This is a genomic window from Brevundimonas sp. FG8, from assembly GCF_057808845.1.
The window spans coordinates 1-55089 of sequence record NZ_JBMDIU010000008.1 but is presented as its reverse complement, the minus strand read 5'-3'; the positions used below and the strand labels follow the sequence as shown (position 1 = coordinate 55089).

Annotated in this window: 55 protein-coding genes and 1 tRNA gene (1 of these 56 only partly in view); 25 read left to right on the top strand and 31 right to left on the bottom strand. The window is 67.3% G+C overall.

Going from position 1 to position 55089, the window contains the following annotated elements:
* Window positions 1-925, bottom strand: the 5' portion of a protein-coding gene (locus ACODRV_RS13350) for a spinster family MFS transporter (protein WP_488908641.1). Its footprint begins 593 nt before the window's first position; the window shows 925 of its 1518 coding nt (coding positions 1-925); the start codon lies at window positions 923-925; its stop codon lies off the left edge, out of view.
* Between the two features lie 128 nt (window positions 926-1053).
* Window positions 1054-3252: a TonB-dependent receptor gene (locus ACODRV_RS13345; RefSeq protein ID WP_488908640.1), complete on the bottom strand. Its 2199-nt coding sequence runs from the start codon at window positions 3250-3252 to the stop codon at window positions 1054-1056.
* 178 nt (window positions 3253-3430) lie between these two features.
* Between ACODRV_RS13345 and ACODRV_RS13340 the strand changes: the two genes are divergently transcribed.
* Window positions 3431-4159, top strand: coding sequence for a TetR/AcrR family transcriptional regulator (locus tag ACODRV_RS13340; protein ID WP_488908639.1), 729 nt, complete (start codon window positions 3431-3433; stop codon window positions 4157-4159).
* A 3-nt stretch (window positions 4160-4162) separates the two neighbouring features.
* Window positions 4163-4942 carry a LytTR family DNA-binding domain-containing protein gene (locus ACODRV_RS13335; RefSeq protein ID WP_488908638.1) on the top strand — a complete coding sequence of 260 codons (780 nt, stop codon included), beginning with the start codon at window positions 4163-4165 and terminating at the stop codon, window positions 4940-4942.
* A 34-nt stretch (window positions 4943-4976) separates the two neighbouring features.
* Here the strand turns inward: ACODRV_RS13335 and ACODRV_RS13330 are convergent, their stop codons facing one another.
* From ACODRV_RS13330 to ACODRV_RS13310, 5 genes are all read right to left on the bottom strand, one after another.
* Window positions 4977-6443: a carotenoid oxygenase family protein gene (locus ACODRV_RS13330; RefSeq protein ID WP_488908637.1), complete on the bottom strand. Its 1467-nt coding sequence runs from the start codon at window positions 6441-6443 to the stop codon at window positions 4977-4979.
* A gap of 55 nt (window positions 6444-6498) precedes the next feature.
* On the bottom strand, window positions 6499-6921 hold the full coding sequence (locus ACODRV_RS13325; protein ID WP_141625572.1) for a DUF2141 domain-containing protein: 423 nt from the start codon (window positions 6919-6921) through the stop codon (window positions 6499-6501).
* A gap of 156 nt (window positions 6922-7077) precedes the next feature.
* Entirely contained in the window at window positions 7078-7503 is a 426-nt protein-coding gene (locus ACODRV_RS13320; RefSeq protein WP_488908636.1) for a hypothetical protein, read from the bottom strand.
* Window positions 7504-7576: 73 nt separating this feature from the next.
* On the bottom strand, window positions 7577-8131 hold the full coding sequence (locus ACODRV_RS13315) for an ActR/PrrA/RegA family redox response regulator transcription factor (protein WP_141625570.1): 555 nt from the start codon (window positions 8129-8131) through the stop codon (window positions 7577-7579).
* A 79-nt stretch (window positions 8132-8210) separates the two neighbouring features.
* Complete coding sequence (locus ACODRV_RS13310) at window positions 8211-9692, bottom strand: ActS/PrrB/RegB family redox-sensitive histidine kinase (RefSeq protein ID WP_141625569.1); 1482 nt, start codon at window positions 9690-9692, stop codon at window positions 8211-8213.
* Between the two features lie 53 nt (window positions 9693-9745).
* Here ACODRV_RS13310 and ACODRV_RS13305 point away from each other — a divergent pair, with 53 nt between their 5' ends.
* From ACODRV_RS13305 to ACODRV_RS13295, 3 genes are all read left to right on the top strand, one after another.
* Window positions 9746-10363: an SCO family protein gene (locus ACODRV_RS13305; RefSeq protein ID WP_141625568.1), complete on the top strand. Its 618-nt coding sequence runs from the start codon at window positions 9746-9748 to the stop codon at window positions 10361-10363.
* Between the two features lie 243 nt (window positions 10364-10606).
* Window positions 10607-11887, top strand: coding sequence for a polyhydroxyalkanoate depolymerase (locus ACODRV_RS13300; protein ID WP_488908635.1), 1281 nt, complete (start codon window positions 10607-10609; stop codon window positions 11885-11887).
* Window positions 11853-12569: a M48 family metallopeptidase gene (locus tag ACODRV_RS13295; protein WP_488908634.1), complete on the top strand. Its 717-nt coding sequence runs from the start codon at window positions 11853-11855 to the stop codon at window positions 12567-12569. The genes ACODRV_RS13300 and ACODRV_RS13295 overlap by 35 nt, the downstream gene beginning before the upstream one ends.
* Here ACODRV_RS13295 and ACODRV_RS13290 read toward each other — a convergent pair.
* Entirely contained in the window at window positions 12566-14677 is a 2112-nt protein-coding gene (locus tag ACODRV_RS13290; RefSeq protein WP_488908633.1) for a transglycosylase domain-containing protein, read from the bottom strand. The genes ACODRV_RS13295 and ACODRV_RS13290 overlap by 4 nt on opposite strands.
* A 121-nt stretch (window positions 14678-14798) precedes the next feature.
* Window positions 14799-15740, bottom strand: a complete 942-nt coding sequence (locus ACODRV_RS13285; protein WP_488908632.1) for an alpha/beta fold hydrolase — start codon at window positions 15738-15740, stop codon at window positions 14799-14801.
* 115 nt (window positions 15741-15855) lie between these two features.
* Here ACODRV_RS13285 and ACODRV_RS13280 point away from each other — a divergent pair, with 115 nt between their 5' ends.
* Window positions 15856-16974, top strand: a complete 1119-nt coding sequence (locus ACODRV_RS13280; RefSeq protein ID WP_488908631.1) for a Rieske 2Fe-2S domain-containing protein — start codon at window positions 15856-15858, stop codon at window positions 16972-16974.
* Window positions 16975-17139: 165 nt separating this feature from the next.
* Here the strand turns inward: ACODRV_RS13280 and ACODRV_RS13275 are convergent, their stop codons facing one another.
* The gene (locus ACODRV_RS13275; RefSeq protein ID WP_141625563.1) at window positions 17140-17805 is read right to left on the bottom strand and encodes a TetR/AcrR family transcriptional regulator; all 666 of its coding nucleotides are present in this window, start codon (window positions 17803-17805) and stop codon (window positions 17140-17142) included.
* A 192-nt stretch (window positions 17806-17997) separates the two neighbouring features.
* A complete protein-coding gene (locus ACODRV_RS13270) occupies window positions 17998-19857 on the bottom strand; it encodes a cation:proton antiporter domain-containing protein (RefSeq protein WP_488908630.1) in 1860 nt (619 codons plus the stop codon).
* Window positions 19858-20012: 155 nt separating this feature from the next.
* On the opposite strand from ACODRV_RS13270, the gene ACODRV_RS13265 reads away from it, so the two are divergent.
* On the top strand, window positions 20013-22148 hold the full coding sequence (locus ACODRV_RS13265; protein ID WP_488908629.1) for a M13 family metallopeptidase: 2136 nt from the start codon (window positions 20013-20015) through the stop codon (window positions 22146-22148).
* Between the two features lie 419 nt (window positions 22149-22567).
* On the opposite strand, the gene hisS is transcribed toward ACODRV_RS13265, so the two are convergent.
* The 5 genes from hisS to ACODRV_RS13240 all read right to left on the bottom strand — a co-directional run bounded on the left by hisS (window position 22568) and on the right by ACODRV_RS13240 (window position 27309).
* The gene (gene hisS / locus ACODRV_RS13260) at window positions 22568-24046 is read right to left on the bottom strand and encodes a histidine--tRNA ligase (protein ID WP_141625560.1); all 1479 of its coding nucleotides are present in this window, start codon (window positions 24044-24046) and stop codon (window positions 22568-22570) included.
* Window positions 24047-24084: 38 nt separating this feature from the next.
* Window positions 24085-25332: a DUF418 domain-containing protein gene (locus ACODRV_RS13255; protein WP_488908628.1), complete on the bottom strand. Its 1248-nt coding sequence runs from the start codon at window positions 25330-25332 to the stop codon at window positions 24085-24087.
* Between the two features lie 74 nt (window positions 25333-25406).
* A complete protein-coding gene (locus tag ACODRV_RS13250) occupies window positions 25407-25988 on the bottom strand; it encodes a phthalate transporter (RefSeq protein WP_488908627.1) in 582 nt (193 codons plus the stop codon).
* Window positions 25985-26863, bottom strand: a complete 879-nt coding sequence (locus ACODRV_RS13245; protein ID WP_141625557.1) for a 3-hydroxybutyryl-CoA dehydrogenase — start codon at window positions 26861-26863, stop codon at window positions 25985-25987. The genes ACODRV_RS13250 and ACODRV_RS13245 overlap by 4 nt, the downstream gene beginning before the upstream one ends.
* Before the next feature lie 128 nt (window positions 26864-26991).
* Window positions 26992-27309, bottom strand: coding sequence for a YggT family protein (locus tag ACODRV_RS13240; RefSeq protein ID WP_141625556.1), 318 nt, complete (start codon window positions 27307-27309; stop codon window positions 26992-26994).
* 171 nt (window positions 27310-27480) lie between these two features.
* On the opposite strand from ACODRV_RS13240, the gene ACODRV_RS13235 reads away from it, so the two are divergent.
* Window positions 27481-27556: transfer RNA gene (locus ACODRV_RS13235), tRNA-Ala, on the top strand.
* Window positions 27557-27608: 52 nt separating this feature from the next.
* Window positions 27609-28547, top strand: a complete 939-nt coding sequence (gene trhO, locus ACODRV_RS13230; protein ID WP_488908626.1) for an oxygen-dependent tRNA uridine(34) hydroxylase TrhO — start codon at window positions 27609-27611, stop codon at window positions 28545-28547.
* A gap of 9 nt (window positions 28548-28556) precedes the next feature.
* On the opposite strand, the gene ACODRV_RS13225 is transcribed toward trhO, so the two are convergent.
* From ACODRV_RS13225 to chvI, 5 genes are all read right to left on the bottom strand, one after another.
* A complete protein-coding gene (locus tag ACODRV_RS13225; protein ID WP_141625549.1) occupies window positions 28557-28835 on the bottom strand; it encodes an HPr family phosphocarrier protein in 279 nt (92 codons plus the stop codon).
* Window positions 28832-29236, bottom strand: a complete 405-nt coding sequence (locus ACODRV_RS13220; RefSeq protein ID WP_141625548.1) for a PTS sugar transporter subunit IIA — start codon at window positions 29234-29236, stop codon at window positions 28832-28834. The genes ACODRV_RS13225 and ACODRV_RS13220 overlap by 4 nt, the downstream gene beginning before the upstream one ends.
* Before the next feature lie 89 nt (window positions 29237-29325).
* Window positions 29326-29751: an HPr kinase/phosphorylase gene (locus ACODRV_RS13215; protein WP_488908625.1), complete on the bottom strand. Its 426-nt coding sequence runs from the start codon at window positions 29749-29751 to the stop codon at window positions 29326-29328.
* Window positions 29748-31385, bottom strand: coding sequence for a two-component sensor histidine kinase ChvG (gene chvG, locus ACODRV_RS13210; RefSeq protein WP_488908624.1), 1638 nt, complete (start codon window positions 31383-31385; stop codon window positions 29748-29750). Before chvG ends, ACODRV_RS13215 begins: the two co-directional genes overlap by 4 nt.
* On the bottom strand, window positions 31354-32058 hold the full coding sequence (gene chvI / locus ACODRV_RS13205; RefSeq protein WP_141625545.1) for a two-component response regulator ChvI: 705 nt from the start codon (window positions 32056-32058) through the stop codon (window positions 31354-31356). The genes chvG and chvI overlap by 32 nt, the downstream gene beginning before the upstream one ends.
* Window positions 32059-32234: 176 nt before the next feature.
* Here chvI and ACODRV_RS13200 point away from each other — a divergent pair, with 176 nt between their 5' ends.
* Complete coding sequence (locus ACODRV_RS13200) at window positions 32235-33950, top strand: hypothetical protein (protein ID WP_488908623.1); 1716 nt, start codon at window positions 32235-32237, stop codon at window positions 33948-33950.
* A 24-nt stretch (window positions 33951-33974) separates the two neighbouring features.
* On the opposite strand, the gene ACODRV_RS13195 is transcribed toward ACODRV_RS13200, so the two are convergent.
* Window positions 33975-34301 carry a TFIIB-type zinc ribbon-containing protein gene (locus ACODRV_RS13195; RefSeq protein WP_141625543.1) on the bottom strand — a complete coding sequence of 109 codons (327 nt, stop codon included), beginning with the start codon at window positions 34299-34301 and terminating at the stop codon, window positions 33975-33977.
* A 115-nt stretch (window positions 34302-34416) separates the two neighbouring features.
* Between ACODRV_RS13195 and ACODRV_RS13190 the strand changes: the two genes are divergently transcribed.
* The gene (locus ACODRV_RS13190; protein ID WP_141625542.1) at window positions 34417-34887 is read left to right on the top strand and encodes a PaaI family thioesterase; all 471 of its coding nucleotides are present in this window, start codon (window positions 34417-34419) and stop codon (window positions 34885-34887) included.
* Here the strand turns inward: ACODRV_RS13190 and ACODRV_RS13185 are convergent.
* From ACODRV_RS13185 to ACODRV_RS13175, 3 genes are read right to left on the bottom strand one after another with little or no spacing between them, the layout of a single operon-like run.
* Window positions 34884-35540: a glutathione S-transferase family protein gene (locus ACODRV_RS13185; RefSeq protein ID WP_488908622.1), complete on the bottom strand. Its 657-nt coding sequence runs from the start codon at window positions 35538-35540 to the stop codon at window positions 34884-34886. The two genes, ACODRV_RS13190 and ACODRV_RS13185, sit on opposite strands and share 4 nt — an antisense overlap.
* Window positions 35540-36034: an SRPBCC domain-containing protein gene (locus ACODRV_RS13180; protein WP_488908621.1), complete on the bottom strand. Its 495-nt coding sequence runs from the start codon at window positions 36032-36034 to the stop codon at window positions 35540-35542. The genes ACODRV_RS13185 and ACODRV_RS13180 overlap by 1 nt, the downstream gene beginning before the upstream one ends.
* Complete coding sequence (locus ACODRV_RS13175) at window positions 36034-36375, bottom strand: ArsR/SmtB family transcription factor (protein WP_488908620.1); 342 nt, start codon at window positions 36373-36375, stop codon at window positions 36034-36036. Before ACODRV_RS13175 ends, ACODRV_RS13180 begins: the two co-directional genes overlap by 1 nt.
* Window positions 36376-36488: 113 nt before the next feature.
* Between ACODRV_RS13175 and ACODRV_RS13170 the strand changes: the two genes are divergently transcribed.
* Window positions 36489-36866, top strand: a complete 378-nt coding sequence (locus ACODRV_RS13170; protein WP_141625538.1) for a hypothetical protein — start codon at window positions 36489-36491, stop codon at window positions 36864-36866.
* Window positions 36867-36878: 12 nt separating this feature from the next.
* Here the strand turns inward: ACODRV_RS13170 and ACODRV_RS13165 are convergent, their stop codons facing one another.
* The 3 genes from ACODRV_RS13165 to ACODRV_RS13155 form a co-directional block, all read right to left on the bottom strand.
* Window positions 36879-37892, bottom strand: coding sequence for a hypothetical protein (locus ACODRV_RS13165; RefSeq protein ID WP_141625537.1), 1014 nt, complete (start codon window positions 37890-37892; stop codon window positions 36879-36881).
* 85 nt (window positions 37893-37977) lie between these two features.
* Complete coding sequence (locus ACODRV_RS13160; RefSeq protein ID WP_141625536.1) at window positions 37978-38745, bottom strand: ABC transporter permease; 768 nt, start codon at window positions 38743-38745, stop codon at window positions 37978-37980.
* Entirely contained in the window at window positions 38745-39683 is a 939-nt protein-coding gene (locus ACODRV_RS13155; protein WP_488908619.1) for an ABC transporter ATP-binding protein, read from the bottom strand. Before ACODRV_RS13155 ends, ACODRV_RS13160 begins: the two co-directional genes overlap by 1 nt.
* A gap of 106 nt (window positions 39684-39789) precedes the next feature.
* On the opposite strand from ACODRV_RS13155, the gene ACODRV_RS13150 reads away from it, so the two are divergent.
* Both ACODRV_RS13150 and ACODRV_RS13145 read left to right on the top strand, forming a co-directional pair.
* A complete protein-coding gene (locus ACODRV_RS13150; RefSeq protein WP_141625534.1) occupies window positions 39790-40338 on the top strand; it encodes a lipocalin family protein in 549 nt (182 codons plus the stop codon).
* Window positions 40339-40348: 10 nt separating this feature from the next.
* Window positions 40349-41668, top strand: coding sequence for a PQQ-dependent sugar dehydrogenase (locus ACODRV_RS13145; protein WP_488908618.1), 1320 nt, complete (start codon window positions 40349-40351; stop codon window positions 41666-41668).
* A gap of 50 nt (window positions 41669-41718) precedes the next feature.
* Here the strand turns inward: ACODRV_RS13145 and ACODRV_RS13140 are convergent, their stop codons facing one another.
* Complete coding sequence (locus tag ACODRV_RS13140) at window positions 41719-42261, bottom strand: hypothetical protein (RefSeq protein ID WP_488908617.1); 543 nt, start codon at window positions 42259-42261, stop codon at window positions 41719-41721.
* A 314-nt stretch (window positions 42262-42575) separates the two neighbouring features.
* Here ACODRV_RS13140 and ACODRV_RS13135 point away from each other — a divergent pair, with 314 nt between their 5' ends.
* From ACODRV_RS13135 to ACODRV_RS13110, 6 genes are all read left to right on the top strand, one after another.
* A complete protein-coding gene (locus ACODRV_RS13135; RefSeq protein WP_488908616.1) occupies window positions 42576-44375 on the top strand; it encodes a long-chain-acyl-CoA synthetase in 1800 nt (599 codons plus the stop codon).
* 98 nt (window positions 44376-44473) lie between these two features.
* Window positions 44474-45340 carry a flagellar motor stator protein MotA gene (gene motA / locus ACODRV_RS13130; RefSeq protein WP_141625530.1) on the top strand — a complete coding sequence of 289 codons (867 nt, stop codon included), beginning with the start codon at window positions 44474-44476 and terminating at the stop codon, window positions 45338-45340.
* A gap of 112 nt (window positions 45341-45452) precedes the next feature.
* The gene (locus ACODRV_RS13125; RefSeq protein WP_168196757.1) at window positions 45453-45755 is read left to right on the top strand and encodes a hypothetical protein; all 303 of its coding nucleotides are present in this window, start codon (window positions 45453-45455) and stop codon (window positions 45753-45755) included.
* Between the two features lie 49 nt (window positions 45756-45804).
* Window positions 45805-47586, top strand: a complete 1782-nt coding sequence (mnmC2, locus tag ACODRV_RS13120) for a tRNA (5-methylaminomethyl-2-thiouridine)(34)-methyltransferase MnmC2 (RefSeq protein WP_488908615.1) — start codon at window positions 45805-45807, stop codon at window positions 47584-47586.
* Window positions 47587-47642: 56 nt separating this feature from the next.
* Window positions 47643-48056 carry a DUF6491 family protein gene (locus tag ACODRV_RS13115; protein WP_488908614.1) on the top strand — a complete coding sequence of 138 codons (414 nt, stop codon included), beginning with the start codon at window positions 47643-47645 and terminating at the stop codon, window positions 48054-48056.
* An 88-nt stretch (window positions 48057-48144) separates the two neighbouring features.
* Window positions 48145-48846 (top strand): glutathione S-transferase N-terminal domain-containing protein, encoded by a 702-nt coding sequence (locus ACODRV_RS13110; protein WP_488908613.1) that lies wholly within the window; start codon window positions 48145-48147, stop codon window positions 48844-48846.
* 128 nt (window positions 48847-48974) lie between these two features.
* Here the strand turns inward: ACODRV_RS13110 and ACODRV_RS13105 are convergent, their stop codons facing one another.
* Window positions 48975-49673 (bottom strand): pirin family protein, encoded by a 699-nt coding sequence (locus tag ACODRV_RS13105; protein WP_141625526.1) that lies wholly within the window; start codon window positions 49671-49673, stop codon window positions 48975-48977.
* A gap of 114 nt (window positions 49674-49787) precedes the next feature.
* Between ACODRV_RS13105 and ACODRV_RS13100 the strand changes: the two genes are divergently transcribed.
* The 4 genes from ACODRV_RS13100 (at window position 49788) to ACODRV_RS13085 (ending at window position 53483) form a co-directional block, all read left to right on the top strand.
* The gene (locus ACODRV_RS13100; RefSeq protein ID WP_141625525.1) at window positions 49788-50717 is read left to right on the top strand and encodes a LysR family transcriptional regulator; all 930 of its coding nucleotides are present in this window, start codon (window positions 49788-49790) and stop codon (window positions 50715-50717) included.
* A gap of 207 nt (window positions 50718-50924) precedes the next feature.
* Window positions 50925-51707 (top strand): alpha/beta hydrolase, encoded by a 783-nt coding sequence (locus ACODRV_RS13095; RefSeq protein WP_488908612.1) that lies wholly within the window; start codon window positions 50925-50927, stop codon window positions 51705-51707.
* Window positions 51708-51830: 123 nt separating this feature from the next.
* Window positions 51831-52652, top strand: coding sequence for an alpha/beta fold hydrolase (locus ACODRV_RS13090; protein ID WP_488908611.1), 822 nt, complete (start codon window positions 51831-51833; stop codon window positions 52650-52652).
* 24 nt (window positions 52653-52676) lie between these two features.
* Window positions 52677-53483, top strand: coding sequence for an alpha/beta hydrolase (locus tag ACODRV_RS13085; protein ID WP_488908610.1), 807 nt, complete (start codon window positions 52677-52679; stop codon window positions 53481-53483).
* A gap of 103 nt (window positions 53484-53586) precedes the next feature.
* On the opposite strand, the gene ACODRV_RS13080 is transcribed toward ACODRV_RS13085, so the two are convergent.
* Complete coding sequence (locus ACODRV_RS13080) at window positions 53587-54081, bottom strand: hypothetical protein (RefSeq protein ID WP_141625521.1); 495 nt, start codon at window positions 54079-54081, stop codon at window positions 53587-53589.
* 312 nt (window positions 54082-54393) lie between these two features.
* Here ACODRV_RS13080 and ACODRV_RS13075 point away from each other — a divergent pair.
* On the top strand, window positions 54394-55089 hold a 696-nt coding region (locus tag ACODRV_RS13075; RefSeq protein WP_488908609.1), incomplete at its 3' end, for an outer membrane protein.

Sequence of the window (55089 nt, the reverse complement as noted above, 5' to 3'; positions counted from 1 at the left end):
CGCCGTAGCCGCAGACCGAGGATGAGGCGGCGCCCAGCGCCAGCAGCCAGAAGCTGCGCTTGGGAACGAGGGTGGTCGCCGTGACCCGCGCGATCATGATGGACGCGCCGATCACACCGGCCAGCAGACCGGCGAAGACCAGCACCAGCGGATTGGCGTCGATCACGCCGAACTGCGCCAGACCGGCCAGAACCACCAGACCGGCGGCCAGGCCGAGCAGGCCCTGCGCCACGCGCTTGCCGATACGGCCGTCATTCAGCGGCGGCGCGGCGACAGGGGCCGTTGCCAAGGGCGCGACTTTCGCGGCGTCCGTGCCGCCACGCGCCGGATCCTTGACCGTCAGACGCAGCACCGGCGCGACCAGCAGGCCCAGCAGGCCGACCACGATGAAGGCCATCTGCCAGCCGTAGGTCGCCGCCAGAAGGCCGCCGACCAGCGTGCCCGCCGCCGTGCCCAGCGGAATGCCGAAGGCGAAGGCCGCCAAGGCGCGCGCCCGCTGGTGCGGCGGGAAATAGTCGGCGACCAGCGAATAGGCCGGAGCCACACCGCCCGCCTCGCCGACGCCGACGCCCATGCGGAACAGGAACAGCTGGGTGAAGGAGCCCGCCACGCCGCACAGGGCCGTGAAGCCGGACCAGACCGCCAGCGCCCCGGTCATGATCCAGACCCGGCTGAACCGGTCGGCCAGCCAGGCCAGCGGAATGGCGAGCGTCGAATAGACAGAGGCGAAGGCGATGCCGCCCAGCAGGCCGAACTGGGTGTCCGACATGCCGAAATGTTCCTTCAGCGGCGCGGCGAGGATGCCGATGATCTGCCGATCCAGGAAGTTCAGCATGTAGATCAGGATCAGGATCGCCAGAACGTAGAAGCGATACCCGGGTCGTTCGGTCGGCTGTCCGGGGACAGGTGCGTCCGTGGCGGTCATGGCGTTTCCCTCGACTGTACTTTTTTGTTGCTCGAACCGTAGCGACGCCGTGGCCCGACGCCAGAAGAAAAGGGCGGCGGCTCACCAGAACCGCCGCCCTTGATCAGGATCGATCAGGCTTCAGGAGATCAGAATTTGAACTGGACCGTCGCCGTCACGGTTTGCGGCGGGCCGTAGTAGGCGATCAGCGAGTTGTTGAAGGTCGCGCCCGCGAAGTTGTAGGCGCCGACCTTGTATTCCTCGTCGGTCAGGTTCTTGCCGTACAGACCGAAGGTCCAGCGGTCGCTGGGGTCGGTCCAGACGACCGAAAGATCGACCAGGGTATAGGCCTGCTGATCCAGGATCGGATTGGGGAACTCGAACTGGCTGTAGTCGCCGCGGTACGAGACCGACGGGGTGACGGCCAGCTCACCGCCCGCGACATTGCCGATCCAGGTCAGGCCCAGATAGCCGGTCCACTCGGGGGCGTTCTGCAGGACCACCTGATCCGAGATGTCCTCGTAGGACATGGTCGTCAGGTTGTAGCGCAGGAACTCCTCGAAATCGGAGTGCAGGTAACCGACGGCGAAGTTGGCCGACAGGCTGTCAAGGATTTGCAGGCGACCTTCGAATTCGGCGCCGTAGAAGGTCGACGAACCGACGTTGTCGACGAAGGAGGCGATGCCGCCGACGGCCGGAACCTGGGTCGTGACCTGCTGGTCGCTGTACTCGTTGTAGAAGATCGACGAGGCGAACGAGAAGCGGCTCAGCGCGCCCTTCAGACCGATCTCGTAGGAGTCGACGGTTTCGGGGTTGTAGCCGTTGACCGTGTTCGGCGTCAGGATCGCGTCGCCGCGCATGTCGAAGCCGCCCGACTTGAAGCCGCGGGAGTACGAGGCGTAGGTCGTCAGATCGTCGGTCAGATCGAAGGACAGCGAGACCTTCGGCGTGAACTGGTCGAAGTCCTTGGTGCGGACGTAATCGGTGCGGACCAGCGTCGGCGCGCGCGACGTGCCGCCCAGCAGCGGGCTGCGGGTGGCGCCGGCGTAGTTGGCGCGGAACACGCGGCCGGTCTTCTCATCCAGCGTATAGCGCATGCCCAGGCCCAGGTGCAGACGCTCGGTCAGGTCCAGGTTCACATCCGCGAACAGGGCGTAGCTGGTGGTGTTGACGTAGCCCGCGGTGCCGATGACCAGGCCAAGGTTGCCCGCGATCGTGTCGAAGGCGCCTTCGGCATGGCCGTCCAGATAGAAGAGGCCGGCGACGCCCTGAATCCGGTCGTAGTCGAACAGCAGCTGGAATTCCTGCGTGATCTGGTCGTCCGAATAGTAGGCCGGAACGTCCAGCGTCGGCGCCGGGGTGTTGTCGAAATCGATCACGGTGTCCGTGTCGCCCTCGCGCCATGCGGTGATCGACTTGAAGGTCAGGTTGTCGTTCAGGTCGATCTGGACCGTAGCCGACAGGCCCTGGTTCATGACCGAGTTGCTGTCGCCCAGACCGGCGTAGGTGTCATAGACACTGTCGGGAATACCGGCGCCGGCGCCCACGCCCGCGACTTCACGGTGACCGTGGCGGGGGTTGGAGTTGTCCTCGGTGCGGTCGTAGGCCAGACGGACCTGGACGCCTTCCTGGGGCTCCCACTCGGCGCTCACGCGACCGGCCAGCACGTCCTTGTTGTAGTGCTCCGCGCCGGTGTTCAGGTTGGCGCCGTAGCCGTCGCGGGTATAGCTGGCGATCGCACCGCCGATGCGGAAATTGTCGGCCAGCGGCACGCTGCCCGAGGCCAGCAGATCGACCTGGTTGTAGCTGCCGTATGACCCGCGCAGGGTCATTTCAGGATCCTGCGACAGGCGCGAGGTCACATATTTCACCGCGCCGCCGACCGTGTTGCGGCCGTACAGCGAGCCTTGCGGGCCGCGCAGCACCTCAATGCGCGAGACGTCGTAGACGTCCAGCACCGAACCCTGCGGGCGGGCGATGTAGACGTCGTCGACGTACAGGCCGACGCCGGGCTCGAAGCCCCACAGCGGGTCCTGCTGGCCGATGCCGCGAATGAAGGAGATCAGGGTCGAGTTCGAACCGCGGGCGACCTGAACGGTGGCGTTCGGGGTTTGTTGTTGCAGGGCTGTGATGTCGGCGACGCCGGTCTGCTCCAGACGTTCCTCGCCGAGAGCCGAAACCGAGATCGGCACATCCTTCAGCGCTTCGTCACGACGACGGGCGGTGACGACGATTTCACCCAGGTCCGACGCGCCGTCCTGCGGGACGACATCCTGCGCCAGAGCGAGCGTCGACATGGCGCTCCAGGCGGCGCCCGCGAGCAAGGCGGATTTCACGAGTTTGTTCATTGGTAGCCCTCTTCCCTGATGTTTCCGATCCTGACGCTTTTATTCAGCGTTCAATGATTTTCCGGGAACCTAACCGTTTTCGGCCCTCTGTCAAACGGTGGCGGTTCCGTGGCGTAAACACGTCCCCGGGCCTGTGGCGCCGTTGCACAGTCGGGCCGTGGAAGCCTAGCTTGCGGGGATGAGCGAGCCCGAGCCCCCCGTACCCCAGGATGAAAACCGCCCCGCACGCCGTGGACGGCCGCCCAAGGCCCGCGCGGCCGGGACCGCCGACACCCGCGAATCAATCCTGGACGCGGCCGAGGACCTGTTCTCGAAGCACGGCTTCTATGGCGTCACCATTCGCGAGGTGTCGCGTGAGGCCGGAGTCGATACGGCGCTGGTGCATTATTATTTCGGCGCCAAGCGCGGCCTGTTCGACGCGGTTTTCCTGCGCCGGGCCGAAGTCTGGAACAACGAGCGGGTCGACGCGATCAACCGCTATGCGCGCGAAGCCGGTGAGGCGATGACGCTGGAGGGCCTGCTCGAAGCCTTCCTGCGACCGCCCTTCCAGTGGTCGCTAAAGGGCGGGCCGGGCTGGAAGCACTACTCCGCCCTCGTCGCCCAGACCAACGCCAACCCGGCCTTCGGCGGCGAGACCATGGCCCGCTATTTCGACCCCGCCATCCGCCGTCTGATCGAGTTGATCAAACAGGTTCTTCCGGACGCCCGCGAGGTCGATCTCTACTGGGCCTACCACAATCTGTCAGGGGCCCTGACGCTGACCCTGGGCGAGACCGGGCGTCTGGATCGCCTGTCCGGAGGCCTGTGCAAGTCAGGCGACCTCGAGACAGCGGGCGACTACATGGTCCGGTTCGCGGCGGCGGGCTTCCGCGCGGTGTGCGCCGTCGAGGATCGCGAGCGGGCCTGACCCATGACCCGTCCCGATCGGTCCGCCCGGACCTTCAGCATCTCCATTGATCGCAGCCTGATCCGGGGCCTGCTCATCGCCGAGGGCGCCGCCCTCGTCCTGGCGCTGACCGGCGCCTTTGGTATGGATCAGGTCCCGCTGTGGGTCCGTCTCGCCTACTGGTGTCCGATGATGCTGGTCGGCGCGCTGTGGGGCATTCTGGCCTCCCGTCTGATCGAGAAGCACATTGATCTGGACCGGCGCCCCTGGCTGATGGCCGGCGCCCTGACGGCGCTGATCTCGGGGCCCACGGCGGTTTCGGTCTGGGCGGTGACGAGTCTGGTGTTCAACGGCGACCGGACCCTGCACCTTTCCGGCCTGCCGAACTTCTTCGTCCCGGTCCTCATCGTCACCGGGACCCTCTCTCTGCTCAACGTCTTCCTCGCGCGCACCCCCGTCCAGACCCATGCCGCGACGCAGGGCGCTGCCCCGGCCCGCTTCCCCGACCGCCTGCCGCCGAAGCTGCGCGGAGCGACGATCCACGCCGTCGAGTCCGAGGACCACTATCTTCGCATCCACACCGACCGGGGCTCGGACCTGATCCTCATGCGCCTGTCCGACGCCCTGACCGAACTGGAAGGCCTCGAAGGCGCGCAGACGCATCGCAGCTGGTGGGTCGCCCGGGACGCGGTCCGCGAGGTCGCCCGGGGCGAAGGCCGCGCCACCCTGACCCTGCCCGGCGGGATTGAGGCTCCCGTCAGCCGTCGCTACGCCAGGGCACTGCGCGACGCCGGCTGGTACTGATCGTCGGCCTGCCGCGCTTCGCGCTACTTGAGGCCTAACCCGCCCAGATCCCGTGGAAGCCGGCCGGCAAGGCGATGTCGGCGCGCCAGCTGACCATCGGCCCGTCCGCGACCCGCGCGGCATCGAAGACGTGCAGCTCGGTCACGCCTTCGCGCAGGTTGATCGCCGGCGCCACCAGCCAGGCGTCCGTCTCTCCCGAGCGGCCCGGTTTGGGAACCCAGTTCGCCTCTTCCATGATCACATCGTCGCCGAACGAGAAGGCGTCGGACCGCCCGGTCTCCCAGTCATGCACGGCCAGACCGTTCGGCAGCGGTCGCCCGCCCCGCTCGCCCGCGGTGTGAACCGTGCGGCGGCGCGCCAGACCGGCCCGGCGCGGATCGCTCTTGGGGAACTCCGCCGCGATGCCCGAGGAGACCATCTCGGCCCGACCGTCCGTGTGCAGGGTTATCAGCGACAGCTCCGACGGCGCGCCCGGCACGGTCCCGCGTCCCTCGACCAGAACCCGCGCGCCCTCGACCACGAAGGTGATGTCCTTCCCCGCCGCCACGTCGAAGCGGATCGTGCCCGAGGCGTCCTCCCAGGCATCGCCCAGATGGAAATAGCTGAACGCCGGCAGTTCGAAGATGCGGGTCCGGCTCAGGTCCGCCTTGTCCACCACCATCACCTGTGTGCCCAGTTCCGGCTTCCACGCAAACTGGCTGGCGTAGGGCATGCCGCTGTGATCGAAGACCCACGGCTGCATCACGATCACCAGATGCCGAGCCGTGGCGGTGAAGTCGTGCATGTAGCTGGCGCGCGGCAGTTGCACGATGCCGGAGGCCTTCAGACTGCGGTCGGCGTTCAGCCGCCAGACGATCATCCGGTCGCCGTGCTGGCCGACGTTCCAGATCGTGCCGTCCTGATCGTAGCGGGGGTGCGCCTGGAAGGGCATGCCCTTCAGGTCGTCCCGCAGGCTGACGAACCGTTTGGTCGACAGGTCCGCGCGATCCATGGCCAGCGGCGAGCCGCCCTCCCACAGCGCCCAGACTTCGTCGCCCGCCACCATGACGGCGGTGTTGGCCGCATTGGCGTCATCGTTCGAACCGAGGCGGGCGCGGCTGTCGCCGACCGTGCCGAAGCCGGGCGTGACCACCGCGTCGATCTCACTCTCCCAGCGGCGCTTGGGCGTATCGGCGAAGCGGGCCTCCAGGGTGGCCTGCCCGTCCCGGACGCGGAAGGCGCGCATCAGGCCGTCGCCGTCGAACCAGTGGGTGGCGGAACCGCCCGGCCGCCGGAACTTGCCCGGCCCGTTGCGGAACAGCGCCCCTTCCAGCGCCGCCGGCGCCCGTCCGTGCACCCGGCGCATGGCCCGGCGCGCCACATCGCCCTCCAGATCGGCCGTGGCCATCGACCAGTCGGCGGCGAGCTGCATGGCGGCCATGGCCCGGACCGTCTCGGGCGTGACGACCGCGGCCGACAGGGCGGCGGCGCCCATCAGGAAGTTACGGCGTGAAGCAAGCATGGCGGATCTCCGTCTGACAGGACGTGGAGGCAGGGCTATCGGGAGGGGACGGGGCTTACTTGATGCGGATCGTCTGGGCAGTCACGCCCGACACGGCGAACTGCGTCTGCTCCCAAGTCGCCGGGCCCATCATGCCGACGGCGTTGTTCGAGAAGGCATAGGGCTCGACCGGCATGCCGAACGGGTTGGTGTTCATCCGGCCATCGCCGTTCACATCGTGGAAGGCGCGCACCGCATAGTCGCCGGCGGGCAGGTTGTTGAACACGGCCACCGCCGTCTCGCCCGAGGCGTCGGCTTCGGCCGAGGCTACCGGCTGACCGCCCTTGTAGGCGTCCTCCGAGTTGAACAGGGCGACCATGACCTTGCCCGTGTGGGCGCCGGTTTCGAACGTCAGGGTCAGGGTGTCGCCTTCGGCGTGAGCCGGGACAGCAGTCAGGCCCAGCAGGGCGGCGGCGGCGAGGGTGGCGATGCGGATCATGGCGGGCTTTCCTGGGAGAGACCCGACGACCGGGCCTCCGATGCCCCGACCGTGACGGCGACCTTCAGCGGCCGCCACGCCGTTTGCAGGAAAGGACGCCCCGACTTCGCCAATCGCCACCGGTGTTCATTCGCGAAACGCGAACGGACACCCTGTTCAGCCCCGACGGTCGCTCAAGGCGCGGAAGGTCATGGCGACGGTCGAGATGAGGAAGGCCATCGCCGCGATCAGAGACGCCTCGATCAGCAGAGGCGCTCGAACCGCGAAGGTTATGACATCGTATTGGCTCAGGAAGGACCGGCTTGACTCAACGCGCTCATAAACCGCCAGCCCGCCCGGCAGAATCGGCAAGAGCGCCAAAGTCAAAAGCTTGCGATTGAAACGTCCGTCGCGATCCCTGAGCGCCTTGATCCCGACGACCACGGCGGCGATCAGCAGACACAGCATCACTGCGAGCACCACCGACCGGATGATGCGGTGGGGCAGGATCAGATAAATCAGCCGATCCACAGGCATGTAGCCGTGGATCAGCCACGCCGCGATCCCGGCCGACACGATGAAGCCGACCGCCGGGATCAACACCCCGATGTAGCGTTTGATGATCCACCCTCCCCTGCCGCGCCGACGGTGGCGCGAACATTGGAAGCGGTCAATGTCAGCGCGGCGCGCGCTTGGCGAGAATGCGCTGCAGGGTCCGGCGGTGCATGCCGAGGCGGCGGGCCGTCTCGGAGACATTGTGGTCGCACAGCTCATAGACCCGCTGGATATGCTCCCAGCGGACCCGGTCGGCGCTCATCGGATTTTCCGGCGGCTCCGGGGCCTCGCCGGTCATCAGCAGGGCCTTCACCACGTCATCGGCGTCGGCGGGCTTCTGCATGTAGTCGACCGCGCCGGCCTTCACCGCCGCGACCGCCGTGGCGATGGCGCCGTAGCCGGTCAGCATGACGATGCGGCTGTCCTCGCGACGGTCGCGGATCATCTCAACCACCTTCAGGCCGTTGCCGTCCTCAAGGCGCATGTCCAGCACGGCGAAGGCCGGGACCGAGACGCGCAGGGCGTCGGTCGCCTCGCCGACCGATCCGGCGGTCGTCACTTCAAAGCCGCGGCTCTCCAGCGCGCGGCCCAGACGGGTGCGCAGGGCGTTGTCATCGTCCAGCAGCAGGAGGGTCTTGTCCGCCAGCGCGGCGATGCGAGCTTCGGTATCGGGCATCTTGGTCGTTTCCATCCTGTCCAAGTCGGTAACGCCGGCCCTGCGGTCAAGGTTCAGCGCGGGGGTGCGACACCAGGGCTCAGGCCGCGACTTCCAGCGCCGGACGCGGCCAGCGCACCGTCACGCGCGCGCCACGCGGCTGCCCCCTGCCCCCGTCGCCCAGCCCCACGCTCACCTTTCCGCCGGTTCGTTCCAGCAGGGTCCGGGCGATGAAGAAGCCCAGCCCCATGCCGCCCTGACTGGGCGCGATGACTTCCGGCGCGGGCGTCGCGACGACCTTTCGCGTCTTGCGGCCCGGGGCGGCGGCGGCGACAGAGGCGGCGATCTGGGCGGTCAGGGCGCGGCGCGCCTTGCCTTGCGGGCGGCTCGTCACATAGGGCTCGCCCAGACGCGGCAGGATGTCCGGCGGGAACCCGGGGCCGTCGTCCACGACCTCGATCTCGATAAAGCCCGCGTCGACCAGGGCCCGTACCCGCACCTTGCTGCCGGCGAAGTCGGCGGCGTTCTCGACCAGGGTGGACAGGCCGTGGAGGACCTCCGGCAGGCGGCGCACGCGCGGCGGCTTCTCGCCCGAGGCCGTATGGACCGAGACGCTAAACTCCAGGTCAAAGCCACGGTGCGGCTCGACCACTTCTTCCAGCAGCGCCTTCAGCCCGACCTCGGCGAAGACAATGCCGCCTTCTTCTTCCGGCTGCTGCGACAGGCGCTTCAGGATTTCCCGGCACCGCTCGGCCTGTTGCAGGATCAGGGCGGCGTCCTCCGCCGCAGGTCCGTCCTTGGCGGAGGCTCGCAGAAGCTCCTTGGCCACGACCTGAATCGTCGCCAGCGGCGTGCCCAGTTCATGCGCCGCCGCCGCCGCCAGTCCGCCCAGCGCGGCCATGCGCTGCTCGCGTTGCAGCACGTCCTGCGTCGTCGCCAGCGCCAGCTCCAGCTTCTCGGCGTCCGCCGCCACCCGCCAGGCATAGGCCGAGGTGAACACCACCCCTGTCGTCAGCGCCATGCCGATGCCGAACTTGTACAGTGGCGGCAGGTTCAGCTCGGTCCCCGCCTGCCATGGCAGCGGCAGGGAGATGAAGAACAGGCAGACCGTCGCGATCAGCACCAGCAGGCCCATCAGCACCGCCTGCCGTCCGGGCAACGAGGCCGCCGCCACCGTCACCGGCGCGACCAGCAGCAGGCAGAACGGGTTCTGCAACCCGCCGGTCAGGCCCAGCAGGACGGATATCTGCAGGATGTCGAACCCGAGGTGCGCCGCCGTAAGGGCGCCGTCCGGCGTCGAGCCGTCGCTGCGTTTCAGCCGCGCCGTGGCGTTCAGGTTCATGATCACGCTGGCGGCGATCGCGGCCAGACAGGACCACAGCGGCAGGTCGAAATGGAACCAGGCGGTGGCGACGAAGATGGTCGCGCTCTGCCCGAAGATTGTCATCCAGCGGACGATGACGAGCGTGCGCAGCGACAGACCGCGACTGCGTCGGGGCAGGTTGCGCCAATTCGCGAACCGGCCTCCGGCCTCGGCAGGGTCCGCGAACTGCGGCGTCGGATGATCTTCTGTAGAGCTCACGTCTCTTCTATAGACCCGTTCGGCCCGCGTGGGGCCATTTCGAGAGGGCCGTGATGCCGCGCCGTTCCATCCTGATCTTCGCCGGCGCCTGTATCGCCATCGCCGCCGCCCTCGCGGTCGTCACCATGGTACTGGTCGGGCGCCAGCCGTCCGCCCCGATCTCCGCCGAGGTGACCTCGACCGGCCAGCCGCAGGTCGGCGGCCCGTTCCAACTGGTCAATGAGGAGGGGCAACCGGTCGATGAGACCCTGCTGAACGGCAAATGGTCGCTGGTCTTCTTCGGCTTCACCTACTGCCCGGACTTCTGCCCCACGACCCTCTCGATGCTGGAGGCGACAAAGGCCCGGCTGGGCGATCAGGCCGATGATGTGCAGCTGATCTTCATCTCGGTCGATCCGGCCCGCGACACGCCCAAGGCCATGAAGGACTATCTGTCGACCTATCCGATGGACGTCGTCGGCCTGACCGGCACGCCCGAACAGGTCCGCGCCGCCGCCGACGCCTATCGCGTGCTGTATGAGAAGGTCGGCGAGGGCGAGAACTACACCATGAACCACTCGCTCACGATCTATCTGATGGGCCCTGACGGGAAGTTCCGCGCGCCTCTGGGTCACGACATCGGCCCGGCCCGCGCCGCCGATATCATCAAGCGCAACATGGCGCGGGGCTGACCTTCCATACGTCCAATAATGACGCAGGCGGGGTGTAGTGTGTGGTCATGGACGGCCGCTCCCCGCGCCCGGCCTCGCGAAAAGTGCACTAAAGTGCACTCGGAAAAAATTTGAATGGCGTCCCACCGACCGCAACCGCGACCGCGTTCACGATTTCAGTGATCGCTGATTATCTTTTTGCAGTGCGGTATAATCTATGATGCCTTGCCGCACTCTTTGGCGGGGGGCCGTCTCAGGACACGCATGCTGTATACGCTTCACGAGCTGGCCTACGCCTCGGCCGCTCCTTTCCGGATCGGGGCCCAGATGGCCCGGGACTTCTGGACCTCGCCGCTCAACCCGGCCGCCGACACCGCCCTCGGACGGACGGCGTTCGCCTCGGCCGAGCTGTTTGAGAGCATCACGCGCCGCTACGGCAAGCCCGCCTGGGGTCTGGATGTCATCACCATCGACAACCGGCCCGTGCGCACCACCGAGCAGGTCATCTGGTCCTCGCCCTGGTGCCGTCTGGTCCGCTTCGCCCGTCACGTCGGCGACCTGAAGCGCGCGGGCAAGCCGGCCTCCGCCTCAGCGGTGATGATCGTCGCCCCCCTGTCCGGCCACTACGCCAGCCTGCTGCGTGGCACCGTCGAAGGCTTCCTGCAGGACCACGACGTCTACGTCACCGACTGGTCCAACGCCCGTCAGGTGCCGATGCTCGAGGGCCGGTTCGACTTCTTCGACTACATCGACCACGTCCGCACCATGCTGGCCCAGATCGGCCCGCGCGCCCACGTCGTCGGCGTCTGTCAGCCCGGACCGCCCGTGCTGGCCGCATGCGCCCTGATGGCCGAGGACGAGGACCCGAACCGTCCGGCCTCCATGACCTTCATGGGCTCGCCCATCGACGCCCGCCTGTCGCCGACCGTCACCAACCAGCTGGCGGAGGAAAAGCCCTTCACCTGGTTCAGGTCGAACATGATCCACACCGTGCCCTGGCCCTATCCGGGCTTCGGTCGACGGGTCTATCCGGGCTTCGTCCAGCTCTACAGCTTCATGTCGATGAACGAGGACAAGCACATCGACGCCCACCGCCGCTACTTCGAGGACCTCGTCTCCGGTGACGGCGACGGCGCTCAGAAGCACGAGGAGTTCTACGACGAGTACCTGTCGGTGCTGGACCTGTCGGAAGAATTCTATCTCCAGACCATCGACATCGTCTTCCAGCAGCACCTGCTGCCGCGCGGCCTGCTGGAGCATCGTGGGCGCAAGGTCGATCTGTCGAAGATCACGGACATTGGCCTGATGACGGTCGAGGGCGAGAAGGACGACATCTCCGGCGTCGGCCAGACCCAGGCCGCCCACGTCCTGACCCCGAACCTGCCGAACGAGCGCCGCGTCCTGTACGTCCAGCCCGAAGTCGGCCACTACGGCGTCTTCAACGGCCGTCGTTTCCGCGACGAAATCTACCCCCGCGTCCGCGACTTCATCGCGGCCAATGAGGCTCTCTGTGCAGTACCGGAACGGCCAGCGACTGCCGCCTGAAGCGCTCGGCGTCCCGGTCCGGCTGTCGGTCAATCCGCGCGCGCGACGCCTGTCGATCCGCATTGACGGACGGGCCGGCGAGGCCGTGCTGATCGCCCCGTCCGAGCGCAAGCTGGGGGAGGTCGTCGCCTTCGCCCGGACCAGGGCCGACTGGATGCGCGAACGGCTGGCCGAACGGCCCGACAGCGCCCCGCTGGAGCCCGGCGCCGTGGTGCCCCTCTACGGTCGCCCGACCCTGCTGGTCGCGGTCGGGGGTGCGGGCGCGGCCCGGCTGATCGACGGGCCGGACGGCCCGGTCATCCAGTCCGGCGGCGAGGGCGAGGCCTTCTCCCGCCGGGTCGAAAACCTGTTCAAACGGCTGGCCCGGCAGGTGCTGGTCGAGCGCACCGAGCATCACCTGAAGACCCTCGGCCAGCGCCCGGTCACGGTGTCCATCGCCGACACCCGCTCGCGCTGGGGCTCGTGCAGCCCGCACAACCGGTCGATCCGCTACAGCTGGCGCGTCATCCTGGCCCCGCCCGCCGTGGCCGACTATCTGGCCGCCCACGAGGTCGCCCATCTGGTCCATGCCGACCACAGTCCCGCCTACTGGTCGGTCGTCCACGCCCTCGTCGGCGACCACCGCCCCTACCGCAAATGGCTGCGGGACCACGGCCCCGCCCTGCACGCGGTCGGGCGCTAGAAGAACAGCGGGTCCGACTTCTTCTCGGACTGCGGCGCGGGCTCCGGCCGGGGCTCATCGCGACGCGGCTGGGGCTGGGTCGGGCGTACCACCGGCGGGGTCTCCTGCCGGTTCGGGGCGGTCGGCCGCTGGGCCGGCTGCGGCTCGATCAGCCGCTCGTCCAGCGGGTCATCGCCGGCGTCGGCGGGCGGATTGTCGCCGAACAGGTCGCCGATCTGGCCGATCAGGCTCTCGACCGGGCTGGGCGGGGTCCAGCCTTCCGGCATGGGCGGGCCGTCCGGAATGGCCGGGGCGTTCAGGCGCGGCAGGGCCGCTTCCATGAAGCCCTTCCAGATGGCCGCCGGGGACGAGCCGCCGGTCACGCCGCGCATCGGGGTGTTGTCGTCCTTGCCGACCCAGACGGCCGTGACGAAGCCGCCGGTGTAGCCGACGAACCAGGCGTCCTTGTAGTCCGAGGTGGTGCCGGTCTTGCCCGCCACATCGCGCCCGCTGATCGCGGCCCCGCGACCCGAACCGGAGGTCATCACGCCCCGCAGCATCTGGTTCATGTAGTAGAGATAAGGGTTGCTGATCGCCTGAACCGGCCCATCGGCGCGACTGGCGCGCTGATAGATCACCCGGCCTTCCGGCGTGCGGATGCGGCTGATGCCGTAGGCTTCGACCCGGCGGCCGCCGTTGGCGAAGGCGTCATAGGCCTGCGCCATCTCGATGGGCGAGACCTCGACCGCGCCCAGCGCCATCGCGGGCTCCAGACCGATGCGGCTGGTCACGCCCAGACGACGGGCGGTGCGGGCCACGTTGTCGCGTCCGACCTGATCGGCGACCCCGGCGGCGACCGTGTTGGTCGACTGCGCCACCGCGTTCGCCAGCGTCATCTCGCCGTTGAAGGTGCCGGAGTAGTTGCGCGGCGACCAGTTGCCGATCCGGATCGGGGCATCGTTGACGCGGGTCTCGGGCGTGTAGCCGCTCTCCACCGCCGTCAGATAGACGAAGGGCTTGAACGCCGAACCCGCCTGACGCCGGGCCTCGGTGGCGCGGTTGAACTGGCTGTCGGCATAGGAGCTGCCACCGATCATGGCGCGCACCCGGCCCTCGCCGTCCAGCGCCACCAGCGCCGCCTGCTCCACGCCCTTCGAGCGATCCCGCTCAAGGATGCGGCGGACGGACCGTTCAGCCAGGGTCTGCAGGGTCAGGTCCAGCGTGGTCTCGACCACCATGTCCTCGGTCGGCTCGCCAACCAGTTCGCGGATCTGCTTGTCCAGCCAGTCGATGAAGTACTGGGCGTGCTGGGTCGCCAGGGTGCGCGAGACGCGCACCGGCTCGGTCACGGCCTGGGCGCGCTGTTCCGCCGTGATGACGCCCGCATCGACCATCTCGTTCAGCACGACGGTGGCGCGGTTGGCCGCCCGTTCGCTCTCGGATACCGGGGAGTAGCGCGACGGCGCCTTCAGCAGGCCCGCAAGCAGGGCGGCCTCGCCGACCGACAGATCCTTGGCCGACTTGTCGAAATAGCGCTGCGACGCGGCCTCGATGCCATAGGCGCCGGCGCCGAAATAGACCCGGTTCAGATAGAGGGCGAGGATCTCCTTCTTGGTGAACTTCATCTCCAGCCAGACGGCCAGCATCAGCTCCTGAACCTTGCGCTTCATGTTCTGGTCGGGAGACAGGAACAGGTTCTTGGCCAGCTGCTGGGTCAGGGTCGAACCACCCTGCACCACGCGCCCGGCCCGCATGTTCGACACCACCGCCCGGCTCATGCCGATCGGGTCAAAGCCCGGGTGGTGGTAGAAGCGGCGGTCCTCAATGGCGATGAAGGCTTCCGGCACATAGTCCGGCAGGGCGTCCAGATCGGCGGGCGGCGCCTGCTGGGTGCCGCGCACCGCGATCAGGGCGCCGTTCCGATCCAGATAGGTGATCGAGGGCTGGCGATCGACGTTGTAAAGGGTCGAGGTGTCCGGCAGGTCGCGAGCGAACACCGCGAAGAACACCACCAGGAAGATGACGCCCCAGACGCCCAGCACGGCGCCCCAGTAGAGCACGCGCTGCAACGGCGTCCGCGCCGGCTTCTCGCCGCCACCACCCCGTCCGAAGCTGAAGCCACCGGCCATCTATAACCTCACCCAACCCGTCCAACCGGCCTTAGCCGATCAGACGGTGCACGGAAATCCAGAACCTGTCTTCACAGGACCGTGAAGGCGATTTCCGCCGAAAGGATGACCTTACCGGGCCCTATTCTAAAAACGCGTTCACCTCGGCGGCGAAGGCGGCGGGCTGGTCCAGCATGATGAAGTGGGCGCTGTTGTCGATCCGCTTCAGCTGAACGCCCGGCAGGGTGGCGTAGGACATGCGGTAGATGTTGTCGGTGAACTCCGCCGTCATGCCGGGAACCTCGAAGGCGACATACAGAACCTCGACCGGCGCGGTGATGCGGGCCAGCTCCGGACGAAGGTCGGTCAGCAACAGCTCACGGTAGGCGTTCTGCGAGGTCGCTCGGTCGCTGGTTGCGGCGTCCTCGAGCGGACCGGCGCGCAGGCTTTCGGTCCTGATCATGCCGGTGACGGTGGCGGCGGCGCGGGCGCGATACTGCTCGTCGCTCATCCCCGCGCTCATGGCGGTGAACTGGTTCACGGCCGGGGTGACGCTCTCCACGGTCGGATTGACGCCCGGCGCGGCGAACATGGCCCCCATGAAGGGGATCATGTCCACGACCATCAGCTTGCCGACGCTGTCCGGGTGGCGCGCCGCCAGCATCATGCCCATCGTGCCGCCCATGGAGTGACCGATGACGGTCGGCTTGTTCAGGCCCTGCTCGGCGATATAGCGCGCCAGGTCCTCGGCCACCGGCGCCGCGACCGGGCCCGTCGCATTGTCCTCGGCCGGCGCGCCGGCGAAGCCCTGAACATGGATTCGGTGGATGCGGTAGCGATCCTTCAGCTGATCTGTCAGGCCGTCCCAGACCTCCGGCGAGGAGCTGAGGCCCGGGATCAGGATGATGTCGCCCACCGGATGCTCCGGCCCGTCCACCCGGACGTGGAAGCGACCGGATTCGAAGTCTGCATGGCGGTGGCCGTGCTGGTCGCCGTGGGCGGCATGCGCGCCGTGTTCCTGGGCGAGCGCGGGCGTGGCGAGACCCATCAGAAGGCAGGCGGCGATGGCGGTCATGGTCTTCATGGCGTTTCCCCCTTGGGCGGGCCGATCACCCGCCATTGTCGGTTAGTCGGCACAGGGGGCGTGATTGGATGCGCGCGGTCAAGACTTCCCGTTCCGGCGGCGCTAAAGAGAAACCATGACCCTCGCCGATCCCGCTCCGGTTTCTCCAAGAACACCCGAGGCCAAGGCCCCGCCGACCGCCTTCGGCAAAGGCTTCGTGCTGGACACCTGGTATTTCGTCGCCCTGTCGCGCGACGTGAAGCCGGAATCGCTGAAGCGCCATGAACTGTTGGGCGAACCCGTTCTGATCGGCCGGACGAAGGCGGGCAAGATCTTCGCCATGCGCGACATCTGCCCACACCGCGCCGCGCCCCTGTCGGCGGGGCGGGTCGTGACCAAGCCTGGCGAGGGCGAAACGGTCGAGTGCCCCTATCACGGCTGGCGCTTCCGGCCCGATGGCGTCTGCGCCAGCATCCCGTCACTGGTCGAGGATCAGGCGTTCGAGGCTGACCGGATCAAGGTGCGCGCCTATCCCGTCCGCGAGAGCCAGGGGATGGTCTTCGTCTGGGTCAGCGCCGACGCCCGCCTCGGCGGTGAGCCGGATCACGAGCCGCCGGTCTTCCCGGGCGCGACCGGCGAGGCCAAGCTGGTCGAGTGGATGGACTTCGACAGCCACATCGACCACGCCGTCGTCGGCCTGATGGACCCCGCCCACGGCCCCTTCGTCCATCAGCAATGGTGGTGGCGCTCCGAGCATTCGATGCACGAGAAGGCCAAGGCCTTCGAACCGCGCGAGCTGGGCTTCTCGATGGTGCGTCACGCCCCGTCATCGAACAGCCGCGCCTACAGGATTCTGGGCGGGGCCCCGGCGACCGAGATCACCTTCCGTCTGCCCGGCTATCGCTGGGAGCATATCCAGGTCGGCCCGAAACAGGTGCTGGCCCTGACCTGCCTGACCCCGGTCACCGAGACAAAGACCCGAATCACCCAGATATTCTGGTCCGACCACTGGATTTTCGACCTGATCCGCCCCTTCCTGCGCATGGGCGTGGTCGCCTTCCTGAAGCAGGACGGCGGCATGGTGAACCTGCAGAACGAGGGCCTGCGCTACGACCCGGTGCTGATCTGGATCGACGACGCCGACAAGCAGGCCAAATGGTACCAGCAGCTGAAGCGCGAATGGGCGAGAAGCCGCGCCGAGGGTCGTTCCTTCGAGAACCCGGTCAAGGCGACGACGCTACGCTGGAAAAGCTGAAGCGCTTCCAAAGAGCGCCATCCCTCACGACGCGGCCGTTCGCGGCTTGAGCGAAATGACAAAGGCCGCAGCGGATGCTGCGGCCTTCAATCAATCAGATGTGCGCGAAGCACCAGGCCGCGTCGGGTCGGCAGGTCCCGAAGGGCCGATGGTCCGCGGCCCTTGCTATTGTCGCGAGATCACGCCGGCGAGGATCAGGTCGATCTGCTTGCCGATTTGGGCCGTCAGTTGCTCGATGCCCCAGTTGTCGTAGGCGGCGAAGCGGTAGTTGCCGACGTAGGCGACATAGACCAGCTCGCTGAGCAGGCGCACGTCGGTGTCTTGCCCCAGTTCGCCCTCACGAACACCGGTCTGGATCACTTCGGCGATGATGCCGGTGACCGGACGCAGGGCGGCGCGGCTGCGCATCTCGGCGGCGACCGGCTGGAACCACGAGCGGGCGACCACGGCCTGAACCAGCGGCAGATGCTCCAGCTGGGCGTGATAGGCGGCGGTCAGGGCGGCCAGCAGACGGCTGCGCAGATCGCTCTCGGCGGCCACGGCGGCCTTCAGCGAGTCGGCCAGACGGCCCATGTCCTCGGCCAGAACGGCTTCGAACAGCTCGGCCTTGTCCTGGAAGTTGGCGAACACGGCGCCGGTCGACATACCGGCGCCCTTGGCGATGTCCCGGATGGTGGCGGGCTCATAGCCGCGCTCGGCGAAGAGCGCGCGGGCGGCGTCCAGAACCTTCTGGCGGGTGCGGACCTTGGCGGCCTGGCGGCGGTTGAGGCGGGGGGCTTCAGCCTCGCTATCGGAGGCGGTCTGGACGGAGCTCAGGGCGATATCTCGCATGAAAAACGGTTACTCGACTAAGCAGCGGGGGAGGACCGCCGGCACGAAAAAACGCCTCAAGGGCGGGATTCAGACGCGGGGAAGCGCGCCCTCCGCCAGACCATTGTCCGGCGAAGGTGCGCACTCATCACGCAACGATGACCAAATTTGGGTGCACAGGTTAACAGCCAGACTCGTTGCTCGGTTAACGGTTCAGCTTTGCTGCTCCGTCGCGCCCTGACGACGATTTGTTGACCTGAGCGCCCTCGGGAGGCGCTCCCCTTTACTTTCGGGCATGGCGTCCTGGAACAGTTTCCTGAACCTGTCCCGGCGCTCGTGAATGGACGCCAGGACCAGCCCCATGGGCACACCCAGGTCGACCAAGGTGTTCTCCGCCAACTGCAGGCTGGCCTCGGTGGTTTCCGGAACCGCGTCGGTGACGCCCAGTCGATACAATCTTTCCGCGTGCTTCGAATCCCGGGCGCGGGCGATCAGGATCAGGTCCGGGCGCAGCGACCTCGCCGCCGACACGACCTCATCAACTTTTGCGGGAGAATCCATTGTAACCACCATGGCGCGGGCCTTTGCGATCCCGCACCGCTGAAGCATGTCGACGTTGCCCGCATCGCCGTAGAAGACATTTGATCCCTCGGAGCGCCCCTTCGAAACGGTCGAGGCGTTGGCGTCCACGGCCACGAATTTCTGTCCGTGTTCGGCCAGTAATTCTCCGACCAGCCGACCAACCCGTCCGAAGCCGACGACCAGAACCTGCCCCTCGACCGAAGGGATATGCATCGCCTCGGGCGCAAGATCGGGTTGAGTTGGCGCCACTTTGTTCGCAAGACGATCCGCAAACATCGCCATCAGAGGGACAGTAAATATACTTATCGTCGCGGCCAGCATCACCGTCCCGGTGAACCCCGGCGAGGCGATGCCTTCGACCAGACCGGCCCCCAGAATGACGAAGGCGAACTCCCCCGCAGGGCCCAGCACCAATGCGGTCTCGATCGCGGTACGATTTTTCACGCCCCACAGCCGCGCCGTCCCGTAGATCAGACCGGCCTTGAACAGGGTCAGCAGAATCGCCAGCCCGAAGACCGCCACCGGATCGGCCGCGACCGCGTCCAGATCCAGCCCGATGCCGACTCCCACGAAGAAGACGCCGAGCAACAGCCCCTTGAACGGCTCGATGGACACCTCGATCGCCCGCCGGAACTCGGTCTCGGCCAGCAGAAGGCCCGCGACCAGCGCGCCGAGACTCATCGACAGCCCGGCCGCCTGCGCGCCCAGGCCCGCGCCGACGACGACCAGCAGACAGGCCGCGACGAACATTTCCTGCCCGCGCCCGCCTGTCTGGGTCTTCGCCACCGACCGGAACAGCGGCCGCAGCACCAGCCGCCCCAGCACCACGAGAAGCCCCAGACCGATGGCGGCAGGCACGAGGGTGAACAGGGCCGGCCGCAGCACCGCCGGATCGAACTCTCCCCCATTGGTCGCCCCGCTCTGCGCCAGCGCCGCCAGAACCGTAACGGTGATCAGGATCGGCGCGACAGCCAGATCCTGCGCCAGCAGGACCGAGAAGGTCGTCCGGCCCGATGCGCCGCTCAGTCGCCCCCGCTCGGCCAGCACCGGCATGACCACGGCGGTCGAGGACAGGGCCAGCCCCATGCCCAGCACCGCCGAGGACACCAGCGGCTGCCCCATCAGCATGAAGACCGCCGCCAGCCCGACCGTGCAGACCGCGACCTGGCTGAGCCCCAGACCGAACACCATGCGGCGCATCGCCTTCAGCCGCTCCCACGACAGCTCCAGACCGATCATGAACAGCAGGAAGGCGACGCCCAGTTCCGAAAGGGCGCGCAACTGGTTGGCGTCCGAAATCGTCAGCCAGCCCAGCCATGGAACCGCATCCGCGAAACGCGCCAGACCGTCCGGCCCGAGCAGAACCCCGGCCGCCAGAAAGCCCAGAACGGGGCTGATCCTGAACCGGTTGAAGAGCGGAACCACCACCCCGGCCGCCGCCAGGAAGACCAGAAGGTCCTTGTACTCGCCGCCACCGCCGTGATGAGTCATTCGCCCTCCGTACGGTTCAGCCTACAGGCTGAAACGCCGCCATGTCCGGGTTTCCGTCGATTCATGACAAATAATTCAGGCGACAGCTTCTGAGGCGGGCGTAGGGTCCGCGCCGCCCCTTTAAGGTTGGTGAAAAGAAGTCCGGAAACCCACGCATGAAGAAGCTGCTTATCGGCGCCGCCCTCGGGGCGCTGCTCCTGCCCGCCGCCGCCCAGGCCCAGTCCTGGACCGACACTGACGACCACGCCTGTATCGATGAGGCCTGCACCGTCTTCGAACTCTTCCAGGCGCCGACCCAGGGCGCCGCTGTTCAGGGCTATCAAGGCACCGTGGCCCCGCGCTACGGAACCTGGGGCTTCGACCTCAACGGTCGCGACACCTCGGTGAACCCGGGCGACAGCTTCTTCCGCTACGCCAACGGCGCCGCCTATGACCGACTGCAGATTCCGTCGGACCGCACCTCCTACGGCTCCTTCAACCTGCTGCGCGAACTGTCCGACAACCGCGTCAAGGAAATGATCGACGAACTGGTCGCCCGCTCGGACCTGACGCCGGGTTCGGACGAGCAGAAGATCGCCGACGCCTACCGCTCCTACATGGACGTGGCCCGCATCGAGGCGCTGGACGCGCAACCGCTGCAGCCCTATCTCGCCGCCATCCAGGCGGCGGACACCCACGACAAGATGGCCGTCCTGATGGGGTCCAGCCAGGGCCGCATCGGCGCTTCCATCTTCGGCACCGGAATCACCATCGACCAGAAGGCGCCGACCCGCTACGTCGTCTCGACCGGCCAGTCGGGCATCGGCCTTCCGAATCGCGACTACTATCTGGAAACGCGCTGGGCCGAGAAGAAGGTGCTGTATCAGGCCTATGTGGCGCGCATGCTGGGCATGATCGGCTGGGCCAACCCTGAACAGGCCGCGGCCGACATCGTCGCCTTCGAGACCAAAATCGCCGAGGCGCACTGGACCCCGATCCAGAACCGCAACCGCGACGAGACCTACAATGAGTACACCATCAGCCAGCTGGCGTCCGAGGCGCCCGGCTTCCCGTGGCAGGCCTACTACAACGCTGTCGGGGTGGGCGAAGTCCCGCGCCTGATCGTCCGGCAGGACACCGCGATGCCGAAGATCGCGGCCATCTATGCCGAGACGCCGATGTCGGTGATTCAAGCCTGGCAGGCCTTCCACACCGTTGACGACGCGGCTCCCCGCCTGTCGCAACGCTTCTCGGACGCCCAGTGGGAGTTCCGCTCGCGTGACCTGAACGGCCAGCCGGCCCAGCGTCCGCGCGACAAGCGCGGCATCAGCTTCGCCGAGGGCATGCTGGGCGAGGCCGTCGGCCGCCAGTACGTCGCCGAGTACTTCCCCGCCGAGTCCAAGGCCAAGATGGAAGAACTGGTCTCCAACCTGCGTCTGGCCCTGTCCCATCGCATCGACAACCTGACCTGGATGGGCCCGGAAACCCGCGCCGCCGCGCAGGAGAAGCTGGCCAAGTTCACCGTCAAGATCGGCTATCCGAACAAGTGGCGTGATTACTCGGCGCTGGAAATCCGCCCGGACGACCTGTTCGGCAACGGCGAGCGCGCGGGCCTGTTCCAATGGCAGTACCAGCTGAACCGCCTGAACCAGCCGGTGGACAAGGACGAGTGGGGCATGACCCCGCAGACCGTCAACGCCTACTACAACTCCGCCAATAACGAGATCGTCTTCCCGGCCGCCATCCTGCAGGCGCCGTTCTTCGATCCGGACGCGGACCCGGCCGTCAACTACGGCGGCATCGGCGGCGTGATCGGTCACGAGATCGGCCACGGCTTCGACGACCAGGGCTCCAAGTCCGACGGCGACGGCGTGCTCCGGAACTGGTGGACCCCCGCGGATAAGGCGAATTTCGACGCCCTGACCACCCGCCTGGGCGCCCAGTACGACCAGTTCGAGCCGATCCCGGGATTCCATGTCCAGGGCGGCCTGACCATGGGCGAGAACATCGGCGACGCCGCCGGCGTGGCCGTGGGTCTGGAAGCCTACCACCTGTCGCTGGGCGGTCGCCCGGCGCCGGTGCTGGACGGCACGACAGGCGACCAACGCTTCTTCTACGGCTGGGCCCAGGTCTGGCAGTCGAAGTACCGCGACGACGCCCTTCGCAACCAGATCGCCACCGATCCGCACAGCCCGGCCGAGTTCCGGGTTATCGGCCCGGTCCGTAACGTCGACGCCTGGTACGACGCCTTCGGCGTTCAGCCGGGCACGAAATACTACCTGGCTCCGGAAGACCGCGTCCGCATCTGGTAAGCGGATCGCGCTGAAAAGACAGAAAGGCCGGAGCGCACGCTCCGGCCTTTTTTGTTTGGCTGCGGTCAGAAGGCTCCGCCTTCCCGATCCGACGCGGCCTGGCGCTTGGTGCAGGCTGACCGTGAGGCAGCGGTGACGGAGCGCGCTCGAGCAGCGAGCGACCGCGTCGCAAGCGCTAGCGCCACCGAGTATGAGACAATAAAAAAGCCCGCCGCGGGGGATACATCGCGGCGGGCTTTCTTTCGCTCTTGTCGAGCGGACGTTTCCTCCCCGAAACGCCTCCGGGCTGCAGCTGCGTCGAAACGCTGCGCTTCCCGAGTGCGTCAGAAAGACGACAATTCCCGTCCCAAGTCAATCAAGACCCTGACGCCGTCAGGGATTTTTCCTTTGTTATCAGCGATAACTCACGCAGCTGTGCGTCAGTGACCGACGATACGCCGGACCGTGGCCACAAGTTCACCGCGAGGAACGACCCGCTGGCCCGGCCGCTCGGCCTTCCAGGCCTCGTTGTCGGCCACTCCGGCCGCGGCGGCGCGACCCGCGTCGAGATCCTTGACCGTAACGGTTCCGGCCGCGATCTCGTCCCCGCCGAGGATGATGGCGGCGGGCGCGCCCCGCCTATCCGCGTACTTCATCTGGGCCTTCAGCCCCGCCTTGCCGAGATAGAGCTCAGCGGCGATCCCGGCATTGCGCAGCTCGGACACCGCGTCGAGGTAGTGCTGCATGTCGGCCTCGGAGAAGACGATCACGACCACCGGGCCGCGCATGGCATCCTCGTCGCCGCGCCCCGCCGCGCGCAGGGCCGAGGCCAGGCGCGAGACGCCGAACGAGAAGCCCGTCGACGGCAGACGCTCGCCGGTGAAGCGGGCCACCAGGTCGTCATAGCGACCGCCGCCGCCGATGGAACCGAAGCGCACGGCGCGGCCCCTCTCGTCGGTCGTTTCCAGCAGCAATTCGGCCTCGAACACGGCGCCGGTGTAGTACTCCAGCCCCCGCACGATGGTCGGGTCGAAGCGGACGGCGTCCTGCCCGACCTTCATGGCGTTCAGGGCGCTGTCGACGGCCGCCAGTTCCTCCAACGCCCCCTCGCCGACGGCGCCCAGCCCGCCCGCCCGCGCCACGGCCTCCAGCGTCTCCGCCCGGCCCAGGGCGGCGTCACCCGCCGAGGCGAGGAAGGCTTCGATGGTCGAGGCCACCGCCAACGGCAGCTGCGCCCCCTTGGTGTAGTCGCCGGATTCATCCAGACGCCCCTCGCCCAGCAGGGCGGCGACGCCTTCCCAACCCAGACGGTCGAACTTGTCGATGGCTCGCAGGGCGGTAAGCTTCTGGACCGGATCGGTCACGCCGCCGGCCTCGAACAGGCCGTCGAACAGCTTGCGGTTCGAGACACGGATGACCGCCTGGCCCGGCGCCAGACCGGCGGCCCGCAGGCCCTCGCAGGCCATGGCGATGATCTCGGCGTCGGCCTCCGGGCGATCCGACCCCACGGTGTCGGCGTCACACTGGACGAACTCGCGGAAGCGGCCCGGCCCTGGCTTCTCGTTGCGCCAGACGGGCCCGAAGGCATAGCGGCGGAACGGCTTGGGAAGGGTCTCCCAGTTCTGCGCCGCGAAGCGGGCCAGCGGCGCCGTCAGGTCATAGCGCAGGGCCATCCACTGATCATCGTCGTCCTGAAGCGCCAGCACGCCCTCGTTCGGACGGTCCGTATCGGGCAGGAATTTGCCGAGGGCGTCGACATATTCAAAGGCTGGCGTCTCCAGCGGCTCGAAACCCCAGCGCTCATAGACTTCCGACACCCGATGCACGAGTCGGCGCTCGGCGACGAGATCGCGACCGCGGCGGTCGGCGAACCCACGGGGATTGCGGGCTTCGGGGCGGATGGGAGCGTTGTCGGTCATGCCGCGCGCTTAAGCCAAAGGCCGCGCGCGAGCAACGATCAGGCGGCCTCGCGCTTCAAAAGAGGCACCGCCCGGCCATAGGTCAGGCAGCGCCACAGCCACTCCAGCGGCCCCATGGTGAACACCGACAACCACAGGGGCGACCAGATCAGTTGGGCGATCCAGACGCCGCCAACCACCAGCCACAGCTGCGCGGGCGGCACGGTTCCGAACCAGTGCAGCCCCCAAGGCATGTAGAACAGGGTCGCCATGATCAGGGTCTGGGTCAGGTAGTTGGTGAAGGCCATCCGCCCCACCGGCGCCAAAACGCCGGTGACGACCTTCAGCCCGAACCGGGTCATCAGGATCAGCAGGCTGACATAGGCTAGGGTGATCAGCGGCGCGAAGCTGCCCAGCACCCCGGCCAGCCCCTTCGTCGGGTCCGGGGTCCCGTGCGGGGCGGCGTAGAACTGCCAGTCGTACCAGCCGAAGGCCGCCAGATTGGCGCCTCCGATCAGCAACAGCAGGACATAGACCCATGTCGGCGAGCGCCCGGTCAGGAAACCCGACTTGAACAGGCCGAGCCCAAGCATCATCAGCCCCGCCGTGATCGGAACGAGCGTCAGGCTCATCAACTGCAGGAAGACCGCCGCCCTCAGGTTCTCGATCTGCGCGCCCGGCCAGCCCGCCTGATAGGCCTGGATGATCGCCGTCAGCTGCTCTGGCGTCGTGGCGAAGGGATTGCCGCCCTGCGCGGCCTGCGCATCGCCCGCCATCAGGCCCGCCAGCAAGGCGGAGCCGACCGAAAGCACGGCGAAGACGGCGTTCAGCGCCGCCCCCGTCCAGAGCAGCCGCCTGGCCGACCAGGACCGGGCCATCATCACCAGCATGCCGCTGTAGGCGTAGTGCAGCAGGATGTCGCCGAACCACAGGGCGAACCCGTGGATCAGGCCGAACAGCCCCAGCCAGAGCAAGCGCCGCCACAACAGGCGGCCCCGCGCCTCATCGAACCGCTCGCCGCCGATCAGGAAGATCGACACCCCGAACAGCATCGAGAACAGCGAGCGAAACTTGTCCTGGAAGAAGACATCCTTTGCCCACTCCGCCGCTATGTTCGCGGTGTCGTGCGCCCACATCGGCGGCAGGGTCGGGTCCATCTCCAGCGCCATCGGCCAGGCGAAAGCCATGGCGTTGACACCCAGAATGCCCAGGATCGCCAGACCCCGCAGCATGTCCAGGGTGAAGATGCGGTCCTTGACCGCGATCGGCGCGAGCCGCGCGCTGGAACCGACGTCTGTGGCGGTCATGACTTGCTCCCGCGAGTAGGGCCGGGAAAGTCGCCGCGCGACCGGACGCCGTCAAACCAATTCGCCGTAAGGTTTCAGGCGGCCCCGTCGCGATACAGGTCGCGGCCCATGACGCCGAGGCGATCCCGCACCTCCGGCTGGGGCGAGAAGGCGATGAAGGCCACACACAGGCCCGCCCACAGGGCGTAGGCCACGCCGATCACCGCCGCGAAGGGCATGCCCGCCACGCCGTATATCAGCAGGGTCGTCTCGCTGCTGCCCACGCCCTCGCCCACGTTGGCGGCGTTGATCCACTGCAGAACCAGCTGCCAGACCGCGAACAGGGCGGCCAGGATGACCGCCATCAGGCCGCCGTAGAACATGAAGCGCCAGACGACGCCCAGCCGGGTCGCCGGTCGTCCCGACCGCCTGCGCTCTCGCGCCAGCAACCAGAGGATCGCCGGCACCCCGATCAGGCCAAGGATGAACAACTGCAGCCGCCAGTCCATCTCGAGACCCGGCATCCAGTTATGCGGTCTCCAGATCGCCAGCGTGATCCACAGCGGGGGCCAGAAGACCGCCGCGACGACCGCCAGCACCGTCCGCTGCGGCTCCTTGCGCCAGGCCACGCGTTGCTGGCCCGGGAAGGTCTCGGGCTTTTCGAAGCGGGAGATCATCGGGTCGGAACCGGCGTTTCGCCGGAATAGTCATAAAAGCCCCGGCCCGACTTGCGGCCCAGCCAGCCGGCCTCGACGTACTTCACCAGCAGCGGACAGGGGCGATATTTGCTGTCCGCCAACCCGTCGTAGAGCACGTTCATGATCGCCAGAACGACATCCAGCCCCATGAAGTCGGCCAGTTCCAGCGGCCCCATCGGATGGTTGGCGCCGAGCTTCAGCGCCTTGTCGATCGACGAGACGTTCCCGACGCCCTCGTACAGGGTGTAGATCGCCTCGTTGACCATCGGGACCAGAATCCGGTTCACGATGAAGGCGGGGAAGTCCTCGGCATTGGTGGTGGTCTTGCCCAGCGATTCCGCGAAGGCGACCGCGGTCTCATAGGTCTCCGCCGAGGTGGCGATGCCCCGGATGATCTCCACCAGCTTCATTACCGGCGCCGGCTTCATGAAGTGAAGGCCGATGAACCGCTCGGGGCGATCCGTGGTCGAGGCCAGACGGGTGATCGAGATCGACGAGGTGTTGGACGCCAGCAGGGTGTCCGCGCCCAGATGCGGCACGAGGTCCAGCAGGATCGCCTTCTTGACGACCTCGTCCTCGACGGCGGCTTCAATCACCAGATCAGCCTTGGCGGCCTCGGCCAGAGAAGAGGTGGCGGTGATGCGCGACAGCGCGGCGTCGGCGTCGGCCTGGGTCGTCAGTCCGCGACCGATCTGGCGCGACAGGCTGGCCGCGATCGCGCCCAGCGCCTGCGGCACGCGGTCGCCGGCCGCATCGTAAAGCTTCACGTCATAGCCGCCCGCGGCCACCGTCTGGGCGATACCCGCGCCCATCTGGCCCGCGCCGATGATGGCGACTGTCTTGATCGTGGTCATGTAGTCCGGTCGTCTGTCAGGCCAGCGGCCCCGTGGGCGGGCACCTTAGGACGGTCGCCGAACGGTGCAAGCGCGGAACGTCGAGTCAGCCGCGAAGACTGACAGGCGTGACCTCCGCGCCGCGCCGGTCAGTAAGGAACCAGGCTCAACAGCGCGGCCTTGGAGGCGGGCAGCAGATAGGTCTGGACGCCGGTGATCAGGATCCAGGCGATGATCGGCGTGATGTCGATGCCGCCCAGCGACGGGATGATCCGCCGCAGCGGAGCCAGCACGGGGCCGACGATCCGGTCCAGCGCCATCGCCAGCGAGGACACGAAGCGGTTCCGGTGGTTGATCACGTCGAACGCGAACAGCCAGCTCAGGACGGCGTTGACGATCAGCGCCAGCACGAACAGGCGCAGCAGCGTCTCGATGATGAAGAACAGAAACTCGATGATCGCCGCCATGCCGCGGAACGCTCCAGCCGTCAGTTGATCCGCGCTTCTAGCGGGACCGGCGCTCTATCGCCAACATTTCCGTCGCCCGGCGGCCCTACGCGCATGCGACCGGTTGACACCACCGGCCCGCCGCTCGTATGTCGCCCGCTCGCCTGCACCCGACGATCCCGTGGGGTTTGGGGGGCCGTAGCTCAGTTGGTAGAGCGCGTCGTTCGCAATGACGAGGTCAGGGGTTCGACTCCCCTCGGCTCCACCATCCCGTCTCGCGGGGTGGAAGACAGGACAGGACCGATGGTCCCGATCACCAGATGACCCAGCCTGTACGCATCGCCGCCCTCTACCGGTTCGCGCGCATCGACGACCGCGAGGCCGTACAGGCGCGGCTGCGCGACCTGTGCGCACCGGACGTGCGCGGCATCCTGCTGGTGGCTCACGAGGGGCTGAACGGCACCATCGCGGGTCCGCCCGAAGCCGTTGAGCGCGTGCTGGACGGCATCCGCGCCCTGCCCGGCTTCGACACGCTGGAGATCAAATTCGCCACCGCCGACGCCATGCCCTTCTATCGTATGAAGGTCCGCATCAAGGCCGAGATCGTGACCATGGGCGAGCCGGGCCTCGACCCTGCGGCCAATGCGGGAACCTATGTCACGCCTGCCCGATGGAACGCCCTGATCGCGGACCCGGACACTATCGTGATCGACACCCGCAATGACTACGAAGGCGCCGTGGGCGCGTTCGTAGGCGCGATCCAGCCCAATACCCGCACCTTCCGTGACTTTCCCGACTGGTTCCGGACCGAGGGCCGCGCCCTGTTTGAGCGCCCCAACCCGCCGAAGGTCGCCATGTACTGCACCGGCGGCATCCGCTGCGAGAAGTCGACCGCCTTCCTCAAGTCAGAAGGAATCGAGGACGTCTTCCATCTGGAAGGCGGCATCCTGAAGTATCTCGAGACCGTGCCGGAGCCGGAAAGCCTGTGGCGGGGCGAGTGCTTCGTCTTCGACGAACGGGTCGCCGTCGGTCACGGCCTGACGGAGGGAACCCACACCCTTTGCCGGGGCTGTCGGATGCCGGTCAGTGCGGAGGGGCGAACGTCACCCCACTATGTCGAGGGCGTCAGCTGCGATCGCTGCCACGACACCCGCTCGGAGGCGCAGAAGGCCGGCGCGCGTGAACGGGCGCGTCAGATGGAGATCGCCGAAAGCCGGGGGCTGGACCACGTCGGCGCGGCGCCGCCCCGACAGACCTGAAACCCGACGCTACTGGTCCTCGTCGAACTTGCGGTTCACCAGATCGGACAGGGCCTCTACAGCCTCGGCGGCGTCAGACCCCTCGGCCTCGATGTGAACATCACAGCCGTTGCCCGCACCCAGCATCAGCAGGCCCATGATCGACAGGGCGTTGACGGTGACACCGTCCCGGGTGACCCGGATTTCGCTCTCGAAGCTGGACGCAAGCTTGACGAATTTGGCCGAGGCGCGGGCGTGCAGTCCGCGCTGGTTGCAGATGCCGACGGTGGCGTTGACGGTGTCGGTCATTTCTCGCCCTGAAGGACCCAGCTGGCGACGGAGATGTATTTGCGCCCGGCGTCCTGGGCGTGAGCGACGCAGGATTCCAACGGCTCGCGACCGCGCACGCTGGCCAGCTTGATCAGCATCGGCAGGTTCAGACCCGCGATGACCTCGGCATGGGTCTCTTCCATGACCGAAATGGCCAGGTTGGACGGGGTGCCACCGAACATGTCGGTCAGCAGAATCACGCCCTCGCCGTCATCGACTGCGCGCGCGGCGTCGACGATGTCGCGACGACGGCGTTCCATGTCGTCTTCAGGGCCGATGCAGATGGCCGCGACCCCGCGCTGCGGGCCCACGACATGCTCCATCGCCGACAGGAATTCGGAGGCCAGACCCCCGTGGGTGACGATCACCAGCCCGATCATGAAGGCTTCACCAAGACTTACGCCCCCGCGTTCCGGCCGCTCCCTGAGCTGACCGCAAGCCGCGCGGAATAGCCCAAGTCCGCGCCGGGTTAAAGTCGGGCGATCGCCGCCGCGACCTTTTCGCCCGCCGACGCCTCTCGCGGATCGAGCCACAGGAGTGGAAGAACGACGCCGCAAATCGTCGCCGTTTCGTGTTCCGGCAGCCGTTCTACCGGTCCCGCGGCCAGATCCAGGACCAGAACCACCCGCGCGATATCAAGCGTCGGGATCGGCAGAATTCCCACACCCCGCACCTCGATCCGCCCCCGAATTCTGTCCGGCGGACAGGCGTAGAGCCCATCCCCCGAAGCGAAGAGGTGGGCGTAGTCATCGGCGACCAGACGCCAGCCCGCGCCGACCAGACGCAGGGCCAGATCGCTTTTTCCGACGCCGGACGCCCCCCGGAGCGCCACCGCGCGCCAGCCCTGCCCCGAAAACCATCGAGCGACCACGGTGGCGTGCAGAGGTGAACTCACGCGCGTCGCGCGGGCGGAGCGGCCACGGGCAAGGCGACCTCGAAGCGCGCACCGGCGGGACCGTCCTCACCCGGCCGATTCTCGGCCCGGACCGTGCCGCCGTGCGCCTCGACAATCTGGCGCACAATCGACAGACCCAGGCCCGAGTTGGCGCCGAAGGCCGTGCCGCGCGGGCGGGAGGTGTAGAAACGCTCGAACACCGTCTCCAGATTCTCGGGCGGAATACCGGGGCCGTCGTCCTCGATCAGGACACGGATCGGACGGGCGTCCAGATCATCGCGCTTCAGGATAAGCCGGACCTCGCCGTCAGGCGGGCTGAAAGATCGGGCGTTGTCGACCAGATTGCGGAAGACCTGCCCCAGGGGACCGTCCCGACCGACGATCAGCGCATCCTCCCCGGCTGGCGGGGTGAAGACCACGCGCGCCTCGCCCGGCTTCCGACCCGCCTCATAGACGCTGACGATGTCGGTCAGCAGGCTGGTCAGATTCACCATCCGCGGGCGATCCCGGTTCAACTCGGCATCCAGCCGCGAGGCGTTGGAGATGTCGGTGATCAGACGATCCAGACGCCGGACGTCCTGTTGCAGCAGTGCGGTCAGCTTCTCGCGCTGGGCCTCGGTCTTGACCAGCGGAAGGGTCTCCAGCGCCGACCGGATCGAGGTCAGGGGGTTCTTGATCTCGTGACTGACGTCCGCGGCGAAGGCTTCGATGGCGTCCATCCGCGCGGACAGGGTCTCGGTCATGGATTCCAGCGACCGCGCCAGATCGCCGATTTCATCCTTACGACCCTCCAGATCCGGCAGGGAAATGGCCCGCGCGCGTTGCAACCGCACTTCGTCGGCGGCGGCGGACAGGCGCATGACCGGCCGGGCCACGAACAGGTGCAGCAGCAGCGAACCGAGCAGGTTCACCGCCAGCGCCACAAGGGCGAAAGGCATCAGGGCCCGCCGCTGGGCGCCGACGGTCTCGTCGACATCCCCGGCCTCCAGCGTCAGCACGCCCAGCACCTGCTGCACATGGCGTACGGGCGTTGAGACGGAGACCACGCGATCTCCCGTCTCGGACAGGCGGACCTGCGCCTGCGTCTGCCCTTCCAGCGCGCCCTCGACCTCGGCCGCCAATGCGAGGCGGGCCTGCTCCTGCTTGCGGGTGGTCCCGGCGATGACCTTGGCGTCCGGCGTCGCCTCCGGCGTTCCGGCCGGGCGGGCCGGCGGCAGGGGACGCCCCGGGATCGCTTCCGTGACTTCATAGCTGTCTGCGACGGGGATGCCGTCGACGTCGAACAACCGCGCCCGCTGGCCTTCGGGGATGAAGTTGTCGCGCAGCCACCGACTGGCCTCGATGGAGTCGAGGTAGGGAACCGGCGATCCGCGCGTGACGCCGATCTGGGGCTCGCCCAGCACTCGCACCAGCATTTCGGCCTGGGCTTTCAACGTTTCCTGACGCGCCTCGATCAGCCCACGCTGCCACTCGTTCAGCGCCAGGGCGCCGACGAAAAGAATCAGCAGGCTGAGGAGGTTGAGCGCCAGAATGAGGCCGCCGAGCCGCGACCCGCCAAACCGCTTGGGTCGGCGGGAGCCGCTCGGGGACGCCACGTCGGGCTCAGCTCTCGCGGTAACGGTATCCGACGCCATACAGGGTCTCGATCGCGTCGAACTCGGGATCGACGACCCGGAACTTCTTGCGCATGCGCTTCACGTGGCTGTCGATGGTGCGGTCATCAACATAGACCTGATCGTCGTAAGCGGCGTCCATCAGGTTATCGCGGCTCTTCACGAAGCCGGGACGCTGGGCCAGCGCCTGCAGCAGCAGAAACTCGGTGACCGTCAGCTTCACCGGCTTGCCGTCCCATGTGCTCTCGTGGCGGGCCGGGTCCATGCTCAGCTTGCCGCGCTTGATGGCCTTGTTCGAGTTCTCGCCGGCCGGCTCAGGCTCGCCGCCGTCCACGCCCGTCCGGCGCAGCAAGGCCTTCACCCGTTCGATCAGCAGGCGCTGGCTGAACGGCTTGTGGATGTAGTCGTCCGCCCCGAGGTTGAAGCCGAGGATTTCGTCAATCTCCTCGTCCTTCGAGGTCAGCATGATGACCGGAATTTGCGAGGTCTGACGCAGGCGACGCAGCACCTCCATCCCGTCCATGCGCGGCATCTTCACATCGAGGATCGCGAGGTCGGGCGGCGACGTCTCGAGCGCTTCCAGGCCAGAGGCGCCGTCGTGATAGGCGGTGATCTTGTGGCCGTGGCTCTCGAGCGCCAGCGAAACCGACGCCACGATGTTCTCGTCGTCGTCCACCAGGGTAATATTGGCCAAGTCGGCTCTCCTTGCAGTCCGGTCTTCCGCGCCTTCAACGCACGGCAAGCGTAACCGTTCTATGTCATCGCGGTTAGATTACGGCGCAAAAGATGGGCCGGTCCGTACAAATCCGCAATGAAACCCGCCCTTAAAGTCTCCGGGGGCAAGATCCGGGCGAATTACGCGAGCGCTCGATGGCCGGCCCGATCCACTACGAAGTCTATATCCGGAGGACCGCGCCGTCGCCGTGGGCCCTCGAGATCGCGACCGAGCACCGCGCCCACGCCATCGACACGGCGGAGGACCTGCTGCGTGACGGCTACGCGGCCGCCGTCCGGGTGACCAAGGAAACGCTGGACCCCGACACCATGGAGTTCAACAGCGTCACCCTGATGACCAAGGGTGTTCCCGAGGTGCAGACCCGGCGCACCACGACAGACGATGACGCCGGCCCGCGCTGCGCCACGCCCTATGACCTCTATGCGCCCATGGCCCGTGAACAGATCGGGCGCGTGCTGGAGGACTGGCTGCAAAGGCAAGGCGTGACCGCCTTCGAACTGCTGCACCGCCCGGACATGGCGGAGCGGCTGGATGCGTCCGGCGTCGAATTGCAACACGCGATCCAGAAGGTCGCCGTCCCCGAGGCGCAGGCGGACGGGAAGCCGGTTCACGATCTGGTCCGGCACTATCAACGGCTGTCGGACGTCGCCATCGAGCGCCTGGTGACGGCGGGGCGCAAGACCCGCTTCCCCAGCCTCGAGCATCACTCGCTGGCGGACCTCGCCCACCGGCTGGAAGGCCAGAACGACCGCGCCTTCATCATGGGCGGGGTGATCGCCGCAGCCCTGACCGGGCTGAAGGACGGCCGCGCGCGATTGGCCAGGCTCATGGACCTCGCCGACCAGGCGCCGAGCGACGGCCAGCCCCGGGCGATGGTGCTGGTGCCGATCGAACAGATTCTCTGCGAAATGCTGGGGTCGCGGGGCGGCCTGACCGACATTCTGGGTCCGTCGCTGGATCAGGGAGCCGCCATGGCGGCGGTCGTCCGGATGGTGGCGCCGCGCGAGGTCGAACTGCTGATCCGCCAGGACCCCCGCATGGCGTTGCAGATTCCTGCAGTCGAAGGTCCGGCTGCGCGGCTGGGCGAGCGTATCCAGAGCGCGGAACTGCCCCTGTTGTCCGCCGCCCTGGCGCGGATGGTCCTGCGCGAACTGATGAGCCCCCGTCGCCTGCGCCCCAGCGATGCGGCGGGCGAGATCGACATTCTGCGCACCCTCGCCACAGGCCTGACGGCGACGGCGGGCCGGCTGCTGACCCTGGAAGAGGTGCAGAACGCCTTCAATGAGCGCTCCAAGGCGCTGGTCACCGCCGATTTCGTCGGCGCCTTCATGAGGACCTGCAGCACAGCCCTTTGCGAGGCCGAGGCCCTGACCCGGCTGTGCGAGAACGTGACCGGGGTCGCCAACAAGCGCGCCGCCGCGCGGTGGCTGTCCGCCTCCGTCGGTTCCCTGCGCTTTGAAACCGAGATGCGCCAGTCCAACGGCCAGACCGTGGCCCAGAAGCTGGGCGTACTGGCGAACCTGCAACGGGCCGCGCGACTTTGTGGTCTGTCGGACAAAGACGAGGGGGACGTCACCGTCGCCATCGGCTTGGTCGGCGGCGTGATCGAAGCCGAAGCCCGTATCGTCAGCCAGCTGGCCCGCTCGCCGGCCCCGCCACCGCAGAAGCTGTCGGTCCTGCTGCGAATGGCGGCGGGCGAAACCGCTCCGCTCGGTCCGGCGGCGGATCGGGCCAAGGCCGAGGCGATCAAGCTGTTCCGCGCGCCGGAGGCCCGCGCCGCGCTCGCGGCCGCGCCCGAAACGCTGGCGCCGCTGAAGACACTGATGAAGGCGGCCGGGCTGGCCGCCTGAGCATCACTTCAAGCCGAAGCGGCCTCAGTCGAAGATGTCGAAGATACTGTCACGCTTCTTCTTTTTGTACCGGTACTCGTCGTCCCGACGGTAGCGGTCGTCGCGATAGCCGGGCTGACCGCCCCATGGCTGCTGGGCCTGTTGCGGCGGGTACTGGGGCTGAGGCGCCGGAGCAGGCGCGACCTGCGGGGCGGAGGCGCGGCCTTCGGCGGTGGCGGACTCCATCAGTTTTTCAAGCTCGCCGCGGTCCAGCCAGACGCCCCGGCAGGTCGGGCACATGTCGAATTGGACGCCGCCGCGCTCCAGCGTCTGCATCGCGGCGTTGTCATTGGGGCACATCAGAAGCGGCATGCAGGTCTCCTCGCGTTTCCATCAACAGCTACGTGCCGGGCGCCGTTGCGGTAACCCCCGCGCGGCGATCCGCCGCGTGCTTGCGGGGCCCGGCGACACTCCCCACAGTCAGGCCATGACCGACCTCCCCAAATCAACCGCCGAGGCCATGGGCCGCATGCCCGGCATCGAACTGTTGCAAGCCGTTCTCGACGGTCGCATACCGCCCGCGACCATCGGGGAAACCATGTCCTTCGCGCTGACTGAGGTCAGCGAAGGTATCGCGATCTTTGAAGGACACACCGGGCCGCACATCCTGAACCCGCAGGGCATGGTGCACGGCGGCTGGGCCCTGACGCTGATCGACAGCGCCACCGGCTGCGCGGCCCACTCCACCCTGCCTGCGGGCGTGGGCTATACCTCGATCTCGACCCAGACCAACTTCACCCGACCGATCACGGTCCAGACCGGCAAGGTCGTCTGCGAGGGCCGGGTCATCAACGTCGGACGTCAGATCATTACCGCCGAGGCGACGATCAAGGACAGCGAAGGTCGTCTTCTGGCTCACGGCCAGTCGACTCTGATGGTCCTTCAGCCCCGGCCTTAATCTTCCGGCGGAGGCGCCGGCATCAGGTCACCGAACGGAGCGGCGTCCTCCAGCGCCCGCAAGAAGGACGGCCGCGCCATCAACCGCGCGTGCCAGGCTCTGATCCGTGGCCTGTCGCCGAACGGAACCAGCCGTCGCGCATAGGTCATCAGGGGCGCCGCCGCGCAGTCGGCCAGGGTGAAGCTCTCGCCCGCGCCCCAGGTGCGGCCATCGGCCAGCCTGGTCTCCAGCATGTCCCAGGCGGTCTCAAGCTCCTTCGCGTCCTGCGCCATCGCCGTCTCGTTCGGCCCGCCCGCCCGGCCCAGACGATTGAACACGATCCGGTTCATGTTGCCGCCGACGTAGGTGTCCAGGACCCGGTCGATGAAGCGCGCCTCGAGCGCCGCTTCGGGGTCATCCGGGATCAACCGCCCTGCGCCCGCCAGCCGGTCGAGATACTCGATCACGATGCTGGACTCGATCACCGTCCGGCCCGCCGCCGTGTCGATCAGGGTCGGCATCTTGGCGAAAGGGGAGACGGCGAGGAAACCGTCCATGACCTCCGGCGAGCCGTCGACCAGCTTCAGTTCGAACGGAAGGCCCAGCTCATACAGGGCGACGGCCGTCTTCTGGCCGTAGCCGGAATAAGGGTGAGACCACAGGATCAGGGACATCAGGCGACGCCCTCCAGAAATCGGGCGAGGTTTTCCAGCATCTGCGCACACCCCTCCTCGCGAAGCGGGATGTGGGCGGCTCCGTCCTCTCCGAAATAGGCGCCTTGCTCGGTGTAGGTCAGCAGCACGCCCGCGCCGTCCGCAACCAGTTCGATGGTCGCCTGCGAGGCCGAAGACCTCGTCCGTTCACCGCCGACCTCCGTGCCCATGACGTAGCTGAGGATGATCCGACGGTTCTCCACGATGTCCAGAAAGAGGGTGTCGTTGAAGCCATCAACATTCTCGGGTCCTCCGAAACGATAGCGACCGCCACCCCTCCCGCCCACGCGGAAGTCATGCCGCCACTCATGAACCGTCGCGCCCGGCGCCTCGACAAACCAGCGGCGGAAGGAGATCGGATCGGCCCAGGCACGGAACACCCGCTCAGCGGCGGCGTCATAGCGGCGCTTCAGGACGAAAGTTCCATGGGCGACACTCGGGGTTTCAGCGGTCATCACAAGTCCTCCTCGGGTTTGGTCTCGTCCAGAAAGACGCCCAGCCGGTCGAGGCTGCGCTCGACGGACTGGCGCCGGGCGTTCAGCCAGCGTTCGGCGGCGGTCAGCGCATCGGGCTCGACCCGGCAGGTGCGGACACGTCCGACCTTTTCGGAGCGAACGAGCCCCGCCGCCTCAAGGATTTTCAGATGCTGCATCACGGCCGACAACGACATCGGAAGGGGATCGGCCAAGGCGCTGACCGACACCGGCCCCGCCGACAGCCGCTCGACCATCCGCCTGCGGGTCGGATCCGACAGAGCCTGGAAGGCGAGATCAAGCGGTTCCTGATACTGAAGCATGGACTTAAGTATCCCCCCGAAGCGGCGATGGCAAGCGTCTCCCGCCATCAGTGCAACGCCCCGTTAATCGACGCAGCGCAGGCTTCAGACCCGATCGTGTTGGGAGAAGCGCGATGTCGACCATGCAGACCGGCAGCTATCGTCGGCAAAGAGACCATTTCGAGCCGCAGGACATCGATCCGCAGGAACAGCGCCGCCTGCGCGGCCTGCTGGAGCAGATCGACTACTCGGCCTTCATCGCCAACCGCGAAGTGCTGGGCCAGATGGTCCCCGCGCTGGACCCCGCGACCTTCCAGAGACTGGCGGTCATGACCGCCACCGCCCGGGGCAAGTGGGTGTCAGAGGGACTGCGCCAGTCCGAATCCGGAGCCCCGGCCACGGCGGACCAAGTGGCGCGCCTGACCGCGGCGCGGATCGCCTATGAAGAACTGGCCGAGGTCTATGAAGGTCTGCGCCGGATGGTGGAACGCGGCTACATCACCCTGCGCTGAGGCCCAGCCGGATCAGTCGAGTCTCTGTGGGCGCGTCGTGATCGGCGCGTCCGGATCGCTCGACGGCCGCTCGGCGGCGGTCGGAGGCGGACTGGCCGGCGCCTGCTCGATAGGCGGAGCGGTCACCACCACAGCAGGCGGCGCGGGCGTCGGCTCAACCGGAACGGGCGTCGGACGCATCGGCGTCGGTGCAGGCGTGGTCACGGCTGGCGCGGCCGCGCGAGAGGCGGGAGCCGGAGCGACAGTCGGCGCGACGGGGGCGGGCGTCACAGGCGAAGGCGTTTCAGCTGCAGACGTCGGTTGCTCAACGGTCTGCGCCACAGCCGGAGCATCCGGAACCGCCGACGCCTCGACCGGACTTTCGGCAGGCGCATTGATGACAGGAGCCCCAGCCGGAGCGGCGGCCTCCGGCGACCGCCCAAGGAGCCACCAACCGGCGGCGGCGACGGCAAGGATCGCGATAGCTGCGCCTGCAAACAGCGGCGCGCGTCCACCCGGTCGCGCTCGCGAAAGCGCCTTGGGCTCGTGCCGTGGCGCGGCGGCATCCGGCACAGCCGCGACGACAGGCTCCGCGGCCGAAGCCGTGTGAACGGGGGGAGGCGTCTCAACTACCGGCTCCGGAAGCGGCTCGGGCTCCGGCAGCGGCCTGACCGTCAGGTCCGGCTCGGCCGGAACCAGCGGCGCATCCGGCACGACGAAGCGCGGCGCATCGGGATCGACCGGCGTCGCGGGCGCCGGCCGGGCCTGGGGAGCGGCCCCTTGCGGCGCAGCGCGCGGGATCAGGGAGCCGCTCAGAATGGCCGAGGGGCGGTGCGGGGCGACCGGTTGGGCGGCGGGGGGCGTCACAACTGGTCGCGGCGCCGACGCCGGCGGCTGCGCGAGGGATACGCCGCCGGACGGAAGCGGCCCTGCACGGAAAACCGTCTCGGGCGGACGACCCCAGGTCACGGCGCGCCGGTAGGGCTCGGGCCGGGCCTGTCCGTTGATCGGGGCACCGTTCGCTTCGGGGGTCTTGTTGTCCGTCATACCGCCTCCCGCGCCGTGGCCGACGCGCCTTCAAACGCTTACGCGCGCAGAAAGTGGCGGCCGATCTGGCCGGTTTCGTGACCGGTCAGTTCTTCAGGCGATAGCCGGTGCGGAACATCCAGAAGACCACGCCCAGACAAACGAAGAAGAAGCCCAGCGTCGCGCCCAGACTGACAGCCAGCGAAACATCGCCCACGCCGAAGAAGGCCCAGCGGAAACCCGAGATCAGATAGACAACCGGATTGAACAGGCTGACCAGCCGCCAGCCGTCCGGCAGCCAGATGGTCGGATAGAAGGCGCCGCCGAGGAAGGTCAGGGGCGTCACGATCAGCATCGGGATGAAGTTCAGCTGCTCGAAGCTCTGGGCCCAGATACCGATGATGAAACCGAACAGGCTGAAAGTCGCCGAGATCAGGATCAGGAAGGCCAGCATCGCCACCGGGTGCAGGATCTGCAAAGGTACGAAGAAGGCCGCCGTCGCCAGAATGACCAGCCCCAGAATGAAGGATTTGGTCGCCGCCGCCCCGACATAGCCGAGCACGGTCTCGAACGGCGAAACCGGCGCCGAAAGCAGCTCGTAGATCGTGCCCGTGAACTTCGGGAAGTAGATGCCGAATGACCCGTTGAAGATCGAGTTGGTGAACAGGCTCAGCATGATCAGGCCCGGAACGATGAACGCCCCGTACGGCACGCCGAAGACCTGTTCGATCCGGCCGCCAATGGCTGTGCCGAAGACCACGAAATAGAGTGCTGTCGTCACCACCGGCGTGATGATCGACTGCCAGAAGGTGCGCAGGGCGCGCGCCATCTCGAAACGATAGATGGCCCAGACGCCATAACCGTTGAACGCCATCACGCCGCCTCCGCCTTTGACTGGTGCACAAGACCCACGAAGATGTCCTCAAGCGAGCTCTGGCGGGTGGACAGGTCCTTGAAGCCGACCCCGATCGCCTCAAGCCGCCGCAGCAGGCCCGGCACGCCGGTGTCCTCGGCATTGGCGTCGAAGACGTATTCCAGCTCCGCGCCGTCATTCTTCAGCTCGACCTTCCAGTCAGCCAGTTCGGCGGGCAGCGTCGTCACCGGCTCCTGCAGTTGCAGGGTCAGGGCCTTCTTGCCCAGCTTCTTCATCAGGGCGGTCTTTTCCTCCACGAGGATCAGTTGCCCCTTCAGGATCACCCCCACGCGATCAGCCATCTCCTCGGCTTCCTCGATGTAGTGGGTGGTCAGGATGATCGTCACGCCGCGCTCGCGCAGCTTGCGAACCATGGCCCACATGTCCTTGCGCAGCTCAACATCCACGCCGGCGGTCGGCTCATCGAGGAACAGGATATCGGGTTCGTGGCTCAGGGCCTTGGCGATCATGACCCGGCGCTTCATGCCGCCGGACAGGGTCATGATCTTGGCGTCCTTCTTGTCCCAGAGACTGAGGTCGCGAAGGATCTGTTCGATGTAGGCCGGGTTCGGCGCCTTGCCGAACAGGCCGCGGCTGAAGGTCACCGTCGCCCGCACGGTCTCGAAGGCATCGGTGGTCAGTTCCTGGGGCACCAGTCCGATGACCGTCCGGGCCTTCCGGTAGTCCTTGCGGATGTCGTGACCGTCGGCCAGCACCCGGCCGGTCGAGCCGTTGACGATCCCGCAGATGATCGAGATCAGCGTGGTCTTGCCCGCGCCGTTCGGCCCCAGCAGGGCGAAGATCTCACCCTTGCCGATGGTCAGATCGACCGGTTTGAGCGCTTGCACGCCCGACTTATAGGTCTTTGTCAGACCTTCAATAACGATGGCCGGCTGCATACGCCCTCTCCCGTGGGCGCCGCAGATATGCGCGACGGCGCCGCCCCACAAGTCCAATCCGGGAACAGCGGCGTATCAGCGGTGTTGAAATCGCGCGGAGACCATCATGACCTTGCGTTCACTTGCCGTCACCCTGCTGCTGACCACCGGCCTCTCGGCCTGTGTGACCGCCCCCTCTCCCTCGGAATATCGGGCGCCCCAGCCGCTCAAACCCGTCGATGCCGAACGCCTTTGGTCCGGTCGGTGGATCGAGGTCGCGCGGCTGCCCGACCGTCTGACCGACGGCTGTGTCGCAGGCGCGTCGAACTATGTGCTCGTATCGCCGACCCGGGTGGACGTCCGTGACACCTGCGAGCAGGGCCAACCGGGCGGTCGCGAGAAAGCCCTCGGCGGACGCGGTGAGATCCTCGATCCCGGCACCAACACCAAGCTTCGGGTCCGTTACCTCGGCGGATTTGTGACCTGGGATTACTGGGTGCTGGACCATGACGACGCCTACAGCTGGTTCATCTCGGCTGATCCGACCTTCGAACGGCTGTTCATTTTCACCCGCGAGGTTCCGACCCAGGCGCAGATCGAACAGCTGACTGGCCGCGCCCGCGCGCTGGGCTATGATGTCAGCCGTCTGGAGTTTCCCGCCCTGCCCCCCAGGTGAAAGAGACCGCATGCGCATAGCCGCCCTCGCTGCCGTCGCCGTATTGACCCTTGTCGGGTGCAGCACGGAATCGAAGCTCGATCCCTCCGTTGGCTTCGGCCCGAACCCTACGCTGCCGGCGCCCCGCACGACCCTGCTGCCGACGGTCAACATCGCCGAGGCGACCCGTTGGCCCGAGGGGCGCATGCCCGTTCCCGCCGCAGGCTTCCGCGTGCAGGCCTTCGCAGTCGGGCTGGACCATCCCCGCTGGCTATACCGGCTGCCCAACGGCGACATTCTGGTCGCCGAAAGCAACGCCCCGCCCAAGCCCGAGGGACTGGATGACGGCGCTGGCGGCGGCTTCCGGGCGTGGGCGCAGGGCCTGATAATGCGCCGTGCAGGCGCCCGCGCCGCCAGCGCCGACCGCATCACCCTGCTGCGTGACGCGGATGGCGACGGGGTGGCGGAGACCCGGACCGCCTTCCTCGAAAACCTGATGTCGCCCTTCGGCATGACTCTGGTCGGGGACACCCTCTACGTCGCCAACGCCGACGCCGTCGTCGCCTTCCCCTATCGGGCCGGCGAGACGCGGATCGCCGCCCCCCCGCGCAAGATCGCGGACCTGCCCGCCGGACGTAATCACCACTGGACCAAGAGCCTTGTCGCAAGCGCCGACGGCTCGCGGCTGTATGTCGGCGTCGGGTCCAATTCGAACATCGGCGAGAACGGCATGGACGAGGAGGTCGAGCGCGCGGCCATTCTCGAAATCAATCCCGCCACCGGCGCGCGTCGCATCTATGCGTCGGGCCTGCGCAATCCGGTCGGCATGGCCTGGCAGCCGGACAGCGGCAAGCTGTGGGTGGCGGTCAACGAGCGGGATGAACTGGGGAACGATCTGGTCCCCGACTACATGACTTCGGTCACGCCCGGCGCCTTCTACGGCTGGCCGTACAGCTATTACGGCCAGACGGTCGACGAGCGGGTGAAGCCGCAGGATCCCGCCCTCGTCGCCCGCGCCGTCCGGCCGGACTACGCGCTGGGCGCCCACACCGCTTCGCTGGGCCTGACCTTCGGCGAAGGAAGTCTGTTCCCCGCCCGGTATCGTGGCGGCGCCTTTGTCGGGCAGCATGGATCGTGGAACCGCATCCCGCGCAACGGCTACAAGGTGATCTTCGTGCCCTTCGCGAACGGTGCGCCGAACGGCCCGCCGCAGGACGTCCTCACCGGCTTCCTGAACGAGGACGGTCAGGCAATGGGCCGTCCGGTTGGGGTTCAGTTCGACGCCCTTGGCGGCCTGCTGGTCGCCGATGACGTCGGCAATGTCATCTGGCGGGTCTCTCCCGCGGCCTGATCCGGCAAAAAGCCCCGGCGGATCGCCGGGGCTTTTCTCGTTGTGCCGGATCAGTTCAGCGGTTCAACGGTGATCACCGGGGGCGGCGGCGTCGGGACCGTGACCGGAGCCGGGTTGGTCTGGGCCGGCGCTGTGTTCAGGGTCGTGGTCGATGGCGACGACTGGACCGGGACGCTGGGAGCGGGCGCGGGAGCCGGAGTGGCCGCCTCAGCCCGCGGCGCGGCGCGGCGAGCCGGCGCTTCACGGCGAGCCGGGGCCGGCGCCGCTTCGCGCTCGACCGGAGCCGGCGCGGCTTCGATAGGCGCCGTGGGCGTCATCGCCTCGGCCGTCGGAGCGGTCATCGGCATCGGCGCCTGTGACACCACCGGAGCGGTGGCCGCCGGCTCGGCCAGCGGAGGTGTCGCGTCGCCACTGTTCATCGTCATCGTCGCAGCGGCCGCGCCGCCGATCACCAGCAAACCCACCGGCGCGAGGATCATCCAGGTCCGGACGCCCTTTTTGCGCGTCCGGCTTGAACGGGTTCGAGCATAAACGGGAACGAAGGTCTCGTCACGCAGGGCTTCGTTGCGGTCGTCGGTATAGGTCACAGACATCTCTGGTCCTCCTTTAGCGTGGGGTCCAAACCTCACCAGGAAGATCGCGGTTCCGCGAGGAGGCGGAATGTCCCGAAGAAACACTGTTCCCGCCACAGTTGGGGCAGCGACTCATCCCGTCCGCGCCGCAAAGCTCCGCAATAAAGGCGATGAAGTGACCCTACGTCACCGCCGCATCGGCGCCACGCCCGGCGGCAATCGGCGCGCAAACCGTTCGCAAACCATCAAAAACGCCTCGGCGATTCCCCCACCGGTTGACCCGGGAGGCCCGCTTGTTCATCACCGGAGGGGGCTTCTGACGAGTGGACGTGACTATGGGTCTGGTAGCGAACATCCGGCGCGACATGCGGTTCGTGAAGGGCCTGCGACTCCTGCTCGGACGCATCAAGCCGATCACCATGGACAGCCCCGATCTCGTCTGTGACGACTGGGAAGAGGCCGTCGACAAGTTCGCCGATCACATCGCGATCCAGGATGACCGTCGCAGCATCAGCTACCGCGAGCTCGACGCCATGGCGAATCGCTTCGGGCACTGGGCCGTCAGCCGTCGCCTCAAGCGCGGAGACACTGTCGCCCTGGTGATGCAGAACCGGGCTGAGTACATCGCCGCCTGGATGGGCTTCGCCAAGGTCGGGGTCGGCACGGCGCTGATCAACACCAACCTGACGGGCCACGCCCTCGCCCACTGCCTGACCATCTCCAATGCGTCGCAGGTGGTCACGGACGAGGATTGCTGGCGCAAGGTCGAGGACGCCCGTTCTCTGGTTGATCGCAATCTGATGCTCTGGGTTCTGGGTCTGGCCGACGAGGATGAGGCGGATGAACGTCGCGGCCTCGACAAGCCGGTGCGCGGCGGATCGTCGGTCCGGCCAGCGCGTTCGATCCGCTCGGGCCTGACCAACCGTGACACCGCCCTGTACATCTTCACCTCGGGCACCACCGGCCTGCCCAAGGCGGCCAAGATCACCCATGCCCGCGCCCGCACCTACATGCGGGCCTTCGCCGGCGCCACGGCGGGCACGGACAAGGATGTGACCTTCAACGTCCTGCCGCTTTACCACTCGACCGGCGGCCTGGTCGGCATCGGCCCGGCGCTGCTGAACGGAGGCAAGCTGGTGCTGCGCAAGCGCTTCTCCGCCTCCAGCTTCTGGCCGGACGTGAAGGCCTCGGGTGCGACCCTGTTTGTCTATATCGGCGAGCTGTGCCGCTATCTGGTGAACTGCCCGGAAGCGCCGGACGAGCGGAGCCACAAGCTGCGCCTCGCCTTCGGCAACGGGCTTCGTCCCGACGTCTGGGAAGACTTCCAGAAGCGGTTCGCCGTCCCGAACATCATGGAATTCTACGGCTCGACCGAGGGCAACGTCTCGCTGTTCAATTTCGACGGCAAGGCGGGGGCCATCGGTCGCATCCCGGGCTTCCTCAAGAAACAGATCAACTGCAAGCTGGTCCGCTTCGATATCGACACCGAGCTGCCGGTGCGGGGCGCTGACGGCCTGTGCCAGCTGGCCAAACCGGGCGAGGTCGGGGAAGCCATCGGCATGATCGGCGACGACACCCGCCACGCATTCTCCGGCTATGCCGACAAGGCCGCATCCGAGAAGAAGATCCTGCGCGACGTCTTCGTGCGAGGCGACCGCTGGTTCCGCACCGGCGATCTGATGAAGCAGGACTCGGACGGCTACATCTATTTCATCGACCGGATCGGCGACACCTATCGCTGGAAGGGCGAGAACGTCTCGACCGCCGAGGTCGAGCAACGCCTCGCCGATGCGCCGGGCGTCAAGGAGGTCATCGCCTACGGCGTTCCCGTCCCGGGTCAGGAAGGCAAGGCGGGCATGGTCGCGCTGGTGATCGACGGCCGCTTCTCGGCAAAAACCTTCGCCGAATGGGTCGATCAGGAACTGCCCTCCTACGCCCGGCCCGCGTTTGTCCGCATTATCAAGGAGGCCGAGACCACCGGCACCTTCAAGTATCGCAAGGTCGATCTGGTCGCCGACGGCTTCGACCCGGAAAAGGTCGACGGCGCCCTGTACGTTCGCGGCGGCAAGAGCGGCTACACGAAACTGACCGAGGCGGCCCGCGCAGGGATCCTGAGCGGCGAAACCCGCCTCTGATCCCGGCTTCGCACAATTGCGGAGCCTTTCGGCAATCGCCGGTTAATCATTAACGTCGAAGATCAGGGCCTCTCGCGCGTTGGGGCTCCCCGTCTTCCATGTTCCAGATTATCGGCATTGTGCTGCTGTTCGCCCTGGTGTTCGGCAGCTACGCTATCTCGGGCGGCAAGTTCGAGGTGATCCTGCACGCCGCGCCTCACGAGCTGATGGCCATCGGCGGCGCCGGCATTGCGGCCTTCCTGATTTCCAACAGCGTGCCGGTCCTGAAGTCCTCGCTGGGCGGTCTGGGCAAGGCGTTCGCCGGCCCCAAGTGGAAGAAGCAGGACTACAAGGACCTGCTGTCCCTTCTGTTCCAGCTGACCAAGACGATGAAGTCCAAGGGCGTCATCGCCCTTGAAAGCCATATCGAGAAGCCTTCCGAAAGCACGATTTTCCAGAAGTACCCCAAGGTGCTGAAGGATCACTTCGCCACGGACTTCATCTGCGACACCCTGCGGATGATGACCATGAACCTGGAAGATCCTCACCAGATCGAGGACGCCATGGAGAAGCAGCTCGAGAAGCATCACCACGAGGCGCTGGGGGCGCCGAGCGCGCTTCAGAACCTCGCCGACGCCCTGCCCGCGCTGGGCATCGTCGCGGCCGTGCTGGGCGTCATCAAGACCATGGGCTCGATCACCGAGCCGCCGGAAGTTCTGGGCGGCATGATCGGCGGCGCGCTGGTCGGCACCTTCATGGGCGTGTTCCTGGCCTATGGTCTGGTCGGCCCGATCGCGGCGCGGCTGAAGTCGATCGTCGATGAGGAAGGCGCCTACTACAAGATCATCCAGTCGGTGCTGGTCGCCCACCTGCACGGCAATGCGGCCCAGATTTCGGTCGAGATCGGCCGGGGCGATATTCCCTCGCCGGCCCAGCCGTCCTTCGCCGAAATGGAAGAGACCCTGTCGGCCGCGCCGACCGAGTAGACCGCCCGGCGCTCCGGACATGGGGGGCTTTTAACTTGCGCTCCCGTCGGACCTCCCTTTAGCTCGAGGCTGCAACAGGCCTCGCCCAGACCCGTTTTCGAAGGATCGACCCATGCGTATCGTCGCCCTGATCGCCGCTTCCGCCGCCGTCCTGACGCTCGCCGCCTGCGGCGCCGCGGAGACCGAGGCCCCCGAACACTCCAGCGACGCCCAGGCCGCCTCGGACGCCTCGCTCGAAGCCGCGACCGTCTCGGACGAACAGGCCGCGGCCGACGCCCGCCTCGCCGCCGACCAGGCCGCCACGACGGTGACCGCCCAGCAGGAAGGCGCCGCCGCGCCCGCCCCGGCCGCCGAGGCCGCTCCCGCCGACACCCACGCGCCGGCCCAGGCTCACGGCGAAGACGCCGGTCACTGATCCTCGCCGCATCGTTTCGCCCCTCGCCCTCGCGGTGTAGGTGGGGGCGATGACTGACGACCGTTCGCCCCGACTGCTGTGGACCGACGACGGCGCGCCGCGATCCGGCCGCTTCGACGATGTCTATTTCTCGCGCGAGGACGGGCTGGCGGAGACGCGCGCGGTCTTTCTGGCCGGATGTGACCTGCCCGTCGCCTGGCGCGACCGGCGCGGGTTCACCGTGGCCGAGTTGGGGTTTGGGACCGGGCTGAACATCGCCGCCCTTCTGGACCTCTGGCGGCGTGAACGCCCCCCCGGTGGAAAGCTGCATATCTTCTCGGTCGAAGGCTTCCCCCTGTCCCGTGAGCAAGCCGCCCGGGCGCTGGGAAACTGGCCGGAAATCCGCGACGCCGTCGACGCCCTGCTCGCCGCATGGCCCGCCCCCACGCCCGGCCTGCACCGGATGGACCTGCCCGACTTCGACGCGACGCTCGATCTGGCCATCGGCGAAGTGAAGGACGCCATAGGCGACTGGTCGGGGCAGGCGGACGCCTGGTTCCTCGACGGCTTCGCACCCTCCACAAATCCCGGCATGTGGTCAGACGATGTGCTGGATCTGATCACCGCCCGATCCGCGCCCGGCGCGCGGGTGGCCACCTTCACCGTCGCGGGCGCGGTCAGACGGGGTCTCGGCGAACGCGGCTTCACGGTCGACAAGCGACCCGGCCATGGCCGCAAGCGGGAAAGGCTCGAGGCGCGTCTCGGCGGATACGTCATTGAACCGAAGCCTCCCGTGGTCGCCATCGTCGGGGCCGGGATCGCCGGGGCCTCGGTCGCCCGAGCCGTCAGCGCCCTCGGTCTACGCCCCACGATTATCGAAGCCGGCCGCCCCGGCGCCGGGGCGTCAGGCTTTGACGCCTCACTGGTGACACCCCGTCTCGACGCCGGGGACCGCGGAATCGCCGCCCTGTACGCCGCCGCACTCGAGCGGGCCGGCTCTCTCTACAGCGCGACACCGGACGCAGTGCTGGCTCGCGGCGTTCTCCAGCTCGAACAGGCCTCGCGCGTTGCGGGCCGACACCTCAAGGTCGCGGCGCAGGATTTGTGGCCCGCTGACGCCATGACCGTGCGGGATGCGGAGGCCTGCGCCAGACAAGCCAGGGAGCCGATCTCGACTGGTGGACTGGAGATGCGCGACGCCATGGTCGTCAGGCCGTCCGCGGTGCTGGACAACTGGCTGGCCGGCGTCGAGCGGCGCACCGCAACGGTCACAGGCTTCGAACGCATCGGGAGCCGCTGGCGTCTGACCGACGCCTCCGGCGCGACCATCCTCGACGCCGACGTCGTGGTGCTGACCGGGGGCTGGGGCAATGCGGCGCTTCGGCCGCAACTGCCTCTGTCCCCTGTCGCTGGACAGGCGGATGTCGCGGACAGCGTCATCTCCGCTCCCCTCGCCTGGGGCGGCTATGCAGCCCCGACAGGGACAGGCCTGCTGTTCGGCGCCACCCACGACCGTGGCGTAACCGATCCTTCACCGTCAGCCGAGGCCTCGGCCCGCAATCTGGCCGCCCTCGCCGCCCGCCTGCCGGAACTGGCGGGGCGGGTTGAGGCCTCCGGCCCCACGCGCGCCCGCACAGCCGTGCGCGCAACAACACCGGATCGCCTGCCGGTCGCCGGGGAACTGGAACCCAGCCTCCATGTCCTTGGCGGACTGGGCTCACGCGGCTTTTGCGTCGCCCCACTGTTGGCCGAGCACGTCGTGGCGCAGGCGCTCCAGGCGCCGTCGCCGCTGGCGCGCGATCTGGCGGAACGGGTCGCGCCGTCGCGATTCTCCCGCGCGGAGGGCTTGTGAAACCGGGCGGGACGGCAGACGCTATGTCTCGACGGGGGTCAAGGAGGGAGCTTCCTATGCGTACAACTGTTCTGACCTGCGTCGGCGTCACCATCGCCTTCCTCGCCGCCTGCGCCCCGACCACCGGCACCGAAACCGCCGGAACCCCGACCCGCGCCCGCGAATGCTTCAGCGTTCAGCAGGTGACCAATTTCCGCCAGGGCCGATCGGATCAGGTCTTCCTTCGCGTCGGCCGCAGCGATGTCTATGAGATCAACGCCGCGGGCGGCTGTCGCGATCTGGACTTCGCAAACCGAATGGCCATCCTGCCGGACATCGGCGGTATCGGGGGTTCGCGTCTCTGCACCGAGGACTGGGCCCGGCTCGTTGTGCCCGGTTCGACCTCTCCGACCGAGGTTTGCCGGGTTCGCATCACGCGCAAGCTGACGGCTGAAGAGATCGCGGCCCTGCCCTCCGCCCACGCCCCCTGAGGCCGGCCCGGGCGCGACGGGTCGGCGAAGTTGCATATCGACGGCGCCGTTCCGACATGGGGACATCAAACCTTGACCGGAGCCGCTCATGGACGACCTCGCCGCCTTCCCGATCACCCGGCGTTGGCCCGCCGCGCATCCTGACCGGCTGCAGCTTTATTCGCTGAACACGCCCAACGGCGTGAAGATCTCCATCATGCTGGAGGAGATCGGCCTGCCGTATGAGCCGCATCTGGTCGACATCACGAAGAACGAGACCTGGGGGCCCGAATTCCTTTCGCTGAACCCCAACGGCAAGATCCCGGCGATCATTGACCCTGATGGTCCGGACGGGAAGCCGATGGCCCTGTTCGAGTCCGGCGCGATCCTCGTCTATCTGGCCGAGAAGACCGGCAAGCTGATCCCGACGGATGCCACGGGCCGATATGAAACCCTGCAATGGGTGATGTTCCAGATGGCCGCCATCGGCCCGATGTTCGGACAGGTCGGTTTCTTCCACAAATTCGCGGGCAAGGCCTACGAGGACAAACGTCCGCTGGAACGCTACGTCGGGGAGGCGACCCGGCTGCTGAAGGTGCTGGACGACCGGCTTGAAGGCCGCGACTGGATCATGAGCGACTATTCCATCGCCGATGTCGCCACCCTAGGCTGGATCCGCAATCTGGTCGGCTTCTATGAAGCCGGCGAACTGGTGAAGTTCGACGAGCTGAAAAACGTCCCGGCGTGGCTGGAACGCGGTCTGGCCCGCCCTGCGGTGCAGCGGGGCCTGAACATCCCCGCGAAGGGCTGACTTCAGAAATCGAGCAAGAAAGAAGGGGCGGCCCGCATGGACCGCCCCTTTTCAGTTCCGGATGAACGTGCGGACCCGCGGCGTCGGGGGGGAGGACAGGGAGCCGCGGGCCCGCTCCGGTCGCAGGCTTACGCCGCGTCGACCAGAACCAGTTCGGCGTCGGTCAGGGCCGTCACCGTGATCGTTTCAACCTCTGCGATGGCCACCCCGTCGCGGGCTTTCGCCTTGACGCCGTTGACCTCGATCTCGCCGACCGCCGGAACCATGTAGCCGCGACGGGTCGCGCCCAGGGGATATTCCGCGGTTTCACCGGCCTTCAGGGTCGCGGCGACCACACGGCCTTCCGTGCGGATCGGCAGGGCGTCGCCGTCGCCTTCGAAGCCGGAGGCGAGGACCACGAACTGACCGGCGCGGTCACCCTTGGGGAAGGGGCGCGAGCCCCACGACGGCTTCTCGCCGCGACGGGTCGGCTCGATCCAGATCTGGAAGATCCGGGTCAGTTCCGGCTCGGCGTTGTACTCGGCGTGACGGATACCCGTGCCGGCGCTCATCACCTGCACGTCGCCCGCTTCGGTGCGCCCCTTGTTGCCGAGGCTGTCCTCGTGGGTGATCGCGCCTTCGCGGACGTAGGTGATGATCTCCATGTCCGAGTGCGGGTGGGGCGGGAAACCCGTGCCGGCGGCGATCTCGTCGTCATTCCAGACGCGCAGTCCGCCCCAGCTCATCCGCTTGGGATCATAATAGTTGGCGAAGGAGAAGTGGTGCTTCGCATTGAGCCAGCCGTGGTTTGCGCCACCCAGGCTTTCGAACGGTCGCAGCTCGATCATGGTCTTGTCTCCGCGCCCCCGCCATCGGGGGCCGCTATTGCTTGACGCCAAGATAGTGATCGGCTTCGGATCAGAAATAGAAACCCCTGAAACACATCGTTTCGCGGAGCGTGCATGTCGAAACTGCCGGATCTTGAAGCCCTAGCCATTTTTTCCAAGGTCGCGGAGACCCAGTCCTTCTCGCGGGCGGCGGAGGCTCTGGCCCTGTCCAAGGCGACGGTGTCGAAGGCGGTCACCCGGCTGGAGCTTCGACTCGGCGCCACCCTGCTGCACCGGACCTCGCGCCGGTTCTCGCTGACAGACGCCGGACGGACCTTGGCCGCGCGCGCTTCCCACATGCTGTCCGAGGCCGAAGCAGCGGAGGGCGAAATGCTGGATCAGGCGATCCAGCCCCGTGGTCTGGTGCGCCTCGCCGCCCCCATGTCTTTCGGCATGGCCTATGTCGCCCCCGCCCTTCCCGAGTTTCTGGCCACCCATCCCGACGTTTCGGTGGACCTGCATCTGTCGGACGAAGTGACCGATCTGGTCGGCGGCGGCTTCGACTGCGCCTTGCGGATCGCCGCCCTGCCGGACTCCTCCCTCACAGCGCGCAAACTGCGCCCGATCCGACGCCATCTGGTTGCGGCGCCCGACTATCTGGACCAACGCGGATGGCCCGAACATCCGTCCGACCTCGTCCGCCATTCCTGCCTTGGATACGCCTACCTGCCCAACGCCGAGCTCTGGCGGTTCGTGAACGGCAAGGGCGATGAGGTCACGGTCCGTCCGCTGGGACCAATGCGGGCCAACAACGCCGATGCCCTGACGGCGGCCCTTTGCGCGGGGCTGGGCGTCGCGCCACAGCCGGACTTCATCTACTGGCGCGACCTTGCCGCCGGAAAGCTGGTCACCGTCATGACCGACTGGACCCTGCCGCCCATCGACCTGCATCTGGTGGCGCCCGGCGGTGGACCGCGCCCCGCGCGAGTCACCGCCCTGATGACCTATTTGACCGCCCGCTTTTCGGCCCCGCTGTGGCCGGGAGACACGGTCGGCCGTGACTGAGCCGACCGTTCATCACGAATGATACCGGTAACATCTTCCACTCAGCATCAATCCGTGTCTTCATACGCCCAACTCTGGTTTTGACGCCTCCCGATCACACCAGCCGATCCTGACCCAGTCCTCGCGTCCGCGTTCGCCGTGCCTTCCACGACGATGATCCCGTATGACCGCGCGGCCGAACCGTCGCGCCCGAGCCTGAGGCCGACCATGACCAAGACCATCATGCTGATCCACGGCGCATGGCTGAACTCGGCCAGCTGGGCGGGGTTCAAGGCTCGCTATGAGGCCAAGGGCTATACGGTTGTCACCCCCGACTGGCCCCACGATGACCGGACGCCGGCCGAGCTCCGTGACTTCCCTGAAAAGGCTCTTGCCAAGGTCGGCCAGACCGATCTGTTCGACCACTATGAGCGGCTGATCCGCGCCCTGCCCGCGGCGCCGATCCTGATCGGCCATTCGCTGGGCGGCGTCTGCGTTCAGCACCTGCTGGATCGGGGTCTGGGCGTCGCCGGGGTTGCGATCAATCCCGCCCCGACACCGGGCGTACCGTTGGGCGGCCACGCCATCGTCTCGGCCCTGCCGGTCTTCCTGGACCTGTTCAGCTGGAAGAAGGTGAAGACGATGTCGCGCAAATTCTTCGCCGAGCGCTTCGCCCAGACCGCGCCGCGCGACAAGGTCACCGAGCTGTATGACGCCTACATCGTTCCCACGCCGGGCAAGGTCTACTGGGACGGCGTCACCGGCGCTTCGGGCAAGATCAGCTGGAAGAACCCGAACCGTGCGCCCCTGCTCCTGATCGCCGGCGCGATCGACCTGATCGCCGACGCCTCCATGGTCCGCGGCATCTACAAGCAGCAGAGCAAGGCCCCCAGCCGGACCGACTTCAAACAGTTCGACGGCCGCTCGCACTGGACCTGCATGGACGCAGGCTGGGAGACGGTCGCCGACTACGCCCTGGACTGGGCGGTCGAGCATCAGATCGCGCGCTGAACCGGGTCATTTCCGGAAAGCTTGAGTTTCAATCGTTTCCGTTTTCGCGCCGGCGATCCCGGGCGATGATCCTCTCGTCAAACACACACAACCGGCCCCGCCGGACCCTCAGGAGAGACTGCAATGGCCTTCATCACCGCGAACGACGGCGCCCAGATTTTCTACAAGGACTGGGGCAAGGGCCAGCCGGTCCTGTTCAGTCACGGCTGGCCGCTGAGCGGTGACGCCTGGGACGTGCAGATGCAGTTCCTCGGCTCGAACGGCTATCGCGTTATCGCCCATGACCGCCGCAGCCATGGCCGCTCGGACCAGACCTGGGACGGCAACCACATGGACCAGTACGCCGACGACCTGCACGCCCTGATCGAGACGCTGGACCTGAAGGATCTCGTGCTGGTCGGCCACTCGACCGGGGGCGGCGAGATCACCCACTACGTGGGTCGTCACGGCTCCAGCCGTGTCGCCAGGATCGTGCTGATCGGCGCCGTGCCCCCGCTGATGCTGAAGACCGAAGCCAACCCCGGCGGCCTGCCGATCGAGGTGTTCGACGGCATCCGTCAGGGGACCTATGCGGACCGCAGCCAGTTCTTCAAGGACCTGACCATTCCGTTCTACGGGTACAACCGGCCGGGCGCGAAGATTTCGGAGGGCGTCCGTGAGAGCTTCTGGCTGCAGGGCATGATGGGCGGCATCAAGGGGCAGCTGGACTGCATCCGCGAGTTCTCGGAAGTGGATTACACCCCGGACCTTGAGAAGTTCGACAAGCCGACCCTGATCATCCACGGCGACGACGACCAGATCGTCCCCATCGACGCCGCCGCGCGCAAGTCGCACGAGATCGTCAAGGGCTCGATCCTGAAGGTCTATGAGGGCGGCTCGCACGGCCTCGCCACCGTCGAACAGGATCGCCTGAACGCCGACCTGCTGGAGTTCATCCGCAGCTGATCCCCCCGTCGAAGGGAGTCCGTCATGGCCGACGCGGGAAAGGCAGCTGACAGAACGGTTGTTCTGATCCACGGCCTCTGGGTCACGACGGACTCCTGGGCGGACTTCCGAAAGCCGTGGGAGGACGGCGGCTGGACCGTGCTGACGCCCACCTGGGATGTATTGAAGGGGCGTTCAGCGGTATCGCTGAACGCCTCTGCGCCTGCGGAATTGGGGGGTCTGACGGTCGGCCGGATCGTCGATGAATTGCAGGCTGTGATCGAGGCCTTGCCGTCACCGCCCTTGCTGGTCGGCCATTCCTTCGGCGGCCTGTTCGCACAGATGCTGCTTGATCGAGGCGTCGGCCGGGCCGGGATCGCGATCAATCCGGCCCCGATCGGCGGGATCATTCCCGGCTGGTGGACGCTGACCGCCGCCCTGCCTCCGATCCTGCGCTGGAACGGGTGGAACCGTCCCTATGCGATGAGCCGCTCTCGCTGGGCTGCCCGCTTCGCCAACGCCGCGCCGGTCGGCCTGCAGAACAGTTCCTACGACACCTATGTGATCCCGACGCCGGGGCGAGTCTTCTATCAGGCCGCGTTCTGGGCCGGGACGCGGATTGATCCACGCAGACGGACCCGGCCCCTGCTGATCACCTCCGGTGACCGGGACCGGCTGGTGACTCCCTATCTGTCGCGCGCGGCGTGGCGCATTCAGTCCCGATCCGCCGCCCGAACGGACTTTCACCGCTTCCCCGGCCGATCCCACCTGCTGCTGGCCGAACCTGGCCGGGAAGAGGTCGCCGATGTCTGCCTGCGCTGGGCGCAAACACTGGATGAGACGAAGCCCTGAGCCCTGACCGCACCATGGATGGCGAAGAACTCGCCGGGACTCCGGATGATCGGCTGGATGAGGCGCTGGAGGAGAGTTTCCGCGCCAGCGATCCCGGGGAGGGCTATCGTCCCGAATTCGATCCTTGGGCGTCGCCCGCCTGTGGCGTCTCGCTGACGCAGAGCGCACCGGCCTCACGTGAAATGCCGGGGCCTTCCGGCGACCACCGCAGGCCGCTGAGCTGTCCGGCCTGGAAGCAGGCCTTGCCGGACCGCTGGCTGAAACCGGTCATGGCCCGGACCAGAGGCTCCTTCCCCGGTCGCTGTTCGACGATCAGAGCCAGCCGGTAAGGACGAATCCACGGCGACCCCATTTCCACCCGCGCGACGAAATCCATCGGCGTGATCGGACCGGCCAGCGTCACCGCCTCCCTGTAGCGCCCGAGAAACAGCGAGGTGCAGTTCGGTCGATCACACAGGGGCTGGGGGTCGGTCTCGGACACCGTGGTGGCGACCACCAGACTGAGTTGATCCGGCGCGGGTTCCGGCAAGGCGGCCGGCGGAGAATAGGCCGGAACGCTGATGGTCTGGAGGACCAGAAACGCCAGAAACCCTTTCATTGACGCCTCCCGCATCGTTGCCCGGCGCAGCCTCTCACAGGACCCGTCTTGGGGCCAGAGCGAACAGTGTTGGGCGCGCGGAAGGCCGACGCACACCGTCCGCCGCGCTTCGGAGGCCGTCTGGCGCCAGGACGCTCACACCCAGCGCAGCCCGCGGCAACCGCGCCACCCCGGCAGCGGGCCCGAACCGCGGCTTTGGCGCCACACTCTTCCGGTCAGCCACACAAGCTTCGAGGGCCGATGCAACCGCTCGCGGGCTTCGTCTTTTAACCCTCCGCTCGTGGGACCTCCTTCCTGCGAGAAGGAGAAAACATGAAAAAGCAATTGATGGCGGGAGCCGCCCTCCTCGCACTGTTCGGCGCCACCCCGGCGCTCGCCGATCCGGACGGCGTCTACGTCGCGGGCGACATCGGCTACCACTGGCCGCAAAGCAACGACTGGGAAGCCTGCAGCGGCGTCGTCTGCGCCCCGGTCGAGGTCAAGGCCGGTGACAACTGGGCCGGTTTTGGTCGTCTGGGCTATCGCCTGAACGCCAACTGGCGGATTGAAGCCGAGGCCGGTTATCGCGAGAGCGACGAGCTCGAGTTCGACGGGCTGACCGTGTCGGACGTCGACGCCAGCGCCACCTCCCTGATGGCGAATGTGCTGTATGACTTCGGCAACCGTGATGCCGCGTTCCGTCCGTTCGTCGGCGCTGGCGTGGGCGCCGCCAAGGTCGAGATCGAGGATGTCGATGACACCGCCTTCGGCTGGCAACTGCTGGCCGGCGCTGCTTGGCGGATGACCGAACGCGCCAGCCTCGATCTGACGTATCGCTACCTGAACGTCGCCGATCTGGAGATGTCGGATGGCGTCGACAGCTTCTCGGGCGATTTCGAGGACCACTCGGTGACCCTCGGCCTGCGCTATTCGTTCGGCGCCGTCGCGGCTCCGCCGCCGCCGGTCGTGGCCCCGCCGCCTCCGCCTCCGCCGCCCCCGCCTCCTCCGCCCCCGCCGCCTCCGCCGGTG

Bases quoted from the DNA above. Each gene is read 5' to 3' on its own strand.
- trhO (WP_488908626.1), top strand. From the start codon at position 27,609: ATGACCCAGCCTGTACGCATCGCCGCCCTCTACCGGTTCGCGCGCATC.
- ACODRV_RS13325 (WP_141625572.1), bottom strand. From the start codon at position 6,921: ATGATCCGCATCGCCACCCTCGCCGCCGCCGCCCTGCTGGGCCTGACT.
- ACODRV_RS13135 (WP_488908616.1), top strand. From the start codon at position 42,576: ATGGGTCTGGTAGCGAACATCCGGCGCGACATGCGGTTCGTGAAGGGC.
- ACODRV_RS13160 (WP_141625536.1), bottom strand. From the start codon at position 38,745: ATGGCGTTCAACGGTTATGGCGTCTGGGCCATCTATCGTTTCGAGATG.
- ACODRV_RS13275 (WP_141625563.1), bottom strand. From the start codon at position 17,805: ATGCGAGATATCGCCCTGAGCTCCGTCCAGACCGCCTCCGATAGCGAG.
- ACODRV_RS13110 (WP_488908613.1), top strand. From the start codon at position 48,145: ATGGACGACCTCGCCGCCTTCCCGATCACCCGGCGTTGGCCCGCCGCG.
- ACODRV_RS13240 (WP_141625556.1), bottom strand. From the start codon at position 27,309: ATGGCGGCGATCATCGAGTTTCTGTTCTTCATCATCGAGACGCTGCTG.
- ACODRV_RS13105 (WP_141625526.1), bottom strand. From the start codon at position 49,673: ATGATCGAGCTGCGACCGTTCGAAAGCCTGGGTGGCGCAAACCACGGC.
- motA (WP_141625530.1), top strand. From the start codon at position 44,474: ATGTTCCAGATTATCGGCATTGTGCTGCTGTTCGCCCTGGTGTTCGGC.
- ACODRV_RS13180 (WP_488908621.1), bottom strand. From the start codon at position 36,034: ATGACCGCTGAAACCCCGAGTGTCGCCCATGGAACTTTCGTCCTGAAG.
- ACODRV_RS13165 (WP_141625537.1), bottom strand. From the start codon at position 37,892: ATGACGGACAACAAGACCCCCGAAGCGAACGGTGCCCCGATCAACGGA.
- ACODRV_RS13315 (WP_141625570.1), bottom strand. From the start codon at position 8,131: ATGCCCGATACCGAAGCTCGCATCGCCGCGCTGGCGGACAAGACCCTC.
- mnmC2 (WP_488908615.1), top strand. From the start codon at position 45,805: ATGACTGACGACCGTTCGCCCCGACTGCTGTGGACCGACGACGGCGCG.
- ACODRV_RS13305 (WP_141625568.1), top strand. From the start codon at position 9,746: ATGCCGCGCCGTTCCATCCTGATCTTCGCCGGCGCCTGTATCGCCATC.
- ACODRV_RS13195 (WP_141625543.1), bottom strand. From the start codon at position 34,301: ATGCCGCTTCTGATGTGCCCCAATGACAACGCCGCGATGCAGACGCTG.
- ACODRV_RS13265 (WP_488908629.1), top strand. From the start codon at position 20,013: ATGAAGAAGCTGCTTATCGGCGCCGCCCTCGGGGCGCTGCTCCTGCCC.
- ACODRV_RS13115 (WP_488908614.1), top strand. From the start codon at position 47,643: ATGCGTACAACTGTTCTGACCTGCGTCGGCGTCACCATCGCCTTCCTC.
- ACODRV_RS13300 (WP_488908635.1), top strand. From the start codon at position 10,607: ATGCTGTATACGCTTCACGAGCTGGCCTACGCCTCGGCCGCTCCTTTC.
- ACODRV_RS13250 (WP_488908627.1), bottom strand. From the start codon at position 25,988: ATGATCTCCCGCTTCGAAAAGCCCGAGACCTTCCCGGGCCAGCAACGC.
- ACODRV_RS13185 (WP_488908622.1), bottom strand. From the start codon at position 35,540: ATGTCCCTGATCCTGTGGTCTCACCCTTATTCCGGCTACGGCCAGAAG.
- ACODRV_RS13255 (WP_488908628.1), bottom strand. From the start codon at position 25,332: ATGACCGCCACAGACGTCGGTTCCAGCGCGCGGCTCGCGCCGATCGCG.
- ACODRV_RS13245 (WP_141625557.1), bottom strand. From the start codon at position 26,863: ATGACCACGATCAAGACAGTCGCCATCATCGGCGCGGGCCAGATGGGC.
- ACODRV_RS13085 (WP_488908610.1), top strand. From the start codon at position 52,677: ATGGCCGACGCGGGAAAGGCAGCTGACAGAACGGTTGTTCTGATCCAC.
- ACODRV_RS13330 (WP_488908637.1), bottom strand. From the start codon at position 6,443: ATGCTTGCTTCACGCCGTAACTTCCTGATGGGCGCCGCCGCCCTGTCG.
- ACODRV_RS13225 (WP_141625549.1), bottom strand. From the start codon at position 28,835: ATGACCGACACCGTCAACGCCACCGTCGGCATCTGCAACCAGCGCGGA.
- ACODRV_RS13170 (WP_141625538.1), top strand. From the start codon at position 36,489: ATGTCGACCATGCAGACCGGCAGCTATCGTCGGCAAAGAGACCATTTC.
- ACODRV_RS13345 (WP_488908640.1), bottom strand. From the start codon at position 3,252: ATGAACAAACTCGTGAAATCCGCCTTGCTCGCGGGCGCCGCCTGGAGC.
- ACODRV_RS13140 (WP_488908617.1), bottom strand. From the start codon at position 42,261: ATGTCTGTGACCTATACCGACGACCGCAACGAAGCCCTGCGTGACGAG.
- ACODRV_RS13220 (WP_141625548.1), bottom strand. From the start codon at position 29,236: ATGATCGGGCTGGTGATCGTCACCCACGGGGGTCTGGCCTCCGAATTC.
- ACODRV_RS13280 (WP_488908631.1), top strand. From the start codon at position 15,856: ATGACCCTCGCCGATCCCGCTCCGGTTTCTCCAAGAACACCCGAGGCC.
- ACODRV_RS13270 (WP_488908630.1), bottom strand. From the start codon at position 19,857: ATGACTCATCACGGCGGTGGCGGCGAGTACAAGGACCTTCTGGTCTTC.
- ACODRV_RS13080 (WP_141625521.1), bottom strand. From the start codon at position 54,081: ATGAAAGGGTTTCTGGCGTTTCTGGTCCTCCAGACCATCAGCGTTCCG.
- ACODRV_RS13290 (WP_488908633.1), bottom strand. From the start codon at position 14,677: ATGGCCGGTGGCTTCAGCTTCGGACGGGGTGGTGGCGGCGAGAAGCCG.
- ACODRV_RS13335 (WP_488908638.1), top strand. From the start codon at position 4,163: ATGACCCGTCCCGATCGGTCCGCCCGGACCTTCAGCATCTCCATTGAT.
- ACODRV_RS13190 (WP_141625542.1), top strand. From the start codon at position 34,417: ATGACCGACCTCCCCAAATCAACCGCCGAGGCCATGGGCCGCATGCCC.
- ACODRV_RS13145 (WP_488908618.1), top strand. From the start codon at position 40,349: ATGCGCATAGCCGCCCTCGCTGCCGTCGCCGTATTGACCCTTGTCGGG.
- ACODRV_RS13100 (WP_141625525.1), top strand. From the start codon at position 49,788: ATGTCGAAACTGCCGGATCTTGAAGCCCTAGCCATTTTTTCCAAGGTC.
- ACODRV_RS13155 (WP_488908619.1), bottom strand. From the start codon at position 39,683: ATGCAGCCGGCCATCGTTATTGAAGGTCTGACAAAGACCTATAAGTCG.
- ACODRV_RS13150 (WP_141625534.1), top strand. From the start codon at position 39,790: ATGACCTTGCGTTCACTTGCCGTCACCCTGCTGCTGACCACCGGCCTC.
- ACODRV_RS13285 (WP_488908632.1), bottom strand. From the start codon at position 15,740: ATGAAGACCATGACCGCCATCGCCGCCTGCCTTCTGATGGGTCTCGCC.
- ACODRV_RS13175 (WP_488908620.1), bottom strand. From the start codon at position 36,375: ATGCTTCAGTATCAGGAACCGCTTGATCTCGCCTTCCAGGCTCTGTCG.
- hisS (WP_141625560.1), bottom strand. From the start codon at position 24,046: ATGACCGACAACGCTCCCATCCGCCCCGAAGCCCGCAATCCCCGTGGG.
- ACODRV_RS13095 (WP_488908612.1), top strand. From the start codon at position 50,925: ATGACCAAGACCATCATGCTGATCCACGGCGCATGGCTGAACTCGGCC.
- ACODRV_RS13125 (WP_168196757.1), top strand. From the start codon at position 45,453: ATGCGTATCGTCGCCCTGATCGCCGCTTCCGCCGCCGTCCTGACGCTC.
- ACODRV_RS13200 (WP_488908623.1), top strand. From the start codon at position 32,235: ATGGCCGGCCCGATCCACTACGAAGTCTATATCCGGAGGACCGCGCCG.
- ACODRV_RS13340 (WP_488908639.1), top strand. From the start codon at position 3,431: ATGAGCGAGCCCGAGCCCCCCGTACCCCAGGATGAAAACCGCCCCGCA.
- chvG (WP_488908624.1), bottom strand. From the start codon at position 31,385: ATGGCGTCGGATACCGTTACCGCGAGAGCTGAGCCCGACGTGGCGTCC.
- ACODRV_RS13090 (WP_488908611.1), top strand. From the start codon at position 51,831: ATGGCCTTCATCACCGCGAACGACGGCGCCCAGATTTTCTACAAGGAC.